Source organism: Micromonospora sp. NPDC005174 (genome assembly GCF_040608495.1).
In the GTDB taxonomy this organism is placed as follows: Bacteria; Actinomycetota; Actinomycetes; order Mycobacteriales; family Micromonosporaceae; genus Micromonospora.
This window is the reverse complement of record NZ_JBEXIJ010000001.1, coordinates 171,126-227,179: the sequence shown is the minus strand read 5'-3', so window position 1 is coordinate 227,179 and position 56,054 is coordinate 171,126. Positions and strand designations below refer to the sequence as shown.

General features: G+C 69.9%; 51 protein-coding genes, 4 tRNA genes and 1 pseudogene (2 of these 56 cut by a window edge). 29 read left to right on the top strand and 27 right to left on the bottom strand.

All coding sequences use genetic code 11. From position 1 onward, the window contains the following. Both ABZU91_RS01060 and ABZU91_RS01055 read left to right on the top strand, forming a co-directional pair. Positions 1–103, top strand: partial view of an ABC transporter ATP-binding protein gene (locus ABZU91_RS01060; protein ID WP_355232903.1) — the end only. Its footprint begins 908 nt before the window's first position; 103 of the gene's 1,011 nt are visible here — the last part of the coding sequence; its start codon lies beyond the left edge, outside the window; its stop codon occupies positions 101–103. Then, complete coding sequence (locus ABZU91_RS01055) at positions 100–1,113, top strand: ABC transporter permease subunit (RefSeq protein WP_355232902.1); 1,014 nt, start codon at positions 100–102, stop codon at positions 1,111–1,113. The genes ABZU91_RS01060 and ABZU91_RS01055 overlap by 4 nt, the downstream gene beginning before the upstream one ends. Before the next feature lie 114 nt (positions 1,114–1,227). On the opposite strand, the gene ABZU91_RS01050 is transcribed toward ABZU91_RS01055, so the two are convergent. Further along, positions 1,228–2,403: an ROK family transcriptional regulator gene (locus ABZU91_RS01050; RefSeq protein WP_355232901.1), complete on the bottom strand. Its 1,176-nt coding sequence runs from the start codon at positions 2,401–2,403 to the stop codon at positions 1,228–1,230. A 165-nt stretch (positions 2,404–2,568) separates the two neighbouring features. Between ABZU91_RS01050 and ABZU91_RS01045 the strand changes: the two genes are divergently transcribed. The 4 genes from ABZU91_RS01045 to ABZU91_RS01030 all read left to right on the top strand — a co-directional run bounded on the left by ABZU91_RS01045 (position 2,569) and on the right by ABZU91_RS01030 (position 5,902). Further along, positions 2,569–4,023 (top strand): glycoside hydrolase family 3 N-terminal domain-containing protein, encoded by a 1,455-nt coding sequence (locus ABZU91_RS01045; RefSeq protein WP_355232900.1) that lies wholly within the window; start codon positions 2,569–2,571, stop codon positions 4,021–4,023. A 109-nt stretch (positions 4,024–4,132) separates the two neighbouring features. After that, the gene (locus ABZU91_RS01040) at positions 4,133–4,750 is read left to right on the top strand and encodes a hypothetical protein (protein WP_355233085.1); all 618 of its coding nucleotides are present in this window, start codon (positions 4,133–4,135) and stop codon (positions 4,748–4,750) included. Next, positions 4,747–5,241 carry a DCC1-like thiol-disulfide oxidoreductase family protein gene (locus ABZU91_RS01035; protein WP_355232899.1) on the top strand — a complete coding sequence of 165 codons (495 nt, stop codon included), beginning with the start codon at positions 4,747–4,749 and terminating at the stop codon, positions 5,239–5,241. Before ABZU91_RS01040 ends, ABZU91_RS01035 begins: the two co-directional genes overlap by 4 nt. After that, positions 5,204–5,902: a TetR family transcriptional regulator gene (locus tag ABZU91_RS01030; protein ID WP_355232898.1), complete on the top strand. Its 699-nt coding sequence runs from the start codon at positions 5,204–5,206 to the stop codon at positions 5,900–5,902. Before ABZU91_RS01035 ends, ABZU91_RS01030 begins: the two co-directional genes overlap by 38 nt. Before the next feature lie 234 nt (positions 5,903–6,136). On the opposite strand, the gene ABZU91_RS01025 is transcribed toward ABZU91_RS01030, so the two are convergent. Further along, entirely contained in the window at positions 6,137–6,799 is a 663-nt protein-coding gene (locus ABZU91_RS01025) for a GNAT family N-acetyltransferase (RefSeq protein ID WP_355233084.1), read from the bottom strand. Positions 6,800–6,972: 173 nt separating this feature from the next. On the opposite strand from ABZU91_RS01025, the gene ABZU91_RS01020 reads away from it, so the two are divergent. Together ABZU91_RS01020 and ABZU91_RS01015 are read left to right on the top strand one after the other, a co-directional pair. Next, positions 6,973–7,161: a DNA repair protein gene (locus ABZU91_RS01020; RefSeq protein WP_355232897.1), complete on the top strand. Its 189-nt coding sequence runs from the start codon at positions 6,973–6,975 to the stop codon at positions 7,159–7,161. Between the two features lie 121 nt (positions 7,162–7,282). After that, the gene (locus ABZU91_RS01015) at positions 7,283–7,801 is read left to right on the top strand and encodes a hypothetical protein (RefSeq protein ID WP_355232896.1); all 519 of its coding nucleotides are present in this window, start codon (positions 7,283–7,285) and stop codon (positions 7,799–7,801) included. 9 nt (positions 7,802–7,810) lie between these two features. On the opposite strand, the gene ABZU91_RS01010 is transcribed toward ABZU91_RS01015, so the two are convergent. Then, entirely contained in the window at positions 7,811–8,326 is a 516-nt protein-coding gene (locus ABZU91_RS01010) for a hypothetical protein (protein ID WP_355232895.1), read from the bottom strand. Between the two features lie 90 nt (positions 8,327–8,416). Further along, a complete protein-coding gene (locus tag ABZU91_RS01005; protein ID WP_355232894.1) occupies positions 8,417–9,169 on the bottom strand; it encodes a Clp protease N-terminal domain-containing protein in 753 nt (250 codons plus the stop codon). 134 nt (positions 9,170–9,303) lie between these two features. Between ABZU91_RS01005 and ABZU91_RS01000 the strand changes: the two genes are divergently transcribed. Further along, positions 9,304–10,119: a DUF72 domain-containing protein gene (locus tag ABZU91_RS01000; RefSeq protein WP_355233083.1), complete on the top strand. Its 816-nt coding sequence runs from the start codon at positions 9,304–9,306 to the stop codon at positions 10,117–10,119. 57 nt (positions 10,120–10,176) lie between these two features. Here the strand turns inward: ABZU91_RS01000 and ABZU91_RS00995 are convergent, their stop codons facing one another. Next, positions 10,177–10,827, bottom strand: coding sequence for a glycoside hydrolase family 15 protein (locus ABZU91_RS00995; RefSeq protein WP_355233082.1), 651 nt, complete (start codon positions 10,825–10,827; stop codon positions 10,177–10,179). Positions 10,828–11,024: 197 nt separating this feature from the next. Between ABZU91_RS00995 and ABZU91_RS00990 the strand changes: the two genes are divergently transcribed. Beyond that, entirely contained in the window at positions 11,025–11,450 is a 426-nt protein-coding gene (locus ABZU91_RS00990) for a VOC family protein (protein WP_355232893.1), read from the top strand. Here the strand turns inward: ABZU91_RS00990 and ABZU91_RS00985 are convergent. Further along, a complete protein-coding gene (locus ABZU91_RS00985; RefSeq protein ID WP_355232892.1) occupies positions 11,433–12,674 on the bottom strand; it encodes an FUSC family protein in 1,242 nt (413 codons plus the stop codon). The two genes, ABZU91_RS00990 and ABZU91_RS00985, sit on opposite strands and share 18 nt — an antisense overlap. Positions 12,675–12,794: 120 nt before the next feature. Here ABZU91_RS00985 and ABZU91_RS00980 point away from each other — a divergent pair, with 120 nt between their 5' ends. Further along, positions 12,795–13,244 carry a hypothetical protein gene (locus ABZU91_RS00980; RefSeq protein WP_355232891.1) on the top strand — a complete coding sequence of 150 codons (450 nt, stop codon included), beginning with the start codon at positions 12,795–12,797 and terminating at the stop codon, positions 13,242–13,244. Between the two features lie 26 nt (positions 13,245–13,270). Here the strand turns inward: ABZU91_RS00980 and ABZU91_RS00975 are convergent, their stop codons facing one another. Then, positions 13,271–13,615, bottom strand: coding sequence for a hypothetical protein (locus ABZU91_RS00975; RefSeq protein WP_355232890.1), 345 nt, complete (start codon positions 13,613–13,615; stop codon positions 13,271–13,273). A gap of 193 nt (positions 13,616–13,808) precedes the next feature. Here ABZU91_RS00975 and ABZU91_RS00970 point away from each other — a divergent pair, with 193 nt between their 5' ends. Next, entirely contained in the window at positions 13,809–14,975 is a 1,167-nt protein-coding gene (locus ABZU91_RS00970; RefSeq protein ID WP_355232889.1) for a helix-turn-helix transcriptional regulator, read from the top strand. Between the two features lie 10 nt (positions 14,976–14,985). After that, positions 14,986–15,696, top strand: a complete 711-nt coding sequence (locus ABZU91_RS00965) for a 5-formyltetrahydrofolate cyclo-ligase (protein ID WP_355232888.1) — start codon at positions 14,986–14,988, stop codon at positions 15,694–15,696. Between the two features lie 65 nt (positions 15,697–15,761). Here the strand turns inward: ABZU91_RS00965 and ABZU91_RS00960 are convergent, their stop codons facing one another. After that, entirely contained in the window at positions 15,762–17,126 is a 1,365-nt protein-coding gene (locus ABZU91_RS00960) for a DUF4041 domain-containing protein (RefSeq protein ID WP_355232887.1), read from the bottom strand. Positions 17,127–17,570: 444 nt separating this feature from the next. Between ABZU91_RS00960 and ABZU91_RS00955 the strand changes: the two genes are divergently transcribed. Beyond that, a complete protein-coding gene (locus ABZU91_RS00955; RefSeq protein WP_355232886.1) occupies positions 17,571–18,617 on the top strand; it encodes a DUF4236 domain-containing protein in 1,047 nt (348 codons plus the stop codon). Positions 18,618–18,631: 14 nt separating this feature from the next. On the opposite strand, the gene ABZU91_RS00950 is transcribed toward ABZU91_RS00955, so the two are convergent. Continuing rightward, positions 18,632–19,201, bottom strand: coding sequence for a kinase (locus ABZU91_RS00950; RefSeq protein ID WP_355233081.1), 570 nt, complete (start codon positions 19,199–19,201; stop codon positions 18,632–18,634). Between the two features lie 108 nt (positions 19,202–19,309). Next, a complete protein-coding gene (locus ABZU91_RS00945; protein WP_355232885.1) occupies positions 19,310–20,965 on the bottom strand; it encodes a glycoside hydrolase family 44 protein in 1,656 nt (551 codons plus the stop codon). A gap of 311 nt (positions 20,966–21,276) precedes the next feature. Between ABZU91_RS00945 and ABZU91_RS00940 the strand changes: the two genes are divergently transcribed. After that, positions 21,277–23,481 carry a DEAD/DEAH box helicase gene (locus ABZU91_RS00940; protein WP_355232884.1) on the top strand — a complete coding sequence of 735 codons (2,205 nt, stop codon included), beginning with the start codon at positions 21,277–21,279 and terminating at the stop codon, positions 23,479–23,481. A gap of 92 nt (positions 23,482–23,573) precedes the next feature. On the opposite strand, the gene ABZU91_RS00935 is transcribed toward ABZU91_RS00940, so the two are convergent. After that, positions 23,574–23,649, bottom strand: a tRNA-Lys gene (locus ABZU91_RS00935). Between the two features lie 67 nt (positions 23,650–23,716). Next, positions 23,717–24,013: a DUF6582 domain-containing protein gene (locus ABZU91_RS00930; RefSeq protein WP_355232883.1), complete on the bottom strand. Its 297-nt coding sequence runs from the start codon at positions 24,011–24,013 to the stop codon at positions 23,717–23,719. Positions 24,014–24,250: 237 nt separating this feature from the next. On the opposite strand from ABZU91_RS00930, the gene ABZU91_RS00925 reads away from it, so the two are divergent. Beyond that, a complete protein-coding gene (locus tag ABZU91_RS00925) occupies positions 24,251–25,360 on the top strand; it encodes a DUF1996 domain-containing protein (protein WP_355232882.1) in 1,110 nt (369 codons plus the stop codon). A 45-nt stretch (positions 25,361–25,405) separates the two neighbouring features. Here the strand turns inward: ABZU91_RS00925 and ABZU91_RS00920 are convergent, their stop codons facing one another. Together ABZU91_RS00920 and ABZU91_RS00915 are read right to left on the bottom strand one after the other, a co-directional pair. Continuing rightward, the gene (locus tag ABZU91_RS00920) at positions 25,406–28,096 is read right to left on the bottom strand and encodes an RICIN domain-containing protein (protein WP_355232881.1); all 2,691 of its coding nucleotides are present in this window, start codon (positions 28,094–28,096) and stop codon (positions 25,406–25,408) included. Positions 28,097–28,499: 403 nt separating this feature from the next. Next, positions 28,500–31,484: a glycoside hydrolase family 3 C-terminal domain-containing protein gene (locus ABZU91_RS00915; protein WP_355232880.1), complete on the bottom strand. Its 2,985-nt coding sequence runs from the start codon at positions 31,482–31,484 to the stop codon at positions 28,500–28,502. A 300-nt stretch (positions 31,485–31,784) separates the two neighbouring features. Between ABZU91_RS00915 and ABZU91_RS00910 the strand changes: the two genes are divergently transcribed. Further along, a complete protein-coding gene (locus ABZU91_RS00910; RefSeq protein WP_355233080.1) occupies positions 31,785–33,443 on the top strand; it encodes a Na+/H+ antiporter in 1,659 nt (552 codons plus the stop codon). An 11-nt stretch (positions 33,444–33,454) separates the two neighbouring features. Here ABZU91_RS00910 and ABZU91_RS00905 read toward each other — a convergent pair whose 3' ends face one another. Further along, the gene (locus ABZU91_RS00905; protein WP_355232879.1) at positions 33,455–36,523 is read right to left on the bottom strand and encodes a VWD domain-containing protein; all 3,069 of its coding nucleotides are present in this window, start codon (positions 36,521–36,523) and stop codon (positions 33,455–33,457) included. Between the two features lie 167 nt (positions 36,524–36,690). Here ABZU91_RS00905 and ABZU91_RS00900 point away from each other — a divergent pair, with 167 nt between their 5' ends. Beyond that, positions 36,691–37,896 (top strand): DUF418 domain-containing protein, encoded by a 1,206-nt coding sequence (locus tag ABZU91_RS00900; protein WP_355232878.1) that lies wholly within the window; start codon positions 36,691–36,693, stop codon positions 37,894–37,896. 53 nt (positions 37,897–37,949) lie between these two features. On the opposite strand, the gene ABZU91_RS00895 is transcribed toward ABZU91_RS00900, so the two are convergent. The 3 genes from ABZU91_RS00895 to ABZU91_RS00885 form a co-directional block, all read right to left on the bottom strand. Continuing rightward, on the bottom strand, positions 37,950–38,609 hold the full coding sequence (locus ABZU91_RS00895; RefSeq protein ID WP_355232877.1) for a PIN domain-containing protein: 660 nt from the start codon (positions 38,607–38,609) through the stop codon (positions 37,950–37,952). A gap of 4 nt (positions 38,610–38,613) precedes the next feature. After that, positions 38,614–39,144 (bottom strand): helix-turn-helix domain-containing protein, encoded by a 531-nt coding sequence (locus ABZU91_RS00890; protein ID WP_355232876.1) that lies wholly within the window; start codon positions 39,142–39,144, stop codon positions 38,614–38,616. Between the two features lie 168 nt (positions 39,145–39,312). After that, positions 39,313–39,388 (bottom strand) — tRNA-Lys (locus ABZU91_RS00885). Between the two features lie 187 nt (positions 39,389–39,575). Here ABZU91_RS00885 and ABZU91_RS00880 point away from each other — a divergent pair. Both ABZU91_RS00880 and ABZU91_RS00875 read left to right on the top strand, forming a co-directional pair. Then, positions 39,576–40,847, top strand: coding sequence for an Ig-like domain-containing protein (locus ABZU91_RS00880; protein ID WP_355232875.1), 1,272 nt, complete (start codon positions 39,576–39,578; stop codon positions 40,845–40,847). A gap of 253 nt (positions 40,848–41,100) precedes the next feature. Beyond that, positions 41,101–42,378 (top strand): Ig-like domain-containing protein, encoded by a 1,278-nt coding sequence (locus ABZU91_RS00875; protein WP_355232874.1) that lies wholly within the window; start codon positions 41,101–41,103, stop codon positions 42,376–42,378. A gap of 145 nt (positions 42,379–42,523) precedes the next feature. Here ABZU91_RS00875 and ABZU91_RS00870 read toward each other — a convergent pair. Both ABZU91_RS00870 and orn read right to left on the bottom strand, forming a co-directional pair. Continuing rightward, positions 42,524–42,599, bottom strand: a tRNA-His gene (locus ABZU91_RS00870). Positions 42,600–42,711: 112 nt separating this feature from the next. After that, a complete protein-coding gene (gene orn / locus ABZU91_RS00865) occupies positions 42,712–43,302 on the bottom strand; it encodes an oligoribonuclease (protein WP_355232873.1) in 591 nt (196 codons plus the stop codon). Between the two features lie 72 nt (positions 43,303–43,374). On the opposite strand from orn, the gene ABZU91_RS00860 reads away from it, so the two are divergent. Beyond that, on the top strand, positions 43,375–44,652 hold the full coding sequence (locus ABZU91_RS00860; RefSeq protein ID WP_355232872.1) for a glycosyltransferase family 87 protein: 1,278 nt from the start codon (positions 43,375–43,377) through the stop codon (positions 44,650–44,652). Between the two features lie 312 nt (positions 44,653–44,964). On the opposite strand, the pseudogene ABZU91_RS00855 reads toward ABZU91_RS00860, so the two are convergent. The 3 genes and pseudogenes from ABZU91_RS00855 to ABZU91_RS00845 all read right to left on the bottom strand — a co-directional run. After that, positions 44,965–45,240 (bottom strand): annotated as a pseudogene (locus tag ABZU91_RS00855) (hypothetical protein); the annotation flags it as partial. A 679-nt stretch (positions 45,241–45,919) separates the two neighbouring features. Continuing rightward, complete coding sequence (locus ABZU91_RS00850; RefSeq protein ID WP_355232871.1) at positions 45,920–46,651, bottom strand: YcnI family protein; 732 nt, start codon at positions 46,649–46,651, stop codon at positions 45,920–45,922. A gap of 17 nt (positions 46,652–46,668) precedes the next feature. After that, on the bottom strand, positions 46,669–48,333 hold the full coding sequence (locus tag ABZU91_RS00845; protein ID WP_355232870.1) for a copper resistance protein CopC: 1,665 nt from the start codon (positions 48,331–48,333) through the stop codon (positions 46,669–46,671). A 202-nt stretch (positions 48,334–48,535) separates the two neighbouring features. Between ABZU91_RS00845 and ABZU91_RS00840 the strand changes: the two genes are divergently transcribed. The 4 genes from ABZU91_RS00840 to ABZU91_RS00825 are packed head-to-tail and all read left to right on the top strand — an operon-like array spanning position 48,536 to position 51,474. Continuing rightward, positions 48,536–49,126 carry a sigma-70 family RNA polymerase sigma factor gene (locus ABZU91_RS00840; RefSeq protein ID WP_355232869.1) on the top strand — a complete coding sequence of 197 codons (591 nt, stop codon included), beginning with the start codon at positions 48,536–48,538 and terminating at the stop codon, positions 49,124–49,126. Positions 49,127–49,158: 32 nt separating this feature from the next. Continuing rightward, on the top strand, positions 49,159–49,683 hold the full coding sequence (locus ABZU91_RS00835) for a MauE/DoxX family redox-associated membrane protein (protein ID WP_355232868.1): 525 nt from the start codon (positions 49,159–49,161) through the stop codon (positions 49,681–49,683). After that, entirely contained in the window at positions 49,676–50,392 is a 717-nt protein-coding gene (locus ABZU91_RS00830; protein ID WP_355232867.1) for a thioredoxin domain-containing protein, read from the top strand. The genes ABZU91_RS00835 and ABZU91_RS00830 overlap by 8 nt, the downstream gene beginning before the upstream one ends. Continuing rightward, positions 50,389–51,474, top strand: coding sequence for a hypothetical protein (locus ABZU91_RS00825; protein WP_355232866.1), 1,086 nt, complete (start codon positions 50,389–50,391; stop codon positions 51,472–51,474). Before ABZU91_RS00830 ends, ABZU91_RS00825 begins: the two co-directional genes overlap by 4 nt. A 141-nt stretch (positions 51,475–51,615) precedes the next feature. Here the strand turns inward: ABZU91_RS00825 and ABZU91_RS00820 are convergent, their stop codons facing one another. The 4 genes from ABZU91_RS00820 to ABZU91_RS00805 are packed head-to-tail and all read right to left on the bottom strand — an operon-like array spanning position 51,616 to position 54,288. Continuing rightward, positions 51,616–52,374 (bottom strand): ABC transporter ATP-binding protein, encoded by a 759-nt coding sequence (locus ABZU91_RS00820; RefSeq protein WP_355232865.1) that lies wholly within the window; start codon positions 52,372–52,374, stop codon positions 51,616–51,618. Continuing rightward, positions 52,371–53,141 (bottom strand): cobalt ECF transporter T component CbiQ, encoded by a 771-nt coding sequence (gene cbiQ, locus ABZU91_RS00815; RefSeq protein WP_355232864.1) that lies wholly within the window; start codon positions 53,139–53,141, stop codon positions 52,371–52,373. The genes ABZU91_RS00820 and cbiQ overlap by 4 nt, the downstream gene beginning before the upstream one ends. Before the next feature lie 14 nt (positions 53,142–53,155). Beyond that, on the bottom strand, positions 53,156–53,575 hold the full coding sequence (locus ABZU91_RS00810; RefSeq protein ID WP_355232863.1) for a PDGLE domain-containing protein: 420 nt from the start codon (positions 53,573–53,575) through the stop codon (positions 53,156–53,158). Further along, complete coding sequence (locus ABZU91_RS00805) at positions 53,572–54,288, bottom strand: energy-coupling factor ABC transporter permease (RefSeq protein ID WP_355232862.1); 717 nt, start codon at positions 54,286–54,288, stop codon at positions 53,572–53,574. Before ABZU91_RS00805 ends, ABZU91_RS00810 begins: the two co-directional genes overlap by 4 nt. 173 nt (positions 54,289–54,461) lie before the next feature. Between ABZU91_RS00805 and bcp the strand changes: the two genes are divergently transcribed. The 4 genes from bcp to ABZU91_RS00785 form a co-directional block, all read left to right on the top strand. After that, complete coding sequence (gene bcp / locus ABZU91_RS00800; protein ID WP_355232861.1) at positions 54,462–54,938, top strand: thioredoxin-dependent thiol peroxidase; 477 nt, start codon at positions 54,462–54,464, stop codon at positions 54,936–54,938. A 31-nt stretch (positions 54,939–54,969) separates the two neighbouring features. Next, positions 54,970–55,566 carry an HNH endonuclease signature motif containing protein gene (locus ABZU91_RS00795; RefSeq protein ID WP_355232860.1) on the top strand — a complete coding sequence of 199 codons (597 nt, stop codon included), beginning with the start codon at positions 54,970–54,972 and terminating at the stop codon, positions 55,564–55,566. Next, positions 55,557–55,630 (top strand) — tRNA-Leu (locus ABZU91_RS00790). Before ABZU91_RS00795 ends, ABZU91_RS00790 begins: the two co-directional genes overlap by 10 nt. Positions 55,631–55,699: 69 nt before the next feature. Then, positions 55,700–56,054 carry the 5' portion of a GNAT family N-acetyltransferase gene (locus ABZU91_RS00785; RefSeq protein WP_355232859.1) on the top strand. The gene runs 173 nt beyond the window's last position, so 355 of the gene's 528 nt are visible here — the first part of the coding sequence; it begins with the start codon at positions 55,700–55,702; its stop codon lies beyond the right edge, outside the window.

The window sequence follows — 56,054 nt, the reverse complement described above, 5'->3', positions numbered from 1 at the left end:
CGAACACCCCTCGGTGCCCCGCCAGGTCGACGAGGCGGCGGGGCCCAGGGGTGCCGACGGCACCCCGGTGATCGATCTCGACGTACGGGGAGTGGACGCGTGAACCTGGTCCGGGCCGAGTTGGAGCGGCTCTCCGCACGCCGCTTCGTGCAGCTCATGATCGTCCTGTTGGTGCTGGCGTTCGGCATCACGGCCGCGACCACGCTGGCCGGGTCGCATCGGCCGAGCGCCGACGAAGTCTCCTCGGCGCGGCAGCAGGCCATCGAGGCGCGGCAGAACATGGAGGTCAGCTACCAGCAGTGCCTGGCCCAGCGGGACGGGATCTCGACCCCCGACACTCAGGAATACCTGCCCGCCGACTGTTCGGACATGGACCCGGCCCTGCAGGACCGGTTGCCGATCGCGTCCGACTACCTGTCGGGGGTGTTCAACTTCGCCGAGCAGGCCAAGCCGCTGCTGTTCTTCCTCATCGCGTTCCTGGTGCTGTTCGGTTTCCTGGTCGGCGCCTCGTACATCGGGGCAGACCTGAACTCCGGTGGGGTGGTGAACCTGCTGCTGTGGCGGCCACGCCGGTTGACGGTGCTGGGCACGAAGCTGGGCACCCTGCTGGCTGCCATGTTGGCGCTGGCGGTGGTGGCCTCGGTGGCCTACCTGGCCACCTTCTGGGTGATCGGGCAGACCGCCGGGCTTGCCGGGCAGCTCGGCGGTGACTTCTGGAGTTCGCTGGGCGCCATCCACGGCCGTGGTCTGGTGCTGGTGCTGCTGGCCACCGCGTCGGGTTTCGCCATCGCGACGCTGGGCCGGCACACGTCGGCGGCGCTCGGAGTGGTCGCCGCGTACGCGGTGGTGTGGGAGCTCGGCGCGCGGCTGGTGCTGGCGATCGTCGACGCCCGGCGGCCGGAACAGCTGATGCTCTCGACGTACATCGGGGCGTGGCTCGACGGCGAGGTGCGGATCTGGGATGCCCAACTCTGCCGGCGCAACGTCAGTGGGGTGTCCTGCGACGGCTTCTACACCCTGACCTGGAGACCGTCGCTGGCGGTGCTGCTCGTGATCGCCGGTGGGTTGACCGTGCTGGCCTTCGCCGCCTTCCGCCGTCGCGACCTGAACTGAGGGGGCGGGCAGCCCGCCTCGCGTCGCCCACATCGACCCGACCGCCCGGCGGCAAGAGCTTGCAGCCGGGCGGTTAGCGGTGAAATATTCCTTCACATGATCGCCCCAGCGGGCTCAGCCGACGGTGGAGCCGAACACCTCGTCGCGGACGGCGTTCAGCGCCGTCCGCAGCGCGCCGCGCAGGATCGGCTCCTCGGTGAGGCCGGTGGGCAACACCCGGGGCCGGACCAGGGTGATCGCCGCGACCTCCCGCTGCACCCGGTCGGCGAGCGCCGCGCCGCCGGCCTGGCCGACCTCGCCGGCCAGCACGACCAGCGGTGGGTCGAGCACCACGCAGGTGCTGGCCACACCGAGCGCGAGCCGGCGGGCCAACTCGTCGAGCATCGGGCCACCGTCCGCGCCGGCCGCGACCGCCGCACGCACCGCTCCGGCGGCGTCCGGTGCGGAGAAGCCGTGTTCGCGGGCGACCGCGCGTACCGAGTCGCCGCCGATGACCTGCTGGAAGGCGGGCTTGGCGCGCCGCGAGACGTCGCGCGGGATGGGCGCGCCGGGCACCGGCAGGTAGCCGATCTCTCCGGCCGCGCCACTACTGCCGTGGTGCAGTCGTCCACCCAGCATGATCGCCAGGCCGACGCCGGCGCCCACCCAGACCAGGACGAAGTCGGCCACGCCCTGTGCGGCGCCGGACTGCGCCTCGGCCACCGCCGCCAGGTTGACGTCGTTCTCGAAGACCACCGGCGTGTGCAGGTCGTCCCGCAGCGCGGCGAGCAGACCGCTGTGCCAGCGCGGCAGGTTGAAGGCGAAGGTGATGTCGCCGGTCTGCGGGTCGACCAGGCCCGGCGTGCCGAGCACGATTCGTCGGACGCTGCTGAGCTGCGCCTGCGCGCTGCTGGCGGCCTGCACCACCGCGTTGTGCACCACGCCCACGGGATCGTCGGTGTCGCGCGTCGACTGCTCCACCCGGCCGATGACGGCGCCGGTGATGTCGGCGCAGGCGGCCACCACCCGGTCCGGCCCGACGTCCACCCCGACGACGTGGGCGCTGCTCGGGCGCACGGCATAGAGCTGGGCGTTCGGCCCCCGACCGCCGGCCTGCTCGCCGACCCGACTGACCAGGCCGCGCTCCTCGAGACGCTCGACGAGTTGCGAAGCGGTGACCTTGGACAGGCCGGTCAGTTCGCCGAGGCGCGCCCGGGTGAGTGGTCCACGCTCGAGGAGCAGTTCCAGCGCCGCACGATCGTTGAGCGCCCGCAACAGGCGGGGTGTGCCGGGCAGCCTGGTCGCACTCATGCCACGTCCTCTAGTTTTAGTAAACTTTGCTAACTGTAAACCGACCTGCGAACGGGTAGCCGTAGCGTAACGGCCGCCCGGAGGCAGAGCGCTCGGCCGACCCGGCAGGGTGCCGACCACCGCGGGTACACGTTCGTATCCACGGGGAGCGAAGGGGGAGATCTCGTGGGGCTCGATCCAGGACTGCGCCGGCTCGCGCTGGGCACGTTGCTCGCCGCGTACCCGGGAGCGGTCCCGCCGGAGTGGGCGGTCGACCTGGTGGCCGACGGGCTTGCCGGGCACACCCTGTTCGGCACGAACGTGCACGACCCCGCACAGGTGGCGGCGAGCACCGCGGCACTGCGCGCCGGCCGGTCGGACGTGCTGCTCGCCATCGACGAGGAGGGTGGCGACGTGACCCGGCTGGCCCACGCCACCGGCAGCCCGTACCCCGGCAACGCCGCCCTCGGCGCGGTCGGCGACGTGGCGCTCACCCGCCGGGTCTACCGGTCGATCGGGGCGGAACTGGCCGCGCTCGGCATCACCGTCAACCTGGCCCCCACCGTCGACGTGAACACCGCCGACGACAACCCGGTGATCGGCACCCGCTCGTTCGGCGCCGATCCGCTCCTGGTGGCCGCGCACTCGGCCGCCGCCGTCAGCGGCCTCCAGGCCGCCGGTGTCGCCGCCTGCGCCAAGCATTTCCCCGGCCACGGCGCGACAGTCACCGACTCCCACCACGAGCTGCCCACGGTGGACGTTCCGCTGGAGCTGCTCCGCCAACGCGACCTGCCGCCGTTCGCCGCGGTCGTCGCCGCCGGCGCCCAGGCCGTGATGACCGCGCACATCCGGGTGCCGGCGCTGACCGGCGACGGTCCGGCCACCTTCAGCCGGGCCGTCCTGGTCGACCTGCTGCGCGACGAGTACGGCTTCACCGGCACGGTGATCACCGACGCCCTGGAGATGAAGGGCGCGGCGGTGGCCGCCGGAGGCGTCGGGCCGGCTGCCGTGCGGGCGCTGTCGGCCGGCGCCGACCTGCTCTGCATCGGCGCGCAGGTGGACGCCGCGCTGGTCGAGCGCGTGGCCGCCGAGATCGCCGAGGCGACCAGCGACGGCCGGCTGCCGATCGCCAGGGTCGAGGAGGCGGCCGGCCGCGCCGCCGCGCTCGCCGCCTGGACCCGGGCCGCGGGCGGGTCGCCGGCAGACCCCGAGCCCGATCTGGGGTACGCGGTGGCACGCCGGGCGGTACGCGTAGAGGGGCTGCTCACCGGCCTGGAACAGCCGCTGGTGGTGCAGGTGCACACCGAGTCCACGATGGCCGAGGGGCGGGTGCCGTGGGGACTCGGCCCACACCTCGACGGCGCACGCGAGATCCGCGTGGTCGCCAGCGAGACCGATCAGGCGGCCGTACGCGAACTGGCCGGGGATCGGCCGATCGTGCTGGTCGGTCGCCATCTGCACCGGCTGCCCGGCGGTCCGGAGCTGATCGACGCCCTGGCCGCCGTGCACCCGGTGACCGTCGTGGAGATGGGCTGGCCGGCGGCGTGGCGACCCACCGGCGTACGCGCGTTCGTCACCACGTACGGCGCGAGCCACGCCAACGGTCGGGCGGCTGCGGAGGCGCTCGGCCTGGCGGGCTGAGTCGGAGCGACCACAATCGTGGGTGCCCCTCTCTTGAACGCGTTCAATTACTCATCTACGCTGATGCCGTCAGCGGTTGAACATGTTCAAAGGAGGCTTCCACGTGGACATGAAGGTCTGGATGTACCTGGTCTACCTCGCGGTCAGCATCGGCCTGACGATCTGGGTGGCGCGGGCGCTGTCCCGCAACGGGCTGGTCTTCCTCGAAGAGGTCTTCGCCGACGAACGGCTGGCCGCAGCGGTCAACAGCCTGCTCGTGGTCGGTTTCTACCTGCTCAACCTCGGCTACGTGACGGTCGCCATGAAGCACCGCGACTCGGTCTCGTCGACGAGCCAGGCGATGGAGGAGCTGTCGCTCAAGATCGGCCTGGTGCTGCTGGTCCTCGGCGCGCTGCACTTCTTCAACGTCTTCGCGCTGGGCCGCTACCGCCGCAACCGGCTCCGTCAGCTCGCCACGCACCCGCCCATCGCGCCGATCGGTCGACTCCCCGTGCCACCCGCGCCGTACGGCGCCCACCCGGCCGGCCCCTACCCGACCGGCCCCTACCCGGCCGGCCCCTACCCGGCCGGCCCCTACCCGGTCGGACCGCAGCCCGGCACCCCAGCACCACACGGCACCGCACAGGCCAGCACCGCACCACACGGCACCGCACAGCCCGGCACCGCACAGCCCGGCACCGCACCGCCCGGTGCCGACGGGCCGGGCACCGGGTCTCCGGCCCGATGACCGCCTCGCCTGTCAGCGGGTCCTCCCAGACTCCGGATCCCACCGCGTTCGGGGGTGGTGGGATCCGGGCCTTCACCGTCCTCTTCGACGCGAACTGCCCGCTCTGCCGCGCCGCGCGCCGGTGGCTCGCGTCCCGCGCCCAACTCGTACCCCTGGAGTTCGTGCCGGCCGGCTCGACCGAGGCCCGGCGGCGCTTCCCCGGCCTGGACCACGACGCGACGCTGCGTGACCTGACCGTCGTGGCCGACACCGGCGAGGTGTATGCGGGCGACGGCGCGTGGTTCGCCTGCCTCTGGGCGCTGGCCGACCACCGGTCGGCGGCCGAGCGGCTGTCCCAGCCACACCTGTTGCCGCTGGCCCGGCAGGTGGTGGCGGCCGCCTCGGCGATCCGGGAGCGGGTTCGCGATCCGTGGGCCGAGCCGATCGACGAGCCGGCGGGATACCGTGACCTCGATGACCGAGCAACCTGCGCCGACGACCACTGCGGGTGAGCCTGCGACCGCCCGGGGCGAGCAGACCCGGCAGCTCATCCGGGACACCGCGATGCGGTTGTTCCGCGAGCGTGGCTACGCCCAGACCACGATGCGGGCGATCGCGCAGGAAGCCGGCGTGGCGGTGGGCAACGCGTACTACTACTTCGGTTCGAAGGACCACCTGATCCAGGAGTTCTACGCACAGTCCCAGGCCGAGCTCCGGGCCAGAGCCCAACCGGTGCTCGACCGGGAGGAGGCGTTCGCCGCCCGGCTGGCGGGGGTGCTGCACGCCGCCGTCGACGTGCTCACCCCGTCGCACGAGTTCGCGGCGACCTTCTTCAAGACGGCGGCGGAACCGACCTCACCGCTCAGTCCGTTCTCCGCGGAGTCGTCCGGTCCACGGCTGGCGGCGATCGACCTGTTCGCCGAGGTGCTGACCGGCTCGACCGCCAAGGTCGACGCGGAGTTGCGTACTCAACTCCCCGAACTGCTCTGGCTGGGGTACATGGGGGTCATCCTCTACTGGGTGCACGACCGCTCGCCCGGTCAGGTGAAGACCCGGCAGCTGATCGACGGCGTGGTGCCGTTGATCGACCGGCTTGTGGCGCTGTCGCGACTGCGGGTGCTCCGCCCGGTGACGCGACAGGTCGTCGACCTCATCCACACGCTGCGTCACTGACCGGATCATCCGCGTCGCCCGGCGTCGTAGCAGGTCAAGTCCACTATTCGACACTCCGACTCGACAGCTCGCATCTTGCAGCTTGCAGTTTCGATACGTAGCGTGATCGATATCGGATCGGCGCGTCGGTGGCGCGGCCGATCTCGGAGAGAGCCGGGGCCTGGGGGCAGGTTGCGGACCGTGGATCCGGCCCGGGATCCACGGTCCGCGCACTGAACCCAGCCGTGGGGCCGTTCAGCGCGGATACACCCCGTACGCCCGCCAACCCCGGTCCGGGAAGCCCGCCGCATCCGCGACCCGGGCCGAGGCGTGGTTGTCCCTCTCGTGCAGGTACGTCGGCACCGCGCCCTCGTCCAGGACCCGCCGTGCCGCCTGCGCCACCAGCCGACGCGCGAGGCCCCGACCCCGGGCCGCCGGCACGGTACCCACTGCCAGCTCGTGTCCGTACGCGTCGTGACGTTTGATCGCGGCGCCGGCCAGGTAGGCGCCGTCGGCGTCGCGGACCACGAGCACCGGCCTGTCGAACAGCCGCAGCCAGGGCGGTAGACCGGGTGCGGTCGAGAGGGTCCACTCCCCCACGTCGGGCAGCGCAGCGGGGGAGAGAGTCCAGCGGAACGGGCCGTCGTGCAGGCAGAAGGCGGGGTGTCCGACGGTCTCCGGCAGTGCCGCGAGCATCCGCTGCGGCGCGCGCTCGATCAACGCCCGGATCGCGGCGACGCGGTCCGGCGCGACGGAGAGCACCGCGCTCTGACCGGTGTCCACGGCGAGGGCCGGACGCAGTCGGCCGTCCCATGCCGGCACGGCCCGCCGGTGCGAGGCGACCACGTGCAGCCCCGGCCCGGCCGGCCACTGGCCGAGCCAGGAGGCGAGGTGCAGCTGCAACCGCCGGTCGAGCATGCCCACCTCCCCGTCACCACCCCCGATGTCGTGATCACCGTACGCCTGGACGCCCGACCGGGCGGGCCATCGCGTCAGGGCGAAGTGCCGCCCGAGATCTGGGAATCGGCTCGTCATATCGACCGTCATAGGTATTTCCATACCTGGACACCTTTGTCTGCCACGGTATGGGCATGCCGATTCAGCCGAACGACCGCCTCCACCAGCACCCGACGCGCCTCTGGCGGGCGGCGGAGGCCGCCGCGGACGTCCCGGCCCAGGCGCGGTATCGGATGATCCGCACGGCGGGTGGATTGTCCTGGGCGGCATTGAACGAGCTGCCGGTCGGCAGCTTCAGCCGGCACGGTCTCAACACGCGCTGAGCCCTTCGTCCGGTGGTCGGGGACGACACACCGCAGGAGGACCAGCGACGGTATTCGCACACCTGTCGGGTAATTTCTTCCAGGTCCGGCACCCCGGCCTACGACAGGAGAAGCTCCGCGCATGGGCAAGAAGACGATCCACGTCTCCGACTTCACCGGAACCGTTCTGCAGCAGGACGGCGAGGTGGTTCGTGTCGTCGTCCTGGAGCACCCGGACCTGGTCGCCGGGCCCGTGCAGCTCGACGCCACCCCGGGCGAGGTGGAGAACATCGACGACGCCGCGCTCGACGTGGCGGTGGTCGAGATCCACGACCGGCACGGTGGTGGCGAACCACGACGGGTGGTCCTCACCGCAAGCGAGTTCGATGCGATGGCCACCGACGTCCCGATGGCCCAGTTGCTGAAGACGGCCGAGCGGGTCCGCCCGCCCAAGGCCCGCAAGAGCGTCGAAAAGATCGACTACGGCACGCTGGAACACGCCGGCAAGCCGCACCGGGGCAGGGTCACCGAGGAGGAGGCCCGACTGGTCCGCGAGCAGCTCGACGAGGTCAACAAGCGGCTCGCCGACGCGGGCGTACGCCAGATCGACCCGGCCGATCCGGAGCACGCCCTGCGCTACGGCTTCCCCGACGTCTCCTGAACGGGCACGTCAACAGGTCTTCTTCGCCCGCTTGCGGAAGGCGGTCTCGGTGACCGCCTTCCGCTTGCCGGCCGATTCTGGGACCAGGACGTCTCCGGGCCCGAGCGCGGTCAGCTCGTCCAGCGTGAAGTGGACGGGGATGGCGTCGCGCTGCGTGCCGTAGGCAGCGGCCGAGTATTCGACGGCGGGATCGAAGGCGACAAGCGTCTGTTCGTCGACCGTCCAACCCGGCGGCAGTTCGAAGACGGTCACACTCGTCACCTCGGCGTCGCCCTCGCGGTCGACGGTCCAGCTCGCGGCCGGCGTGGGCTCGATGGTGAAGACGCTGATCCGCTCCATCTCGAACACGGCGCACTCGGCGAACAGCAGCACCGGCCGACCATCGACGGCCCGGACCGCCAGCACCGGCTTGTCCGCGGGGCTACAGGCCGACATCCCGGCCAGGGCGGCGACCATCACGAGGATGCCCACCACCCCCCGATTTCCAGCGCCCCGGCGGGACATCCGTTCGTCGGCACGTCGCATTCCACTGCCCCCGTCCCGCCGACATCGATACACCGGCATGTCGCCGTTCGGCAACCCGAGGCTAGGCGAGGGGGCGGCGACGTGCGGCCCCTACCGGGCCTCGTCGTCGGTCGCGGACGCCTTGACGACGGCCGCGAGGGCGGCGGACAGGTCGCCTTCGACGGCTTCCTTGGTCAGGCCCAGATCGCTGAGCACGCCGGTCCCGTCCTCCTGCTCCAGCAGGGCGAGCAGGAGGTGCTCGGTGCCGATGTAGTTGTGGCCGAGGCGCAGCGCCTCCCGGAAGGTCAACTCCAACGCCTTCTTGCCGGCGGCGTTGTAGGGGATCAGGTCGGGGACGTCGTCGGACCTCGGCGGGAGGGCGGCACCGACGGCCTCGCGCACGGCCTCGGGGGTGGCGCCCCGACCGGTCAGCACCCTTGCGGCCAGCCCGTCGGGCTCGGCGAGCAGGCCCAGCACCAGGTGCGCGGGTCCGATCTCGGGGTTTCCGGCGGCCCGGGCCTCCTCCTGCGAGGCCATCACCACGTTGCGGGCGCGCGGGGTGAACCTCCCGAAGCCGGCGTTCGGGTCGAGCGCCGCCGCATCGGTGGAGCCCTTCGCCACGAAGCGCTTTTGGGCGGCCTGCTTGCTGACCCCCATGCTGCGGCCGATGTCGGTCCAGGAGGCGCCCGAGCGCCGGGCCTGGTCGACGAAGTGACCGATCAGGTGGTCGGCGACCTCACCGAGGTGGTCGGCGGCGATCACCGCGTCGGTGAGCTGGTCGAGCGCGTCGGTGTGGGCCTTCTTGATGGCCTGGATCAGGTCGTCGAGCTTGACGGAGTTGCTCATCTGGAATGGTTCGGTCATGCCGTCAACCTTAGGTTGACGGCTGCCGTCTCGTCAACCCATGGTTGACGGTTTCGGTCGAACGGGTGCCGGTTATGGTGGGCGCGGCCGCACACCGGAGGAGGGCCGCCATGCGTCTGCACGTGGGGTGCGCGATGTGGAGTCACCGGTCGTGGCCGGGCCACTCGCTGCCCTCCGGAGAGCGCCTACGGCACTACGCCAGTTGGTGCGATGCCGTGGAGGGCAACACCACGTTCTACGCGACCCCGGCCCGGGACACCGTGGCGTCCTGGGCGGCGCAGACGGATGCCGACTTCCGGTTCGTCCTCAAGCTGCCCAAGGTGATCACGCACGAACGCCGGCTCACCGACACCGGCGAGCCGCTGCGCGCCTTCCTGGACGCGATCGAACCCCTCGGCCCGCGCGTGCACGCCCTCTGGGTCCAGCTGCCGGGGTCGTTCGCGCCCGCCGACGTACCCATGCTCGGTCGGTTCCTCGCGCAGCTCCCGGCTTCCCACCGGTATGCCGTGGAGGTCCGCCATCCCGCGTTCTTCACCGAGCCACGCGCGATCCGGCTGCTGGAGGAGACCCTCACCGCAGCGTCGGCCGAGTGGATTCCCTTCGACACCACCGCGTTCTTCAGCCGCCCGCCGACAAGTGACGCCGAGCGCGACGCCTGGACCAAGAAGCCCCGGGTGCCGCTGCGGGCCGCCGCGCTGACCGACCGTCCGATCGTGCGTTACCTGGGTCGCGACGACGACACCCGGACCGTCGAGGGGTGGCAGCGCTGGGTCGAGGTCGCCGCCGGCTGGCTGCGCGAGGGCCGCTCCCCCACCATGTTCGTCCACACGCCGGACAACGCCGACGCCCCGCAGCTCGCCCGCCGCTTCCACGACGAGGTACGCGCCCGAGTGCCAGGCCTCGCCGCGCTGCCCGACCCGACACCTGTCGAACCCCTGACCCTGTTCTGATCGCCGGCCATCACGGCTCGCGGTCGAGGAGCGCGTTGAGGTGGTGGGCCGTGCTGATCAGGGAGAGGTGACTGAACGCCTGCGGGAAGTTGCCGATCTGCTCACGGTGGGCGCGATCTCCTCCGAGTAGAGGCCCAGCGGCGTGCTGTACGTCAGCATCTTCTCGAACGTCAGTTCGGCGTCGTCGATCCGTCCGGCCTGGGCCAGCGCCTGGACGTACCAGAAGGTACACATGCTGAAGGTGCCCTCGGAGCCGGCGAGCCCGTCGGGCGACGCCTTCGGGTCGTATCGGTAGACCAGGCTGTCCGAGACCAGCTCGTTGTCCATCGCCCGCAACGTCGACAGCCACATCGGGTCGTTCGGCGCGATGAAGCCGACGCCGGGCATCGCGAGGAGCGAGGCGTCGGTGATGTCGGTGCGGTAGTGCTGCACGAGGACCTGCCGGCCCGGATGGAACCCACGGGCCATGACCTGCTCGTAGATGGCGCTGCGTTCGGCCGCCCAGCGGGTGGTGTCCGCCGGACGCCCCCGGGCCCGTGCGAGGCGGATGGCCCGGTCGAGCGCCAGCCAGCACATCATCCGCCCGTAGGTGAAATCCGGCCGGCCGGACCGGGTCTCCCAGATGCCGTCCTCGGGCTGGTCCCAGTGGTCGCAGAGCCAGTCCATCAGGCTCGCCGTCTTACGCCACCCGTCGTACGACGCCATCAACCCGCTCCGGTCGGCGAGGTGCAACGAGTTGAGCGCCTCGCCGTAAAGTCGTCCCCACGCTGAACCCCCTCGTCAGGCTGACGGCGACGACTACCCGGGAACCCGCGCGCTACACGAACGCCGTCCCGACGTCCGGGCGAGGTGTCGGTGGCCGCCGATAGCGTGGGCGCCTGACGACATCGACGGAAGGACATTGGATGAGCCTGCGCGGATTCGCCACCCTGAACATCTGGGCCGACGACGTGGCGGCGGCCACCGACTGGTACGCCCGATTCCTGGGCCAGGAGGCGTACTTCTCGCGGCCCGGCCCCGACGGGCGTCCCGCCTACACCGAGTTCCGCCTCGGCGACTACCAGGCGGAGCTGGGCATCATCGACCGCCGGTACGCGCCCCCAGGCGCGGCGAGCGGGCCCGGGGGCGCGGTCATGCACTGGCACGTCGACGACCTCGACGCCACCGTGGATCGGCTCCTGGCGCTGGGCGCCACGGAGTACCAGCCGATCACGCCCCACGGAGACGAGGGTTTCGTGACGGCGGCGGTGGTGGACCCCTTCGGCAACGTGCTGGGCGTCATGACCAACCCGCACTACCTCGACATCCTCGCCTCACTCCGGGCGGTCTGAGCTCGGCGTCCCCGTTCCCGCCGCTCGATCCTGGTGGTCCTGGTCCACCGCCTGCCGCACCAGCGCAGCCGCCCTCTGGGTCTCGATCCCGCTGGCGATCAGCAGATCGTGGGCGGCCGCCCGGAACTCCCCCACCGCGACCAACCCGGAATAGCCGAGACGATGGATGTGCGGGCGGGTGGAGTCCCGGACGGCTCCCTGCGCGCGTCCGACCAGCTCGATGCCCGCCAGGATCTGGTCGCGCGCCTCCCTGGGCTCCGCACCGGTCTGGATCGCCCGACGCAGGGTCGGCAGCGCGTCGGCCAGCAGGTCGATGGCCTGCGGAAACTCCTCGGGAATCGGTTCGTCGTCCTTCAGGGCTGTCGTCAGTCGCCGGCACAGAGAGCGGCAACCGTGCAGGCTCCGCTCCAGATGCCTGATGGCCGTGGTGTGCAAGTCCAGGGAATCGCGCTCGCGCCACCGCAGGGGTGCCAGCCGCGTCACCTCCTGCGCGGCCCCGAGCCCGTCGTTCAGAGCGCCCAGGCGGGGATCGAGCTCCCGCAGTCCGCGCAGGCTCCGCTCGGCGTCACCGAGATCGCGCGTCCGCAGCGCCGCGGCCAACTCATGGATGAGGTCGGCCGCCGGCCCGACCACCGGCTCGGCCAGCCGCAGCAACGTCCGCTGCGGATGGATGGGCACCAGGAGCAGACCGACCCCCAGCCCAACCAGCCCACCGACCGCCGCGTCGACGAAGCGGGGGATGGACAGGTCGCGTAGCGGCGGTTCCAGGGTGGCGATCAGCACCGCGGTGCCACCGGCCTGGGTGAGGAGCGATCCGCCGCCCTTGAGCAGGATGGCGACCCCGATCGCCAGCACGACGACCACACCCGTCTGCCAGGGCCCGATGCCGAAGAACGGCATCAGCGTGTCACCGACCGCCAGCCCCAGGGTCACACCGACCAGCAGCTCGATGGTGCGCCGCAGGCGCGACCCCATCGAGGCCGCCACGATGCCGACCGCGGTCGTCGGCGCCAGGACCGGGGAAGAATTGTCCAGGAATTGGTACGCCACGAACCAGGCGATCGCCGCGGCGATGCCGGCCTGCACCGCGAGCAGACCGAACAGGCGCAGCCGCCAGGCACGCGAGCGCAGCCCCTCGCGTGCCCGCGCCCGTACTCGGTCGATCCGGGACTCCCGATGGCGCACCGGCTCGCCGTCGGCCTCCGACCCCTGGTGGGCAGACATTCGCGCCGCATACCCGGCGCGAGGGGACCTATCCGGCGCGGTATTGCCTGCACGGAATCCACAGTTGTCGACGTCTGCTGTACTCGAGAGCGAGCATTCCCGGCGAAGGAGGCCACTGCCATGTCCACCTCCGAGTTCAGCCCCGACTCTCTGCGTACGCTGATCCGCGCCGGCGCCTGGATCGGCGGTCCCGACACCAGGAAGGCCGCAGTACACCTGTTGACCTCCACCAAGCTGCCGGACCAACCCGGCTTCGCCGACCTGGTCGACGTCGTGCAGATCCCCGAGTACGACGACGGCCACGACATCCAGGTAGCGGTCATCCGCGACTGGCCGGCGCTCCTCGCGCTACCGGCGGTCGAGCACCTGTCCGACGACGACCGACGGCTGCTCGCCCTGGCCGGCAGCCTCGCCACCGGGCAACCCGTCGACCTGGCCACCAACGCCGCCGTAGAGGGCCACGAGCACGCCGCCAAGGTCGCCGAGGCGATGGTGATCGCCGCCGGCTACCACATGAAGTACGAGGTCAACGCGACCGAGCGACTGACCACGAGGTTCGCCAAGGCCTGACGACCTTCGTGGGAAGGTTCGCCTTGTCATGTCTCCTCGGTCTGTCGTAGGTCGACGTCAGACGGGTGCCGGGAACGTGTGCGTCGAGTGGGCCAGCCGAGGAACCGGTCGAAGATGTCACTGGCACACCCGGTGGTGGCGGGGTTGAGCTTGTGCAGGTCATCGATGGCGTCGTGCAACAGCCTGGCCAGATAGAGGTACAGACTGACCGGGTTCCCGTCGTACTCGGCGACAAGAGCAAGCTTCGCCCGGCCGCACGGCCACGGTTGCCCACACGCACGACAGAGCCAGATCGGGCGCAACGGGACGTGCTCTCTCTGCCCGGCGTCGGGGCGTTGGGGCTGCGTGGGGCAGGGCGGCTCATCGCTCATCACGCCTGCTCTCTCCATGCCGTGTTACCTCGCGACGTCTGCTCTCAGGTGTTCCAACCATGTGTCCACACAAGCCCCGGTAGTCGCTGGATTCCAGCGCGTCGATGGCGCAGATCTGGCGCATCCCCATTGCGTCACAGAGGGTGAGCTGGATGAATGGTTTAGTGAGGGTCGCGGTGAAGGGAGGCTGCGCGTGACGGACAGACGTCGACGCCGGCTGGCCCAGCGCCGCAAGGCGACCGGGCTCAGCCAGGAACGCCTCGCCGAGGCACTCGGCGTCGACCGCTCCACCGTCGTTCGATGGGAACGGGCGGAGACCGACCCACAGCCCTGGCACCGGCCGCGCCTGGCCGCAGCGCTCGATCTGTCGATCGAGGAGTTGGCCGATCTCCTGGCCGATGTCGGCCAGGCACCGTCGCCGCCCGACGAGCGTCTCGGCTACGTTCTGCGCAACCCCGGCCGTGTTGATCTGATCGCGGTGGCCTACCTGCGGGACTGTGTGCAGCGCCTCGACGAGCGCTACGACCAGGTGTCTTCGACGCTCCTGCTCGCCGAGGCCGGCCAACTACACGGGCAGGCGACCTTCCTTCGCCAACACGCGGGCAACGGGCCGGTTCAGCGCGAACTGGCGGCAGCGGTTACCGAATCTGCGACGTTGATGGGTCAACTCGTCTGGGACGCTTCGCAGCGACGTGATCACGTTGCGAGTGCCGCCTACTTCGACCAGGCGATCAGCGCGGCGCAGCAGACACGAGACGCGGTCGCCGAGGCCAATGCGTTACTTCGCAAGAGCTATCTTGCTCTCTACGGCACCAAGCAGCCCAGCGTCGGTATTGCCCTCACCACCCGCGCCGCCGCCGTCGGCCACAGCGCCAGTCGCGTCGTCGCCGGCCTTGCCCAACTGCACCGCGCCGAGGCGCACGCGATGCTGAGCCAAGCCAACGAGTGCTTAGACGCCCTCGGTGCCGCTGAAGCTCACTTCGCCGCCGTCGACTCCCGAGATCCCGCCACAAACATCTTTTGTCCCAGCCACTACGCGAGGCTTGCGGGCTCATGCTGGCTGTCCCTGAACAAGCCGAACCAAGCAATGCTCGCGCTGGAGGACGCCCGACAACTGGTCGCCGCACGACGCAAGTCCACCGCCGTCATCCTCGGCAACCTCGCCCTCGCCAGCATCCTCCGACGCGACGTCGACGCCGCAACGTCCTACCTGCACCAGGCCATCGACGTGATCGAAAAGACGCGCGCCGGCGGTGGACTCAACCTCGCCTTCGCCGCCGGCCGAGGACTACGTCCCTGGCGCCACGAACCAATGGTCCAAGACGTGAATGACCGACTCCTCACCCTCATGAGTTCGTAGGAGCACCGACATGACAGACATCGACCGCGCCAAACAGGCCGTTCGACAACAGGTGTGGGATCTCCTCGAACGTGACGGCGCGGCCCCACCCGGAGTGCACGGGCACATCCCCGACTTCGTCGGCAAGGAGGAGGCCGCAGCCCGACTCGCGGATTGCGATGTCTGGAAGCAGGCCCAAGTCATCAAGTGCAACCCGGATCGCGCCCAATTTCCCGTCCGGATACGAGCCCTACAGGACGGCAAGCTGCTCTACATGGCGGTCCCGAAGCTCGCTACTCCCAAGCCGTTCTACCTGCTCGATCCGGCCCTCCTTACAGCTCCGATCGAGACCGCGGTCACGAGTACCGGTGCGCCGCAGGTCGCTCCTACCGTCGGACCGGACGACATGCTGCCGGTGGATCTTATCGTCTGCGGCAGTGTCGCCGTCAGCAGCCGAGGCGGCGTTCGGCTCGGCAAGGGCGCGGGCTACTCCGACCTGGAGATCGCCCTCCTTATCGACGCCGGACTCGTTACCACCGATACCGCCATAGCCACCACGATCCACCAGATCCAGCTGCTGGAATTCGAGCTACCCCACACAGACCACGACTTCAGCATCGACCTCGCCATTACGCCGACCCAAGTGGTGGCATGCGAGGCCGGGCGAGCGAGGCCGTCGGGCATTATCAAATCGAGCCTTCGTCAAGGTCAGATCGACAGCATCCCCATACTGCGTGCCTGAGGACGTCAAAAAGCTCATCTCGACAGATACGACCCGGCGTCAAGGTGGTGGCATGCCTCCAGATGTCACCTGGCCGTGGCTGGTTGCTCCTGAGCCTGGGTGAGGCTCTGCCGGTACTCCAGGGCCTCAGGGATCTCCTCGTATTGAAGCAGGCTACCGGTCAACTTCAGCAGGTGTTCCTTGGCCTCTTCCGGCGTGGCGTAGAAGAACTCCCGTCGGTGGTTGACCAGATTGACGCGTCGGCCTGCCAGTCTCGCGTGCATCTGTGCTTCGATGCCGACAGCGTCTTCGGAGAAGAACAGGGCGTGGACGTCGAAATTGAACGGCACCGAGGCGTCACTGAGTTCGCGTACCCGGTCCAGCGGATCCAAGCGACGGGTCATGCCGACTTTGACCATCTTTTCGCCGAACGCGCCGAGGTTGGAGATCACGTATACGTAGCCAGCTCTAACGTTGGCGGCCCGACGGTCGACGTCCTGGATCGCAGTGTCGATCTGGACCAACCGGTCCTGCATCTGGGCTGCCCCATCGGCGTCACCCTTGGCCTGCAAGGCGGCCATGGCGTTGGCGTAATGCTGGCGTTCCTTGTCGAGCCGGGCGCGCTCGCGTTCGATCTCCTGCTGAGCACGCCGCTCTTCGCGGAGCCGAGCCTTCTCCTCGCGTTCCCGCTCTTTCTCCTCCGCGAGTTTCTCCTGGTAGTCGGCGGTGAGTTCCAGTTCCTCCACCCGCAGCCGGTGGTACCCCTCAGCGATCCGGATGTCCATCGTCTTGCCGAGTTTGGCGATAGTCGCCGCTACCTTCCCCAACCGTTCGATGGCCGAGGCGAGCTTGTACGGCTTTAATCCCCGTACCAGGTTGTCCGCCTCTGCGTTGTAGGCACGGAGCATGAGCTTCGAGAAGTCTCGGATCATCGCCCGACCTTCGGCAGCCGAGCCGTTGACCGTCCATCCGGTAGCGGCCTTGACCGCCCCGCCGTCCTTCCTGGTCATCGCCTTGATCCGATCTTGAAGGCGGCTGAGCTGGCTCTGGTACGCCACAGCACCCGACAGGGGATGCCGGTACTGATAGACGCCTGCCTCCTGCAGCAACGCGGTCTCCTCGGTGACCACGATTTGCTGACGGAGACCACGCAAACGCCGATCGAGTTCGGCCATCTGCGCTTCGCCCTTTGCGGCCTGGTCGGCGACCTCCCGGCCGATCCGAGCCCGGTGCTGCTCAAGCTCGATCGCGGACAGCACGCCAAGCCGTGTCATCTCCGTGCGCAGGGACGCCAACTCCACCCTGACCTGGTCTAATTCGCTGCGCAGATGCTCATTCTCCGCCGCCAGTTCACGCGCCTTGCCCCGGGCACCGAACAGCGGAATGTCCGAACTCTCGGTGCGCTGGTGCGAGACAACCACGGGAACCGCAACAGCCTGCCGAGCGGCCACGACAGGCACAGCCGCAGCCGGGTCCGGCAGATCTGGAATCCATAACTGCCACCCGGGCGGAGGCGGGCCCCACGAGGGTTCCGGCGCCCAGCCCGATGGCGGGACCCATCCGACAGGTGGAGTCGGCCAGTTCGGCGGTGCGTTGAAGCGGTATCCCATCACTACCTCCAGGCTTCACCACGGCCCGCCGAAGGTAGCGTCGCTGCCCTCATAGGAAAATCGACGAGTCGGGTCGGCAGTTGAACCATCCAGGTGCCCATCGTTAGCCGAGTGGGGATTTCAGTCCGGTTACTGACAGAAAGGGGCGCGTTGGCTGCATTGGAAGACGAAATCATCGCAGAGATTCGCTCGTTCGGCGCACTGCAACGTCCGATAGTCCGATCATCTCGTTAGGTGCCAGGACCTACCGTTGCCCGCAATGATCGCGACGACGTGAGGTCACTGATGGGCTTCTACCTACGGACCACTCTCAAAGCGGGTCCCTTTCGGTTCAACCTGTCCCCGTCGGGCGTCGGCGTCTCTGCCGGCGTCCCCGGTTTCCGGGTCGGAGCTGAACCTCGCGGCAACTACATCCGCGTCGCGGGTTACGGCACGAGCTACTTCGGCGGCAGGGCAACCACTGGGCCCTCACCCCAATTGCAACCGACGTTACCGGCCACGAACCGACCTGACGAGATTGCGATGCGGGAGTTGTCCAGCACGCCAGTGCAGCATCTGATCGCAGCACACCCTTCTGAATTGATCCACCAGATCAGGAAAGCGGCGCAACGGCGACCACTGTGGCCATGGATCGCAGTCGCAGTGGGAATCTTGACACTGCTCTCCGCGCCGTATGGCCTCGTACTGCTCGTTCCCGGCCTGCCCGCCGTGTGGTGGCTTCGACAGCGTGATGTCGCGCGTCGCTCAGTCGTTGTCTTCTACCAGGTAGACGACGCGCCGGCGGCGAAGTACGCGTATCTCACCGGCAGCAACGGCTTCGAAAGCCGAATTCAGAGGGTTTGGCATGTCGAGGCCGAGGGCACCCTGAGCACTCCGTACCAGCAGAAAATTAATGCCGGAGCCGGAGCGTTGATCCGACGCAGCACAGGTGCATTGGACATGGCCGGTCCGCCCGTGCTCGTGACGAACATCGCTGTTCCGAGCTTGCACGGTAAGGAGCGCTCCGTCTACTTCCTACCGGACCGGCTGATCGTCCGTCATGGCAGACAGTATGCCGATATTCCCTACACCGCAGTGAATGCCCGTGCGCAGCCACAGCGTTTCATCGAGACGGAGGCCCCACCCACCGACGCCCAATGCGTCGGGACGACCTGGCAGTACACCAACAAGTCAGGCGGCCCCGATCGCCGCTTCAAGCACAATAGGCAACTACCGGTCATGCTTTACGGAAGGCTCACGCTCACCAGCCCAGAGGGGCTGCTGATGGTTTGGGACTTCTCTCGGCCGGATGTCGCGGCATCACTGGCCGAAGCGCTTGACCGAATGCGGTAGCCGGCAGAACTGCTCTACGGAGTGGAAACATTCTGAGGACGGTCGTCGTCGCGACCGGTCTGGGGTAGCCCGGACGCAGCGGCGATGGCCTCAACGGCCTCGTCCAGTCCGGTCGTCTCGGGCAGAACGAGTTCGTCAGGCCAGCCCAGGACGTCGTGAGCGGCGTACCAGCCGCTCATCTGCTCGGCGGTGAACTCATTGACCTGCGGGCGGGTGAGGTGCCGGCGCAGGGTTTCGGCCAGCGACACGTCGAGATAGCAGAACAGTGACCGGCCGCGGTGGCCGTCCCGCAGTGCGGTCAGCATGCTTCGGTAGCGACTGGTGTGCATGATGCCTTCCACGACCACGTGGTAGCCGTGGTCGAGCGCGAACCGAACGGTTTGCCCGATCAACGCCGGCGCTGCCCCGCCGGGCTCGTCCCGCTCCCGCAGCAGGATGCGGCGCAGGTAGTCCTGCTCGACGAGGGCACAGCCCCGGCCGTGCCGGCGTCGTAGCTCGCGACCGATGCTGCTCTTGCCCGAGCCGGAGTTGCCCCGGATACAGACGAGGATCGTGTCCGGGGTACCGATGGGCTCAGCGACCACGAAGCCTGCCAGCATGGCCGGTGGACGAGACCTCACCACATCCTCTTCGCTGCCAGCAGAAGGGCGCGAGTGCCGGCCCCGGAGGGCCTCATGGCAGGAACAGGTGGCTCAGTGTCGGCGCTGCGGCAGGACGAGCAGCGTCACGGAGTTCGCCGGGTACGTCGCGCTGATGCCACCCCGGGTCACCCGCAGATCCGCACCTCGGACGATCGAGGTGAGATCGGCCGGGCCGTAGGTGAACCGCTGCGCCTTGTCCCCGGCCTGGAATCCGGCGAGCGCGAGCCGCGAGGTCAGATCGCCGCCCGTCTTGTTGACCACCATCACCGTGAGCGCCTTGTCGGACGAGCGCTGCGCGGCGTAGACCGCCAGCTGGCCCTGGTCGCTGCTGACCGCTGACACGCTCACGTCGCCGAACCTGCTCTTGGCGCCGTCGTAGTTCCGGTACATCCGGAACGCGTACGCGCCGGGGTCGGTCGGCGCGGGTTCGCCCCAGATGGTCGCGAGGTCCAGACCCTCGCGCCCGAAGATGCCCAGGACATCGGCCTGCGCGAGCGCGCCGTTGATGTCGTCCAGGGCGCCCCAGTTGTATTCGGTGATGGCGACCTTGGTGCCGGGGTAGTACTGCGCGACCCACGCCTTCATCTGGCGGATGAACTGCAACGGCGGCGCGTTCACCCCACCGGGGCCGATCCACGACTCGTCGACGTACGTCGGATCCCACAGCGACCGGGTGGACCGCAGCCGCAGCGCGTTGGATTCCGCGTCCTTACCGCCGCTGATCTGCGGGTAGTAGTGCTGATCGAAGTAGTCGAGGAATCGCTTTCCGCCGTGGGCGTCGCCGAAGTCCTTCATGTTCTTCAGATACCACTGGGAGAGGTTGAGTCCGCCGTGCGCCGCCGCGTCGGCACCCGGCGCACATCCGTCCACGCCGGACGCCACCCATTCGCAGTAGCCCCAGCCGGACGGGCCGAGCACTGCCGCACGGGGGTCGGCAGCCTTGATCGCCGCAGCGGTCGCCGTGCCCTTGCCGCCCAGCTCGTCGTAGCTCACCGGCTCGGGATGCACGTCACGGTGGGTGGAGTTCCACAGCACCGGCTCGTTGTCGAGTTCGTAGATCGACACGCCGCCGCGGGACGCCGGACCGAACTGGTTCACGAGATGGGACACCATCTCGCCCGCGAACGACGCGTCGGCCGGGATCGAGGTGTCCGTGGGTACGGCACCGGTCAGGTTCGCGTCGGCGTGCCGGCCGTTTCCACAGTTGGGGTCCCACTGGTCGAACGAGTCCTGCTCGGGAAAGCGGGTGGCCGGGAAGCCGCAGGCGAACGGGTGCTGCGAGGGCGAATCCTTCGCCACCCATCCGATCAACGGCACGGCGACCACCTGCTTGGTCCCGCGGTCCCGGTTCCGCTGGACGAACGCCTCGACCGTGTTGTCGGGTCCGGCCACGATGTTCTCGAAGTACCAGTCACCACCCGTGTTGTAGGTGTGGTTCTTGAAGTTGTAACGGCTGGTCGCGTTACCACCCCACCGAGCCACCGGCGTGCCGAGTTCGGTGACGAGCGCGGGGTCGCCCCCGTTCATGCCGTAGATGTCGGGGCTGATCGCGTGCCGAGCGGCAGACACGTCCACGGTGAGGGCGAGCCCGGCGGCAGCCTCCGCCGGGCCGGCGACGGCCTGGGTGGTCAGCAGCCCCACCACGAGCGATCCGGCCACACCGATCACCGTGGCAGAGCGCGGCTTGCGCCGTCGTTGCACACCCATCAGAGACTCCCACCGCCGATCGACCCGGGACGGACCGAACCCGCAGATATATTACTGCCTGTCAATGTCTAGTCAATCGAGTTGGATCGATACAAGTGAGATGGGGCGGAACACCCCGCCGTCGCAGTCGTCGTGCCTGACAAGCTGGCCGGGCAACCTCGGGACCGAGATGATGCTTGTCTATCAGCGTTCTGACACCGTGCCGTCGTTGTCTTCACCTGCTGGCGTGACGGAGGGTGGATGCTGCGGGAAGGAGCAGAGGCTTGGGTCAACGGGAGGCGGCGCGACCAGAGCCCCGAGACGTAACAGAGGTGACCTTCAGTCGACAATCCGCACTCGAGGTGTGGCGTCGTGGGCACCTGCTGCAGGAGCAGCTCACCGCGTTCGGATCGGCTCGAACAGCCGCGGAGCTTGAGGCGGCAGAACTGTACCGCCAAGGACAGCATGACGCCGTGGTCGAGGGGTTACGGAGCACACCGATCCAGGAACTCCGATCCGTGCGGCCGGGTCTGCGAATCGCGCCGAGCCTGGAGCGCCGAGGTTATCGAACAGTCCTGGACGTGCTGCACGCATCGCACGGTGATCTCGTACGCCTTCCAGGAGTAGGAAGCCACAGCGCTGCGGCCATAGCCGACGCGGCGCAGGCGATTCGACGCCTTTTCCAGCAGAGTGCCTCGGTGCGCTTGGATGCCAACCGCAAGAACCCGGCCTTGGAGCCGCTGTTGCGGGCTCTGTGGGTGCTTCGCATCGTCACCGAGTTGCACGCCGATGGGAGCGCCCGCCTGGGCGCCCTCGCCGACGACCTGGACGATGCCCTGCGCAGGGCGAGGCGCGCCACACACAGAGGCGGGCTGCTGTTCGCTCGGGCCGCCACCAAGGCGGCTGCCTGGACAGCGGTAGCGGAGGTGGAGCGACTGGTGAGTAGTCGCCAGGCAGACGCAGCGGCCACGCTCCTGGCCCGGCAGGACCAACTGAACACCCACGCTTCAACTGCCGGCCGGGATGCGCTGTGGGCCGACTTCACACGCCACGCCGCGGTCTACAACACGCTGCTTGAGCGGGTCAGCGGTAGCACGACAGACGGTGCCGCCGCTCATGGACACCTGCCGCAGGCTCTGCAGAACCAGGCCGCGCAGATCGGGCTGGACCTCGGGAGGTTACGCGTCACGTTGCGCGGCTATCAGGCTTTCGGAGTCCGGTACGCGCTCCTGCAACGGCGTTGCATCCTCGGTGACGAGATGGGGTTGGGCAAGACGATCGAAGCCATCGCGGTCTGCGCCCACCTCACTGCCGCCGGAGGGCGTCACTTCCTCGTCGTCTGCCCGGCCAGCGTCATCGTGAACTGGCTCAACGAGATCGCATCCCACAGCACGCTGCCCGCCCACCGGCTACACGGGCCGCAGCGCGACGAAGCGATCCGCCGATGGCACGCCGACGGCGGCGTGGCCGTCACCACCTTCGAGACATTGAGCCGGCTGTCGTTACCTCAAGACCTCCGCCCCGGCGTCGTCATCGTGGACGAGGCGCAACTGATCAAGAATCCCGCGGCCCAGCGGTCCCAGGCCGTCGCCGCGTATCTCGCCCAGGCGCCCCGAGCCCTCTTCCTGACCGGCACACCGATGCTGAACCGGGTCGACGAGTTCCGAAACTTGATCCGTTACCTGAACCCCGCGGTGGCAGGCACGATCACCGTCACGGACGGACTGGCCGGTGCTGCCAGCTTCCGCCGCAAGGTCGCCAACGTGTACCTGCGCCGCAACCAGAAAGACGTCCTCGACGAACTTCCGGACCTGATCGAGGTCGCAGACTGGGTCGAGATGGGTCAGGCGGAGACGCGCACCTACCAGCGGGCGGTCGAGGCCCGGCGGTTCGCCGACATGCGTCGTGCCGCCGTGGTCACGGACGGATCACGTATGCCGGCGAAGGTGGAGCGCCTGCGCGAGGTCGTCCAGGAGGCCGCGGACAACGGATGGAAGGTCGTGGTCTTCTCCTACTTCCTGGAGGTTCTGAACCGCGTACGCGTGAGCCTGCAGGAAGGCACTCCGACGTTCCTGCTCTCCGGGACCGTTCCCGTCGCCGCTCGGCAGCAGGTCGTGGACGACTTCAGCGGTACGGACGGGCACGCGGTCCTGGTCAGCCAGATCGGCGTTGGCGGGGTGGGCATGAATCTCCCAGCGGCATCGGTGGTCGTGCTCACCGAGCCGCAACTCACCCCGGCACACGAGGAGCAGGCCATCCGGCGGTGCTACCGGATGGGACAGACCCGCGGTGTACGGGTTCACCGCCTGCTGGCCAGAAACACCGTGGATCAGCGGTTGGTGGAGATGCTCGAACGCAAGAGTGCCCTGATCCGCGCATATACCCATGACAGCATCGCGAAAATGGCTGACCCGTCGGCGACTGACGGCAGCTACGTCGACCACGACCTCCTCGCCGACGAGGCGATCCCGCTCGACCGGCGGATCATCATGGTCGAGCGTCAGCGGCTCGGCCTCGACGAACGGCGGGTGTCCTGACTGCGCGGGCCGAGCGACCACCCACCCGCGACATGACACGACACGAAAAGGCCCCGACCCGGGGTGAACCACCAGGTCAGGGCCTTGATCGTTGGTGCGCCGCCAGGGACTCGAACCCCGAACCCGCGGATTAAGAGTCCGCTGCTCTGCCAGTTGAGCTAGCGGCGCTCGCTGACAACGACGAGCACGCTAACACGCCCGCGAACCATCCTCGGAACCCATCCCCGGGCTGTGCTCAGTGCGCGGGGTTCGGCGTGTGCGGCAGTTTGCCGAGTTGCTTCCAGTTCGTCTCGGCGACCTCGACGCCGTAGTGCTCGGCGGCGGCGAGGATGTTCTGGAAGGCCAGGTCACGGTCCTTGTCGGTGACACCCTGCACCTGGTCGAAGCGGGCGATCGCGTTACGGACGTGGCCCGCGTCGGTCATCGGCTCCTTGCGCTTGCCGGGGAATGCGAAGACGCTCTCCGGCAGCTCGCGCTTGTCCTTGTCCGTCAGGCCGCCGTGCTTCTCGTGGGGTTTCCAGGTCGACTCCATCGCCCACCATTACCCATTTTTCGTCCAGACGTACGCCCGGACCGGCTTGATTAAGAGTGTTCAAAGACCCTGTCCGGCATGCGCGGCGAATGCCTACCATACGGCGGCCCGTGACCGTTCGGGTCAGCCCTGTCGTCTGTTCGTTGGGAGTGACCCGTGTCGTACGAAGGCCCGCCGCCGTCGCGTCATCGTCCCCCGGGGTGGGCCACCCACAAGAGACTGAGCGTCGCCGCGGGCGTGGCAGTCGTGCTCGTCGTCGCGGCCGGGGCGGTGTACTTCAGCAACGGCGGGGCGCAGCCCGAGCCGTCGAACGCGGCCAACGCCCTCGGATACCCGTCGCCGTCGGCTGGGCAGGCGGAGTCGCCCGCAACGGGGGTCCCGGCCTCTGCGACACCGTCGGTCTCCGCGACCCCGTCGACCGGCGCGACGCCGTCGACCACTGCCGCACCGAAGGCCCCCGTCACCGGCTGGGTTCCCGTCGACCGTGCGGCCTGGAAGGCGCAGTCCGACGCGTACGAGGCGCTGAGAATCGACCCCGCCCCGGCCGGTGTCGGCGACCTCCCGGAGTTCCGGGCGGACTGCCAGTACAGCCACCGGCTGCCGGATGACCCGATCGTCGCCCCCGGTCTCCCGGGCGCCTCACACATGCACTCCTTCGTCGGCAACAAGGCGGTCGACGCGAACACCGTCGCCGGAGACCTGACGAAGTTCACTGCCACGTCCTGCAAGCCGATCCAGGATCACTCCGCGTACTGGGTGCCCACGCTCTTCGACAACGCGACCGGGAAGCCGGTCGAGACCACAGGCTTCCGGGTCTACTACCGCTCGCTCGCGAAGAACTCGACAGGCCAGATGCCGATGCCCAACGGCCTGCGCATGGTCTCCGGCGACGCCAAGAAGAGGACACCGACACCGCGCGGCGCGACCGGCCAGTTCTACTGCGCCTTCTACGGCCCCGGCGACCTCGACGGCGTCGCCCGCAGCACCAACGGCAACTGGCCGATCTGCGGCGGGACCGCCACGCTGCACTTCATGCTGCAGTTCCCCGACTGCTGGGACGGCAAGCACCTGGACAGCCCCAACCACAAGGACCATGTGGCGTACGGCAGCGGCAATACCTGCCCGCCCGGCCACCCGGTTCGGATTCCGGCGATCACCTTCGACATCCAGTACCCGGCCAAGGGCACCCCGGCGGGCTATTACCTCGCCTCCGACAAGGAGGGCAAGAGCGCCTCGTCGATGCACGGCGACGCGTTCGTGATGTGGGATGTCAACACCATGAACAAGCGCACCAAGAACTGTGTCCTGGGACGCAGGACCTGCGACAACTACGGCTACCAGAAGTAGCCGGGGCCAGGCCCGTGTCGGCCTGGCCCCGGACTCCGGTGGTGATCAGCTACGCAGCGTCCACTGCTGGTTGGCGCCGCCGTTGCACGACCAGAGGATGAGCTTCGTGCCGTTGGCGCTGCCCGCGCCGTTGGCGTCGAGGCAGAGCCCGGACTGGCCGTTGGTGATGGTGCCGTTGGCGTTGATGTTCCACTGCTGGTTCGCGGCGCCGTGGCAGTCCCAGATGATGACCTGGGTGCCGTTGGCGGTGCCCGCTCCCGAGGCGTCCAGGCACTTGTTGCCGTACACCATCAGTTGCTTGCCGGAGGTGGAGGTCCACCGCTGGTTGGTGCCGCTGCCGCAGTCCCAGAGCTGCACCTGGGTGCCGTTGGTCGTCGAGGAGTTGGGGACCTCGACACAGCGGCCGGACTGGCCGCCCACGAGCTGCCCGCCCTGCTGACTGCCACCGCCGCTCTGCTGCCGGACGATGGAGGTCGACTCGGCGGACCGGTTGCCCTGTGCGTCGACGACGTAGAGCCGGTACTCGCCCTGCGTGGCCGGCACGGCGATGGACGTGGCGTTACCGGCCGCCCTGGTCATCGTCGCTCCGGCCGTGAAGGTGGTCGTGCCGTACGGTGCCAGCCAGACCGACTTGGTGGCGTCGCCGGTGCTCCGGATCGGGATCGTCGCCGTGCCACTGGTGACGTACGTGCTGGCCGGCAGCACGTAGTTCGGCGCGGAGAACCTGCTGGCCGGGATGATGTCCCGGTACGCGTCCTCCAGGCCGGAGTTCGCCGCGATGCCGTACGCCGCCGCCGGCCAGACGTAGTCGGAGGAGACGAGGATGTCGGCGACCGTGCTGTTCGGCAGGTTCTTGTTCGAGACCTTGTTGATCGGTCCGTAGATCTGCGTGATGCTGAGGTCGTGCTTCCGACCGAAATCGTCGGAATTGATCATCCAGGTGACGTTCTTGTCGATGCTCAGGACGTTGTCGCGGAACGTGATGAACGCCGAGCCCTCGTCCGGGTGGAGTCCGTACTTGTGGCCCGAGGGCACACCCTGGAGGTAGTTGTTGGTGATCGTGGTCCCAGGCTGGCTGCCCAGCGTGTAGATGGGCGCCGTGTCACTGAGGCGCTGGACCGTGTCGATGATGTGGTTGTAGCTGATGGTGTTGTTCCGCGCCGTCGTGGTCGGCCGATTGGGCACGATCGACCCCGATGACCCGTCGAAGTTCCACCAGCCCCAGCCCATCGTGATGCCGGACCAGGGAGCCTTCTCGATCCGGTTGCGCTGGATCGTGAGGGTGTCGACGAAGTACGCCGAGATGGGGCTGTGCCCGTTGAACAGGACCGCGCTGTCGTAGATGTAGTTGTTCTTGATGTCGATGTTCTTCGGCAGCCCCTCGACCTGCGGGAGGTACTTCTCCCGGTTGCTCGACGTGCCGTCTCCGATGTAGACGTGCTGTGGATGGCCGACGTCGATGGCCGACCCGGCGATGTCGTTGGTGTAGTTGCCGATCAACTGCGTGTTCTGCACGTCGTTGACCATGCTGATGCCGTCGGCGCCGGTGTGCTGGACCCGGTTGCGTTGCAGGAGGATTCCGTCGGCGTTCTGCACCTGGACGATGCCGGGAGTGACGTCCACGTTGCGGTAGTAGTAGACGTGGAAGTTGCCCTTCGCGTACGCCTGCGCGCCGAGGTTGCCCTGCTGCGCCTGCTTGAAGGACGAGCCGGCGACGTTGAACAGGTTCCAGTCGGAGTGCTGCACGGTCAGGCCGGAGAAGGTGATGTTGCGCGCGTGGCTGCTCGTCGAGGTGCCGGCGACGCGCAGCACGGTGGTGACGTTGTTCGGCGCGTAGACCGACGCGGTCGACATGTCCTCGGAGCTGGCCTTGTAGTAGTAGACGGTCTTGCTGCTCTTGTCGAAGAAGAACTCGCCCGGCGCGTCCAGGAACTCGTACGCGTTCATGAGCTTGTGGGAGCCGCCGACCTGGGCGTTGCCGTTGAACGCGCCCTGCGCGATGGCCGCACCCGGCTGCTGGAACAGGGCGACGCGGTTCGTGCCGTCGGTGGTCACCTGACGGACTCCCACGATGGCGGTGGTCCAGGTCGTGCCCGTCTCGATCTCGATGTCGTCCTGGTTGCGGGGGATGGCGGGGAAGTCGTTCTGGCTGTACTTCGCGCCGTCGCACTGGGAGCCCGACTCCCACGCCCAGGACGCCTGGCCGGCGGTGACGTTGTACGTCCCGTAGCACCCCGCCGAACTGATGGTCTTGGTCGCCATCTGCGCGCGCTTGTCGTTGACGTAGAGCGTGCGCAGTTTGGTGCTGCGATCCAGCGGCGCCTTCCAGATGTTGCCGCTGTGCTGGGTCCACCCGGTCACCGGGACGCCGCCGTCAAGGACCGGGGTCTCGCCGGCGTAGGCGGCGTAGCTGATCCGGTACCCGTTGGTGCCGGAGTCGCTGGCGCCGAACTCGACGGTGCTGGTGACCGGATATCTGCCGCCGCGCAGGTACACGTTGATGTCGCCGGTCATGTTCACGTTCACAGTGCGGACGACGTCCCGGGCGCGTTGCACCGTCTTGAACGGCGACGCGAGGGTTCCCGGGTTGCTGTCGTTGCCGTCCGGGGCGACGTAGTAGGTCTCCTGGACCGCGGCCGAGGCCGGCGATTGACTGATCACCACGGCCGGCAGCGTGGCGGCGACGAGCGCCGCCGCGAGCAGTGCCGTGCGGGTGGTGGATACGGCTGATGTCACGTGCTGTCCTTTCTCACTTGTCGTCGACGTGGTGCCTGGTACGTGCATCGAGCGACAAGCAGGGAACAGCGACGCCACCAAGGATCGGCGGGGGGCGTGTGCCGCCCGACCGCACTCTTTTGCCAATCGCTACGAAGTCTCTCGCGGAGCGTATGTCAGACGTGTGACGAATGCAATACGAGATTGGGTCTCATCTATGTCTAAATGCCTATGAAGAAGGCAAAAGACGCGACTGTTACCAGGTGCGGGTGGGCATCATCCGATGAATCGGGCCGGGGCGCACGAGGCACCCCGGCCCGACCCGATCGGTGGCTGCTTCAGCAGCGCCCCGCTCGGCGTGTCGTACCGCCCAGCCGCCAACGGTCACCGAGCGCCCGAGCGCCCCGCAGCCGCCGAGCACGCATCACCGCAGCGAGAAGTCCGCCAGCCGCAGCGGAGTGTCGAACACCAGGTAGACGTCGTGGGTGCCGGCGGCCCGGGCCACCTCGGCGCTGACGCTGACGTACCGGTAGTCGTCGCCGGTGCTGGGCACGGTGGCCGTACCCAGCAGTCGTCCGGTGGGCGAGCCCAGTCGAACCTGGATCGTGCCGGTACCCGCCGTGGCCTTGGCGACCCTGGCCGTGAAGGTATGGCTGCCCGGACGCACTGCGGACTTCGCGAAGGAGATCCACTGGCCGGAGGCGGTGGCACCCACGGCCGTACCGCGTACCTTCGTCTCGTCGACGAGCCGGACCCCCGCGTACCCGTCGAAGTTCTCGGCCCTGGTCGTCCGGGACAGGTCCCGGGCCGGGATCGCCTCACCGCGCACCGCGACCGCCGTCCGGGCCCGGAGGTCCGCGGCGCTCGCGCCGACCATCAGGTCGTACGTGGACGACTCGACCACCCACCGACTGCGGGTGACGTCCCAGTTCGCGAGGTCGGCGGCCCGTACCCGCAGCGTGACGGTGCGGGTCTGCCCGGGGGCGAGGTCCACCCGCTGGAACGACTTGAGCGCCCGGATCGGGGTCTTCACCCGCGACGTGCGCTGGTGGGCGTAGAGCTGGACGACCTCGGAACCCGCCCGGCTCCCGCTGTTGGTCACCTCGACGCGGGCCGTGATCGTGCCGTCCGCCGCGACCGACCGGGCGTCCGTGCGGAGCTGGCCGTACCGGAACCCGGTGTACGACAGCCCGTGGCCGAACGGGTAGAGCGGCTTCGCGGTGCTGTAGAGGTAGGTCTGACCGGACGAGATGATGTCGTACTCCAGCAGGTCCGGCGGCAGTTGCCGGTCCGATTGGTACCAGGTCTGGGTGAGCTTGCCGGACGGATTGCGGTCACCGAACAGGACGTCGGCAATGGCATGACCCGTCTCCGCGCCCGCATGGGTGGTCCAGACGATCGCCGGCACGTGCTCCTGCTCCCACCCGATCGTGACCGGATAGCTGGTCTGCACCACCAGCACCGTACGTGGGTTGGCCTTCGTCACGGCCTTGACCAGCGCTTCCTGGCCGGCACTCAGCGCCATCGAGGTGCGGTCGTGCGCCTCGCGCCCGTTGATGAACGGGTTGCTGCCGACGACCAGGACCGCGGTGTCGGCAGCCTTGGCCGCCGCGACGGCACGGTCGACACCGCTGCTGATCACCTCGCGGGAGAAGTGGGTCGCGTCCGCCGCGGTGGACGCGCCGAGCTTGAGGGCGCCGTCGTCGCCGACAGTGACGTACGTGTTGACGCCGAACCAGCTCTCGGTCGTCTCGTAGCCGGCGTAACGCAACGCGACAGTCCCGTCGGCCTGCGGCTCCAGCGTGAACTGCTGCTGCACGTACCAGCCGTTCGGCTGCACGTCGCGGGTGACGAACGGCCCCCAGTTGTAGCCGAGGTAGCGACCGTTGGCCGCGTTGCGCAACGTCACCACGCCCTGCCCCCAGTCGACGCTGTCGAACTGGGCCGCGAGCGAGGCGTCGGTGCCGGTGGTGGCGACCGGGTCCGCGTCGGTGGTGCCGGTGGCGGTCACGTACCGGCCGGTGGACGGGTCCTTCAGCGCGATCCGGTCGGCCCCGTCGAGCCCGTCGACGCTGGCCGAGCTGCCCAACCGCTCACGGATGCCGTCGAGTGCGGTCACCTCGTAGGGCATGTCGGCGCCGTACCAGTCGGTGTAGAGGGTGTCGGCAAGCGGGCCGAGCACGGCCACCTTGCGGGTCCGGGACGGGTTCAGCGGAAGGGCCTGCCGGGAGTTCTTCAGCAGCACCATCGCCTCGCCGGCGGCCTGACGTGCCAGCCGCTGGTGTTCCGGGCTGTTGATGACGTCCGGGGTGATCGCCCCGTACCGGCCGCCGCCCGGGTCGAACTCGCCGAGGCGGAAGCGGATGTTCAGGGTCTCGGAGATCCGGGCGTCGATGTCCGCCTCGGTGAGCAGGCCGGCGGCGAGGGCCTGCTTGATGGCGGTGACGGTCGGCTGGGCGTTGGTGTCGTCGGTGATGAAGCTGTTGAGGCCGGCCTTGACGATGGCCGCGTTCCCCTCCGCCTGGGTGGGGTAGTAACCCTGCGAGGCGACGAGGTTGTTCGGCGCCCAGGCGTCGGTGACGTTCATCAACGGCTGGTCGGTCCAGCCTCGTACCACCGTCGCCAGGTCCGGGTCCACGGTGGCGGGACGGCCGTTGACCAGGTTGTACGACGCCATCACGCCGGTCGCCGCGTCGGCCGCGATGGCCGGCTTGAAGGCCGCCCGGTCGTACTCGTTGAGCACCCGTGGGGGGACGTTCGACGAGGTGACGTCGCGCCGGACCTCGTTGTTGTACGCCAGGTAGTGCTTGAGGGTCGGTGCGCTCTTCAGGTGGTCCGGGTCTCCGCCGGTCATCCCCGAGCCGTACGCGGTGGAGATCCTGGCGGTGAGCAGCGGGTCCTCGGAGTAGCCCTCCTCGTTGCGACCCCAGCGCGGGTCGCGCAGCAGGTTGACCACCGGCGCCCAGAGGTTGAGACCCCAGACCCGGGGGTTCTGCGCGTGGTAGCCACGCGCCTCGTCACCCACGGCCGAGCCGACCCGCTGGATCAGGTCGGGGTTCCAGGTGCTCGCCATGCCCACCGGCTGCGGGAAGGACGTGCCGCGGGCCTTGACCACCGCCCCGTTGTTGTCGATGTCGGTCGACCAGGCGACGCCGTGCAGCGCCTCGGTGCCGGTCTTGAACAGGCCGATGCCCAGTCGGGGAACGGCCGGCTGGTACTGGTGCAGCCACGAGATCTTCTCGTCCAGGGTGAGTCGGCCGAGCAGATCGTCGACCCGGGCCTGGACGGGGAGGTGGGGATCCCGGAACGGGTAGGCGGGGTCGGCGTGTGCCGTGCCGGGGACGGTCGGTAGGGCGAGCAGGGCGAGCGCGAGCGCGGTGATTCCGCGCCGAAGGCGCCACTTCCGCATGCGGTTCTCCTCATGTCGTACGACAGGCGCGATTCAGCGCCAAGACCGGCGTGGCCAGGCTCGACACCCGGCTGACGGGCCTGAGACGACGAATCGTCGAAGCGCTTCGACGACCCGGCCGCGTTACCACGGCCATGAATGTGGTGATCGCGCAACTATAGAAGCGCGCCAATGGATGGGCAAGGTCGGGCGGTCGGGCGCCGGAGCCCGCGACGAGCCCGTACGTTCCTCTGGCGGGTAGGGTCGACCCGATACCCGCGCGCCGATCCAGGGGGACGACACCAGGTGAGCGCCCATTCGATGGTGTTGTTCGTGCTCGCCGCCGTGGCGGTCGTGGTCGCCGTCCGGTGGGTGGCGTCCCGCACCGGCCTGCCGGCGGCCGCGCTGCTGCCGCTCATCGGCATCGTGTACGCGCTGCTCCCCGGTCCCAACGTCGGCCTCGACCCCGAGCTGGTGCTCATGGTCGTGCTGCCGCCGCTGCTCTACAGTGCCGCGTTGGACTCCTCGCTGCTGGACATCCGCCGGAACCTGCGCATCGTGGTCAGCCTCTCGGTGGTGCTGGTGCTCCTCACCGGGCTGCTCGTCGGCCTCGGGTTCCACCTGTTCGTCGCGGGTGCGACCTTGGCCGCCGGAATCGCGGTCGGCGCCGCCATCGCCCCGCCCGACCCGGTGGCCGCCCTCGCGGTGGGCCGCCGGGTCAACCTGCCGCCGAAGATGGTCACGATCATCCAGGGCGAGGGACTGCTCAACGACGCCACCGCCCTGACGATGCTCAGCGTGGCGGTGGCCGCCGCCGTCGGTGGGACGTTCTCGTTTCCCGCCGCCGTCGCGCAGTTCGTGGTGGCGGCGGTCGGTGGGGTGGCCGTCGGGGTGGCTGTCGCCTGGGCGAAACGGCTGGCCCGACCTCTCACCGCGGACCCGCTGATGTCCAACGCGATCTCGCTGGCGACACCGTTCGTCGCCTACCTGCTGGGCGAGGCGCTGCACGTCTCCGGGGTGCTCGCCGTGGTGATCGCCGGGCTGATCGTCGGCCACCAGACGCCCCAGGTCGGGTCCGGGGCGGCCCGACTCCAGACCAACGCCGTGTGGCGACTTGTCGACTTCCTCCTCGAAGGCTTCGTCTTCCTGCTGATCGGACAGCAGCTTCCCGAGGTGGTGAAGGGTCTACGCCAGTACGACACCTCGACGATCGTCATCGCCGTCGCGGTGTCCGTGGGCGTGGTGCTGCTCCTACGCCCGGCCTGGCTGGTGATGACCCAGTCGCTCCCCCGGTCCCTGCACACCCGCCTCGGTGGTGTCTCCGAGCAGGACGACACCGATGAGCCGAGCAGCGCCCGACAGGTGGCGCGGGCCGACCGCAACGCCCGCCGGCTCAGCTCCCGCGAGGTGGTGGCGCTGAGCTGGTCCGGCACGCGCGGCGTGATCAGCCTGGCCGCGATCTTCACCCTCCCGCTGACCACCGACGACGGGTCGCCCTTTCCCGACCGGGACCTGCTGCTGTTCTGCACCTTCGTGGTCGTCCTCGTGACGCTCGTCGGGCAGGGTCTGACGTTCGCACCGCTCGTGCGGATGCTCGGCCTGCGTGCCAACGAAACCGACCAGGCTCGGGTACGCAACGAGGCGCGCTCCGCCGCGGTCGAGGCGGCTCTGGCCCGCCTCGACGAGGTCGCCGCCGCCGAGCCGGACAGCGCGGTGGCCGTCAACACCACGCGTACGCAGTTGTTGGCCCGACTGGCGCGCTATCGCGGCCGACTCGACCTGCTCGAGCAGAGCGGGTCCGGCGAGCTGCCCACCTCACCGCAGTACGAGACGGCGCTGCGGGTCCGCCGTACGGCCCTCGACGCGCAGCGCGAGGAGCTGGTGCGCTGGCGTGATTCGGGGCGGCTGCCGGACGAGGAGCTGCGGATCCTGGAGCGGGAACTCGACCACCAGGAACTGCTGCTCCCCAAACGGCAGTAGCCGTCTCCACCTCACCGCAGCGTCAACGTGACCTGCCCGGTCGCGACCCCGGACGGATCCACCACCACCGTGTACGCGCCAGCGGCCGGCAGCGTCGTCGGCCCGATCTCACCAACCCCGTTGACCACGCATCCGCTGCTGATCAGGCTGCCGTCGGGGGCGCGTAACTCCAGCACACCGCACTGGTCGGGCAGTTCGGTGGCGGTCGCGGTCAGACTCACCGACGCGCCGGCGCCAGCGGTGAACCGGTAGCTGGTGACCGCGCCCGGTCGCTCGACGGTGGCGACGACCGGCGGACCGCCGACGGTGATCGTCGCCGCCCGGTCGCGGCTGCTGACCAGCCGCAGTGTGGTCGCGCCGGTGGTGCGTCCGGTCGGATCCACCACCACCGTGTACGTCCCGTCGGCGGGCAGCAGTGTGCCGTCGATCTCGCCGACGCCGTTGATCACGCAGCCGCTGCTCAGCAGCCGGTCCTGGGTGTCGCGCAGTTCCAGCGGGGAGCACTGGTTGGGCAGTGTGCTCGTGGGCACCTCGACGAAGACGCGCTCACCCTGCCGCCCGGTGAACCGGTACCGGGCCCACGCGCCGGGTTGCTCCAGGGTCGCGGTGACCTCCGGGCCGTCCGCCTGCAGCGTGCCGTTAACGTCCCGGGCCACGTACACCCGGACGGCGGCTCGTCCGGTGTCGCCGGGTGCGGCGGTGACCCGCAGGGCGTACGTGCCGGTGGCGGTGAGGTCGACGCGGTCGATGTACCCGACGCCGTCGATGGCGCAGCCCGCTCCGATCAGACCGTCGGTCGGATCGGTGAGCACGTACGGCGAGCAGCGGTTGACCATTCCGGGCGCAATGACGTCGACGAAGACGGCGTCCCCGGCCCGGCCGGGGAACGTCAGTGGTGCCCCGCCGGGGGTCAGGCTGGCGCTCGCCACGGCCACGGCGGTGATCGACGGGGCGGCGGGCGGGGCGACCCGCTCGGTGCTGGCGCCGGCCACCGCGAACTCGGGACGACCGCTGACCGCGACGTCGAAGACGCACTCGGCGAGCTGGGCGGGAGCGGTGACGCCCGCCCAGCCGCAGATCTGCTCGGCCGTGGCGCGGCGGGCCGGGTCGAGGTCGCCGACGGTGATCTCCCGCTCGGGGAAGGCACGGTCGGTGAACGTGCCGGTGTCCTGCCCGTCGTCGTAGTGCAGCAGCGAGCGGTCCGCGGTGATCCGCCAACTGTCCGCGTACGTCGGGTAGAGCTGTGTGAACGGCACGGGCTGGGTGAGGGCCGCCCCGGTGGCGGGCGCGACGTCGTCGGCCGGGTCGCCGTCGAAGTCGCCGAGCAGGCCGCGTACCTTCCCGGCCCGGCCGTCGGCGAGCCGGACCAGCACCCGGTAGCCGTACCTGCCGATCTGGTCCACCGCCGCCGCCGAGCCGTCCGGCCACGTCACGTCGTACCCGTCGGATTCTCCGGTGTCGGACGGGCGGCGGGTGAGGTTGCCGCCGGTCAGGTCGGTCCGTCTGGGCGGCACGGCGACCGGTGCGCCGTCCACGTGCACCCGGGTGACGCCGTCGGTGAGGGTGAGCGCGACGCGGTGGGCGCCGACCCGGAACGCCACGGCCGAGTTGACCGAGGCGGAGCGGGAGCCCGCCATCGGCGCCTGCCGGACCTGGATCTCCAGCGGGTCGCCACCGGTGGCCGCGACCAGGGTGAACTCGCCGACGGCCTGGAAGTCGTACGCGACCCGGTCGAAGGTGACCAGGTGCGGGTCGCCGTTGCTGCCGCCGCAGTCGGCGCCGTCCTCGCACATTTTCGCCGGCCCCTTCGGCGGGGGCGTCTTCTTCGGCGGCTTCTTGCACTCGTCGAGGCTCTTGGGCAGCGTCTTGCCCTTGTACTCCTTGCGCGGCGGCAGGCCCTTCGCCACCCGGTACCGGTTCTCGGCCAACGTCGCCCGCACCTCGGCGGTGGGAATGCCGGTGCTCCCGCACTCGCCGGGTGGGACGGCGTTCCGGGAGATGTCGTCCGCGTGGTTCAACTCGTGGTAGAGCGCGGCGCAGGGGTCCCGGGCCACCCCGTCGTCGTACGGGTCTGTGGAGGTCGGGTTCCAGGTGACTGTGGACGAACCCTTGCCGTCGGGGCTGTCCGGTGTCTCGAACGCGCCGGAGCCGCCCGGGGTGGGGATGATCCGCACCTTCGGGCTCTTCTTGTCCTTCAGCCGGGGCAACAGGCCGGACGGGTCCCCGCCCGCCGTGGCGAACCCGCTCAGACAGCCGTCGACAGCCGCCTGGAAGTCGACACCCTTGATCGGCACGCCGGAGGTCGGGTCGACCGAGTAGTCGGCCCGGGCCGGACGGGCACCGCCGCCGACCAGCGCGCCGACGGCCACCAGCAGGACGGCAACGGTCGCGGCCGTCGGCCGGCGGCGGCGTACCCGCAGCAGGGCCACCAGCGCGGCCAGGAGCAGCACCAGCAGCAGTCCACCAGCGATCAGCCAGACCCAGCGGCGACCGGACCCACCGCCGTCACCGACCGTGAACGTGGTGGTCCCCAGGGCCGTCGCGCCCCGACAGCTGTCGACCGCGCCGGCGACCGGCAGGGTCACGTAGCCGGCCGTGACCTCGTACCGGCCGGGAGCGCCCACCGGCCAGAGCGAGTCGAGTCCACCGCCGTCCCCGGTGGCGGCCACCGAGCGCAGCACGACGTCGCCGGGCGCGTCACCGAGCCGTACTCCGGTCAGCGTCACGGCAGCGGTCGCGCCGGGCTCGACAGTGGTCAGACCAGCGGTGGCCGCTGCGGCGATCCCGTCGTCGTGGAAGCTGCGGGCGAGCGTCGGCGTGAGGTCGCGCCCGTCCCGGCGTACCCCGGCAATCTGGACGGTGCCGACGGCGGTGGTCGGCAGCGCGCACGCCGACCCGGTGAAGTTCGTGACGGTGAGGTCCAGGCGGACCTGGTCACCGGCGCGGTAGTCCGCCTGCCCGGCGCGCAGGACCAGGCCGAGGCCGCCGTCGCCGGGCGCTGCGGCGGCACTCGCCGCCCCGGCCACCAGGGCCGTCAGCAGTACGGCGAGTCCGATCGCCGGTCGCAGCATCCGTCTCATGGTGGGGACTGTAGGGGCGCGGGTACGGGATTCCCGTGCTCTGTCGGGGACCGGTCGCTGCGGGGTAGGGCCTGCCCCACCTGCGACAGTCCCGCTCACCGGCTGTCACCTGGACGGCTCACTTCATAGCCTGCGAATACGGTTCTCTGTTGCTTACGGGGGTAGTCGTGACGTTCTCCAGCAAGGACCCGCCGGTGGTGCTCGAAGGGTCGCCCGGGACGTTCTCCCGGATCGCCAACGTCGACGCCCTGCGCGCCGTGGCGCTGCTCCTCATCCTGCTCGTCAACGTCGCCTTCTTCGCCTCCGGATATCCCTTCCACCTGGTCCCCGATCCCGCCCACGACTCGTGGAGCGACCACGCGGTCGGATGGTTGGTCGAACTGCTCCTCGCGATGAAGGCGTACCTGCTCTTCGCCTTCCTGTTCGGCTACAGCTTCACCCTCCAGCTCGACTCCGCCGCGCGGCGCGGTGTCGCGATCGCACCCCGGTTCCGGCGACGGATGGTCGGGCTCTTCGTGCTCGGCATCCTGCACGCCGTGCTGCTGTTCCAGGGCGACATCCTGACCACGTACGCGCTGCTCGGCCTGGTCCTGCTCGCCATGCGCAGAGTCCGCGTCGGGACCGCGCTGCGCGTCGCCGTCCTGCTGACCGGTGTGATCGGCTTCCTTCTCGCGCTCGCCGCCACGAGCGGGACCCAACTGGTCACCGACCCGGCGGCGGCGCTCGCGGCGGGCCAGCGATCCACCGAGGCACTACAGGGCGGCATCGGCTCGGTGATCGCCGAGCACGTACGCCAACTGCCGGCGATGGTCGGCACGCTCCTCGTCCAGGGACCACTCGCCCTCTCGGCGTTCCTCTTCGGATACGCGGCGGGGCGTCGCCGCCTCCTCACCGACGTCGTCGGGAACCGGCAGCTCCTGCGCCGGGTACAGCGGGTGGGCTACCCGATCGGGCTGGCCGGCGCGGTGGTCTTCGCCTCGGGAGGGGGCAGCGCCAACCTGACCGGACTGACGGTCGGTCTGCTCACCGCGCCGCTGCTCGCGGCCGCGTACGCCGCCAGCCTCCTCGAGTTCTTCGAGACCGACCGGGGGCGACGGGTCGTCGCCGTACTCGCGCCGGCCGGACGGATGTCCCTGTCGAACTACCTGGGACAGTCGCTGCTGTGCGTGCTGGTCTTCACCGGCGTCGGGCTGGGCCTCGCCGGCACCGTCGCACCCGCGGTCGTCCTGCTCATCGCGGTCGCGATCTACGCCGTGCAGGTGGCCGCCAGCGCGGCGTGGATGACCCGGTTCCGCTACGGACCGGCGGAGTGGCTGTTGCGGGCCTGGACCGAGCAGCGGTGGCCACGGCTGCGATCTGCAGACCACACCTGACGGAGGTCACTGCCGGCGGCAGCGGACGGTGCTCGCACCTTCGCAGGACGTCGTCACTCTGCCGTCGATCCGTACGCATCGGGGTGCCTAATCGGCTCATTGACACGGGTTACGACAGGCAGCACCTGCAACTCAACCGCCGCCTGTCGCATCATCTCGACCGCGGACGTCATGTCGTAACGACGGTGGAGGATTTCGAAGATGTCCTCCACCGTCTGGACTGCGCCCAGCCTGCCAGAACGCCCGGCTATGGCAGCCACGGCAGCACAAGCTCTGACCGGATCAAGGGAGACGGTATTGGCTGCGAACTCCTTGGGCGGAAGCACTTGCAACCCGCGGGGCAAATTGCCCGGAGGCAGGTCTCGGACGTTCAGCGTGACGATTGCGCCCGCGTTAGCGACAACCGCAGCAGCAACCAGGTGCTCATCGTCGGGGTCAGGAAGGCCGTACGTGCCTTCCAGTCCCTCCCACCCGCCAACCTCTGCGTCGTCAAAATGCTGGCGAACCTGCTCGATAAGGTGCCGCGCGCGCTTGGCGGCCTGGTCAGCCTCATAGCCGCGCTCGATCAGCTTTGCCCGCTGCTCGTATTCCAGCTCCTCGAGCACGACCGAACTCCAGGCGGGACGATACGGACCCTCGATAGCAAGGGACAGAAGAAAGTCGCGCTGCAGATCGGGCCAGAGAACACAGGTATCGAGGAGGGCTGTGAACACGCGCCTATTCTGTCAGGCCCCTGCGGCGTCGTCCGACTACGCGCCGCGCCTCGCGCAGTCGCTGCGTTACCACGTCGAGGTCTTCCTCGTCATCAATGTCCATTGAGGTTGCTTCGAGCGCCGCATACTGCTCGGCCCTGCGCTGCGCCCGGTAGGCAAGCACGTCGGGCAGAAGAACGCGGCGATGAGTTCCCAATCGCTCAAACGGAATCTTGCCCTCGTCGAGCAACTTCACGACGGTAGGTCGGCTGACTCCAAGCAGGTCGGCGGCTTGCTGGGTCGTCAGCTTCAGCGTCCGCGGCGCCACGGTCACCGCAAAGCCCTGCTGCAACGCCTCAACAACCTGGCGAAGCATCCCGTAGACCTCGGCGGGAAGCTCGACGCGGTCGCCAGGGGTAGCACCAGCCAGGAAGTACCGTGGCGCCACTGGCCCCCGGCCCGCCATCTCATGGGCCTGCATGAAGTCATGGACCTGGGCAACCTGTCCATCGGCCTCTGGCAGGTACGTCTCTTCCTTCAGCGCAGCTGCAGTCACGGCCCCTCCTTCTCGAAAGAATCGTAACCGCCTTCGTTTCGTGCGTCCACGAAATGCTACGACTGGCTCGAGAGGAGGTGGGAGCGACGCGCCCGTGGGCCGACTACGCTGGCGTACACGAAAAAGGCCCCGGACTGGTGTCAATCACCAGATCGGGGCCTTGCTCGTTGGTGCGCCGCCAGGGACTCGAACCCCGAACCCGCGGATTAAGAGTCCGCTGCTCTGCCAGTTGAGCTAGCGGCGCTCGTCGGCAACGGGGAGAAGATTAGCACCCCGCCAACCCGGGCTCCAATCCGGTTACCCGGCTCCCCCCTTCGGTCGAGCTTAACGGGCATACAGCCACAAAGAGGCTGTCTGGCACGAGACGGGGGCGTGGGTCTCGGCACTGATGGGGCACGATGTCCGCCAGGTACGCGAGAACAGAGGTGGGGATGGCACGGTTCACGCGAGCCGGGGCGGTGGTGGGCGCTCTGACCCTGGCGGCGTCGCTGGCACTGACCGGGTGCGGCGACGAGCAGAAGAAGCCGGAATTCGTCGGCGGGACGTCGGCGGATGCGAGTGCCGCACCCGACTCGGCCGCGCCGTCGACGAGCGGCGAGCCGAGCGCGCCCAGCGGACCTTCGCTGACGCTGAACCCGGCCGACGGCACGAAGAACAAACCCGTGAGTACGGAGATCAGCGCCAAGCTCCCGAGCGGCGGAAAGGTGTCCGCGGTCACCCTGAGCGCGGCCAGTGGCGGCACCGTGGAGGGCAAGCTCCGCGCCGACGGCTCGGCCTGGGTGCCGTCCGCTCCCCTGAAGTGGGGGACGAAGTACACGGCCACGGTGACGGCGAGCGGGCCGGACGGCACGAGCAGTCAGGGCACCAGCACCTTCACCACGATGGCCAAGCCGAAGTCGATGATCGGGTCTGGCCTGTACCTCTTCGACGACAAGAGCTACGGCGTCGCCATGCCGGTGGTCACCGAGTTCCACCCGGGCATTCCCAAGAAGGACCGGGCGGCGGTGCAGAAGCGGATGTTCGTCAAGACCGACCCGCCGCAGCCGGGCGCCTGGCACTGGGTCGACAACGGCACGCAGGCGTACTACCGGGCACCGGAGTACTGGAAGCCGGGCACCACCCTCACCGTACGGATCGCGCTGGCCGGGGTGCCGTTGAGCAACGGAAAGTACGGCGACATGGACCGCAAGGCCTCCGCCAAGATCGGCCGGTCGTTGGTGATGAAGGTCGACAACGCCACCAAGAAGATGTCGGTCTACGAGAACGGCGCGCTGACGCGCACGATCCCGGTGAGCCTGGGCAAGAGGAGCACCCCGTCGTCGAGCGGCACGCTGGTCGTGATGGAGAAGAAGGAGGCCACGGTCTTCGACACCCGCGACGATCCGGACCCGGCCAACCGCTACGTCACCGACATCCAGTTCGCCCAGCGGCTCACCTGGGGCGGCGAGTACATCCACGCCGCGCCCTGGTCGGAGCACGTACAGGGACGGCAGAATGTCTCGCACGGCTGCGTGAACGTGTCGATGACGAACGCCAAGTGGCTGTTCGAGAAGACCCGGATCGGCGACCCGATCACGATCAAGGGCACCGAGCGCAGGATCGCCGCCGGTAACGGCTGGACGGCGTGGAGCCTGAGCTGGTCGGAGTTCATCAAGGGCAGCGCGCTGCCGGTACCCAAGGGTGGCTCCGGCCCGGCGCTCTGAGCGACAGGCGTCATCGCGCCGGCCCTGCCGATGGCACGGGCCGGCGCGTACCCTTGCTCTGCCCGCGACGTAACGACGGCGATGGGCGACCCCTCAGCTCCGGCAGGAAGACGAGCCCGGATCACGAAACGCCGGATAGTAGCAAAAATCCGGCATCGTGATCGGCGTGTTTCTGTTCACCCTCGGCAACCAGGACCGGTTCTGACACGTCTTTAGGAGACGATGGGTCAGCGACCACGACTGTGAGGACATCATGCGAGCTAGCCAGCACCAGCTGATCCGGCCCCGTGGGCGACGCCGCGTGCTCGCGGCCGGGCTCCTCGCCGTGGCGTTGGCCTTCACCTCGGCCTGCACCGACAGCGACGGCGGCAAGCCGTCCTCGTGGCAGGGCGGCGCCGAGAGCCCAGCGCCCAAGGCATCGGCGACCATCGCCGAACCGGCGACGGACGCCAAGGACGTGCCCGCGTCCACCGGCATCACCTTCAGCACGAAGGACGCCCAGGAGACCGCCTTCGAGCTCAAGGACGCGGCCGGCAAGGCGGTCGAGGGCAAGCTCGCGGCGGACGGCAAGACGTGGCAGCCGAGCGGGGCCCTGGAGTACGGCACCAGCTACACCGCCACGGTCACGGCCACCGGCGACGACGGTCGGCCGGCCACCGCGACCAGCACCTTCACCACGATGGCCAAGCCCGACAAGCAGATCCGGGTGAGCAGTTTCCTCGGCGACAACCAGCAGGTCGGTGTCGGGATGCCGCTGATCGTCAAGTTCGACCGAGCGATCCCGGAGGACTACCGCGACGACGTGCAGCGCCGGATGACGGTGACCTCGACGCCGGCCCAGGAGGGCATCTGGCACTGGGTGAGCCCCACGGAGATCCGGTACCGGCCGAAGCAGTTCTGGAAGGCCAACAGCAAGGTCTCCTACCGGGTGCAGGCCGGCGGCCTGCCAATGGGCGACGGCTACTACGGCCGCGCGGACCTCTCGGTGGACATCAAGATCGGACCGTCGCTGATCATGACGGTGGACAACAAGACCAAGCGGATGACGGTGACCCGCAACGGCAAGGTCATCAAGACCATTCCGGTCAGCCTGGGCAAGAAGAGCACCCCCTCGTCCAGCGGGACGATGGTCGTCATCGAGAAGCTGCGCAAGACCGTCTTCGACACGTTCGAGGAGCTGGGGCCGGAGGACGGCTACCGCACCAAGATTGACTTCGCGCAGCGCCTCACCTGGGGCGGCGAGTTCATCCACGCGGCTCCCTGGTCGGAGGGCCAGCAGGGCAGCGTCAACGTCTCGCACGGCTGCGTGAACGTGTCGATGGCCAACGGCGACTGGCTGTTCAAGAACACCCAGGTCGGCGACCCCATCACGGTCAAGGGCACCGAGACCAAGCTCAAGAACGGCAACGGCTGGACCGACTGGAACATGAGCTGGGACGAGTACGTCAAGGGCAGCGCCCTCCCGTACGACCCGGACGCTCCGGCGACTCCGAACGACGCCGCCACCCCGACGCCCACCCCGACCGCCTGATCCACACGCACCATCGACCCGGGTTCCAGAAATCCGGGGTGTCCCGTCAGCGGGGACACCCCGGATTTCGGTAAACGGAGTGGATCATTCGCCGAAGGGGTCGGCACAACGACTCAGGCCCCCTCCGGAGAGGGGGCCTGAGATGTGGGGTGACTGATGGGAATTGAACCCACGACAACCGGGACCACAACCCGGTGCTCTGCCAACTGAGCTACAGCCACCACGCCTCCGACGCCCGGTTGATCGCCCCGGGCGGCGTGCGGACCAATAATAGCCCCACCCCCGCGCACGACGTCCAGCGGGTTCCCCGCCGGCCGGCCGAACAGCGCCGGCTCAGAGCTCGGCGGCGATGCCCTTGGCGGTCTCGACGTCCGGGCCGGGCAGCGGTACGAAGATGGTGCGCCGGTAGTACTCCAGCTCGCGGATGCTCTCGCGGATGTCGGCGAGCGCCCGGTGCGCCAGGCCCTTCTGCGGTTGACCGAAGTACACGCGGGGGTACCAGCGGCGGCAGAGTTCCTTGATCGACGACACGTCGATCATGCGGTAGTGCAGGTGCACGTCGAGGCGGGGCATGTCCCGGGCGATGAAGCCGCGGTCGGTGGCGATCGAGTTGCCACACAGCGGCGCGGTACGCGGGTCCTTGACGAAGGTGCTGACGTACTCCAGCACCAGGTCCTCGGCCTCGGTCAGGGTGACCACCGAACGGCGGACCTCCTCGGTGAGGCCGGACTTGGCGTGCATCGTCTGGACGATCTCCGGCATCGCCTCCAACGCCGCCTCGTCGGCGTGGATCACCACGTCGACGCCATCACCCAGCACGTTGAGGTCGGGGTCGGTGACCAGTGCCGCAACCTCGATCAGCTTGTCGCTGCCGAGGTCCAACCCGGTCATCTCACAGTCGATCCAGACGAGGAGGTCAGCCACCGGGACAGCCTACGCGCAGCCCACGCCCCGCGGCTGCGCGCTCCGGGCCACCCGGCCCGCTAGGGTTTCGGGGTGCCAGCAGAACCCGTAGCACCGCCCGCCGTCACGGACGACGATCCCGGCGGCCGCACGGTCCGTCGCCTGGTCGCGGTGGTGGCCCTGATCGCCGTGCTGCCAGCGCTCTACCTGCCTGGCCTGAACCACAAGTTCCTCGACCTCAAGATCTACATGTCCGCGGTGGACTGGTGGCGCGTCGGCCACCCGCTCTACGACTACGCCCAACCGGACCGGGTGCAGGGTGAGCTCTACTTCACCTACCCGCCGTTCAGCGCGCTGCTGCTGTGGCCGTTCGGGCTGCTCCGGCTCGGCGCCACCGTGGCGATCTTCACGGTGCTCACGGTGGCGGCCGTGGTGCTGACCACCCGGTGGCTGGTGACGCCGGTGATCGCCCGGCACGGCCTGCCGCGCACGTTCACCCTGACCGCCGCCGTGCTGCTGGTGCTGGCGGTGGAGAGCACGCGCGAGACCATCACCTTCGGGCAGATCAACATGCTGCTGGTCGTGCTGATCCTGGCCGACCTGCTGTTCGCCGTGCCGCAGGCGCGACGCTGGGCCGGGGTCGGCGTGGGGCTGGCGACGGCGCTCAAGCTCTTCCCGGGCATCTTCATCGTGTACCTGCTGGCCACCCGCCGGTGGCGGGCCGCCGTGGTGGCGAGCGCGACGGCGGCGGTGGCGACCCTGCTGGCGGCGGCGGTCGCGCCCGGGGACTCGTGGCGGTTCTGGACCCAGGAGCTGTGGGACACCGAGCGCGTGGGGCGCACCGACTACGTCGGCAACCAGTCACTGTTCGGGCTGCTGAGCCGGTTCACCGCGCCCGAGAAGCCGGACCGGCTGCTGTGGTTGGTGGTCGTGGCGGTGGTGGCCGCCTACGGCCTGTGGCGGGCCGTCCGCGCCGCGCGTGCCGGTGACGGGCTGACCGGCCTGACCCTGACCGGCCTGGTCGGCGGACTGGTCAGTCCGATCACGTGGACACACCACATCTACTGGTTCGTGCCGGCCGTGGTGCTGCTCGCCGACGCGGCGCTGAGCGCGAAGCGTCCGGACGAGGCACGTCGACGGTGGTGGTCGGCCGGCCTCGCGGTGGGTGCCACCGCTGTGATCGTCTACGGCGTGGTGACGTTCCAGAGGTGGGGTACGGACCCGGTCCGCACCCAGAATCCGGGCGACTTCGTCGTGCAGAACGCATACGTCCTGCTCAGCCTGCTGCTGTTGGTGGCGCTGCCGGTCCGCGTGGCCCGCCCGGCCCGGATCGAGGAAAAGTCGCACCAAATGGATACAACTCCCCAGTAACGACCATCGGCTATAACCTGGACCCAGGTACCTCAGGCGTCGCTCGGTCAGCACCGCTCCCCCGGTGAGAGTGGCCCTCCGCGTCGGCAGCGCGGGGGGCCACTCGCCGCGTCAGTCCTCCGGCACCGGCCGCGCCGTGGGCTCTGCGTCGTTCGGCGGCCACGCCAGGCTCAACGCCACCTCCGGCGGCCGCGGCAGTTGGCCCGCCTCCGGCGGCCGGGGCAGCCCGTCGGGAGCGTCCAGGTCGGCGAGGGTGAGAGGCCGGGCCGGTTCCGCGCCGATCGCCGATCGGGACCACTCGGCCGCGCCGGAGCCGACCGGGGCGAGCTGCCGTACGGCCGGCATCGACCTGGCGCGATGAGGGTCCCGGACGCCCAGGCCGCTGAGCGACGTGACCCCGAGCCGGCCGGCGAGCACCGGCACCTGGTCCGGTTCGACCACGAAGACCACCTCGCGCGGACGGGGTGGGCGCAGCAGGAGCAGCACCGCGCACGCCACCAGCAGCACTCCTGCCGCGAGCAGACCCCAGGCGACCGGGACGACCCAACCCGCGCGCAGCTCGGCGCGCAGGTCCAGGCTCAGGTCGGCACGACCGTCGGGGCGCATCACCACCAGGCTCATCGGCTCGCCGGTGAGGTCGTCGGCGCTCCACTCGAGAGTGCCGACGCCCTCGCGTACCCAGAAGGGGAGACCCAGCGGCGGGCGGACCGCGTCGGCGGTCGGGGCCGCGACCGGGACCGCCGGGTCCGTGCGGACCGGCAGCGGACCCCGGGCCAGTGCCACCCGGCGGACCGAGGCGTACGGCACGGGCTCCAGCCAGCGGCGCACCTCGGCGGTCGGTGCCAGCCCCACGAAGGCCGGACCGTCGGACGTCCGGGCGTCGAGCCGCAGACGGGTCTGCGCGCCGCGCGCGAAGGGCGCCTCCCGTCGCAGCAGCCGGTCGAGATCGGTGACCACGACCGCGTGGCCCGATGTGCGGACGGTCTCGAACCGGGCGGCGAAGGCCCCACCGGGGTCGGCGTGCCGGGCGACCAGCCACAGCCCGCCGCCGGCGAACAGCGCCGGAATTCCGATGACCAACAACAGCATTCCGGCGATCGCCCGCACGAAGCGCATTCGCACCGTCCCCCTCCGTAGCCAGATACCCGGCCGACCTTACCGACGTACGCCGGCTGATCAGGGGATATCCACGGCACGACCGGTGCCGGTCCCGGAAAGCACGCTGGCCCGCCGGATTGTCCGGCGGGCCAGCGGGTGCGCGATGAGATCAGGACTTGGCGACCGGCTCCCGGCGGGTGCGGGCGAACGCCAACCCGCCCAGGACCAGACCGGCCAGGCCGGTGACGAGCCCAGCGACGCCGAGGCCGATCGCGGCGCCGTCGCCCTCCTCGTCGTCATCGTCCTTGTCGGCGACGGCCGCAGCGGCCGGGGCGGACGACGACGCCGGCGCGGCGGCGGTGAGCGTGAGCACCGGAGCGGGCTTCTCCGGCTCCTCGCCGCCCGGCTGCGGCTCGTCGATCCAGCGCGAGACGTTGCCGTCGGAGTACGTCTGGAGGGTCTTGAACACCATCGACTCGACCTTCGGCAGCGGCCCCATCGAGACGCCGAACTCCTGGAACTGCCCCGGCTTGACCGCCGCGTCACCGGTGGCCGTCCAGGTGATCTTCGAGACCGCCTCGGTGAGCTGGCTGCCGTGCACATCGATCGGCGGGTTCACCTTGCGCTTCTCGGTGGCCACCGTCCAGCCGGGCACCGGGATTGTCGACACCGAGCCGACCGGGGCGTTCTCCGGCAGCACCACCTCCAGCTTGGTGGTCGAGGCGGTGTCGCTCTCGTTGGGCACCCGGAACGCCACCCGGGCGTAGCCGCCCTGGGTCGCCTCCTTCGGGTTCACCGTGACGTGGGCGGAGGCCGGCCCGGCGAAGCCGAGCACGGCGGTGGCGACGGCGGTGAGCGCCAGGGCGGCAGCGGCGGATGCGGTGCGCCGGAGTCGGGTCATGGGTGTCGTGGGCCTCTCTAACGGATGGGCACGGTGGCGGTCACCGTGGCCTGGTCGATGTCGGTGATACGAGCGGTGATCTTCAACTGCCACTCGCCGGCGGCCGGCAGACTGATGTCGCCGTAGGCGTGGTTGTCGGTCAACGGCAGCAGCGGCACGTCGATCGGCTCGATCCCGGCCGACGGCAGCGCGGCGGTCGCCCGCCACTCCACCACCGGCAGCGGCTGGTTGTCCTTGCCGTAGGCGTACAGGTGCACCGAGTTGTTGCCCCGCTCGGCCGGGCTCAGCTCGACCTGCATGGACAAGAGCGGGCTGGACAGGGTGGTGGTGAAGAGCCCGGCCTGGATGCCGGACGACTCGGCCGCCGCCGTACGCGCGGGCGTGGTCTGCACCAGGGTCGCGGAGACGGCCAGCACCACGGCGGTGACGGCCAGTTCCACCAGGACCGCCCGGCGCACCGGCACCGGCCGCTGCGCGGCCACGCGCCGACGGACCAACTGCCGGGAGTACGCGGCCACGGCGATCACGATCGCGAACAGTCCGATCTTCGCGAGCAGCAGTCGCCCGTACGTGGTGCTGAACAGGGCGTCCGGGGTGGCCACCTCGATCAACGCCTGCACGGTGCCGGCCAGCAGCAGGGCCGAGACGGCGAGAGCCGCCCAGCGCGACCAGATCGGCAGGATCGCGCTCAGCTCCCGCTCGTCGGCCTGGCGCAGCAGGAAGACCGCGAGCATGAGCAGGCCACCCAGCCAGACCGCCATGCTGCCCAGGTGGACCGCGTCGACCACCACGGACACCGCCGGCGCCGGGGAGGCCGCCGGGTGCCCGGCCAGCGGCCAGGTCAGCAGGGCCGCCACACCGAGCACCGCCAGGATGATCGCGTCGGTGCGGCCGGCCGGGCGGGCCAGCAGCGGCCGCAGCAGGAACGCCGCAGCGGCCAGCAGGCCGAGCCGGACCAGGTGAGCCGCGCCGAAGGTGCTGCCCACGACGCTGCCGAACCCCGCACCGGTCACCTCGAAGAGGCCACCACCGGCGGTGTAGGGCACCTGCAACCACAGGTCGGCGAGGGTGGCCAGTGCCACCAGGCCGAGACCGGCCCAGGCCAGCCGGGCCGGCCCGCGCCGGGAGAGCCGCTGCGGCCACAGCGCGGCGAGCACCAGGGCGGGCCCGACCAGCAGCACCAGACCGGCGTACCCGAGGAACCGGGCCACCTTCACGGCCGTACCCACCACCGGGTTGGCCCGACTGTCGTTGCCGGAGTCAACCGGCGGTGTCGAGGGCGCGCCCACCGAATAGGTGAACGCGCCGGAGACCGGGTGACTGTCGGCGGAGATCACTCGGAAGCTCACCAGGTAGGTGCCGCGGCCGGCGGCCGGGTCGACCGGAATGGTCACCACGGCACCGTCGAACGACGGCTCACCCCGGTCGGCGCGGGAACCGTCGGGGGCGATCACCCGGACCTTGTCGGGGACCTTGCGCACCGACTCGGAGAAGGTGAGGACCACCTCGGACGGACCGGCCGGCACCACCGAGGATGCGGCCGGGCTGCTGCTCGACAGCACCGCGTGGGCGCTGGCCGGGGTGGCTGGCGCGATCAACAGGGCGACGACGGTGACCAGGAGGCCGGCGGCGGCAGCCAACCGGGCGGCCCAGCGGCGGGGGGCGACAGTCATGCCTGCCATGGTCGCCGACCCCACTGGATGTCGGCGAACCGAGTCGGGCGAACGGCTCAATTCCGCTCAGCCGCCATCGCCGCGCGGAAGGGGTCGCGTGTCATGAGCAGGTAGTCGCTTGCCGACGGGGAAAAGTTCCCGACGTGTCGCAGACCATCCAAGGGCCAAAGGACCCTGACGGCACACGCCGCGACGCGTAACCTGGTTTGTCGTGATCCCCGTCCCGCGTGACACCGGCCCCACCGGCCCGGCCGATCCGACCGGTGACGTCGCCCGGGACCCGGCGACCGAGTCGGCCCTGACCGCGCGCGACGGTGACGCCGCCGCCCAGGCCATGTTCGTCCGGCTGACCCAGGCCGAGGTCTGGCGCTTCGCCGCCGCCCTGGTGGGCCCGGACAGCGCCGACGACCTCGCCCAGGAGACGTACCTGCGGGCGTTCAAGGCCCTCCCCGCGTTCGAGGGCCGGTCCAGCGCCCGGACGTGGCTGCTCGGGATCGCCCGGCGGGCCTGCGCCGACCACCTCCGGACGGTGATCCGACGTCGTCGCCTCGACGAGCGGCTGGCCGCGAACGCGTACACCGACCGTCCGCACCCCGACCACGCCGGGCAGCTCGGCGCCACCGACCTCGTGCAGCGGCTGAGCCCCGAGCGGCGTGCGGCGTTCGTGCTCACCCAACTGCTCGGCCTCTCGTACGCCGAGGCCGCCGCCGTCGAGGGGGTGCCCGTGGGCACCATCCGGTCCCGGGTCGCCCGGGCCCGAGACGAGCTGGTCGAGGCGGTCGGCGACGCCCGCGCCGGCTGAGCCCGGAACTTCCGGCGGAGACGGAACGACAAATGAGCGTGACTGCACCCCCCACGCGGGTCGCCCGCTGGGCGGCCGTCCGGCCCTGGCTCGGCACGGCGGCCCGCCTCGGTCTCGCCGCCGTCTGGCTCGTCGCCGGCGCGTCGAAGGTCGGTGACCTGGCCGCCTCGGGTCGGGCCGTGAACGCGTACCAGGTGCTGCCGTACGACGCCGCCACCGTGCTCGGCGCCGCGCTGCCCTTCGTCGAACTGGCCCTGGGTGTGCTGCTGCTGCTCGGGCTGGCCACCCGGCTCACCGCGGCCATCTCCGCCGCGCTGCTGCTGGTCTTCATCGCGGGAATCTCCTCGGCCTGGGCGCGTGGCCTGGCCATCGACTGCGGCTGCTTCGGCAGCGGCGGCCAGCTCGCCGAGGGGCAGGCCCCGAGTTACCTCCCGGAGATCCTGCGGGACCTGGGATTCTTGGTACTGGCCGGATTTCTGGTGATCTGGCCCCGTACGCCCGTATCGGTGGACGGATGGCTGTCCGCCGAACCCGCCGTGGAGGACGAGGATGAGTAGTCGCAGGAGCCAGCGGGACGCAGCGAGGGTCGTCCGCGAGCAACTGGCCCGCGAACGACGCCGTCGTCGCACCGTCTGGGTGTCCGCCGCCGCCGTCGCCGTCCTGGTCATCGCCGGCCTCATCGGCTGGGGCGTCTGGTCCAGCCAGCGCTCGGACAGCTTCACCACCCCGCCCGGCGCCAACGCGCCCGGCACCGGCATCGTGACCGGCGGCGGACCGGTCACCGTCGACGTCTACGAGGACTTCCTCTGCCCGGTCTGCAACCAGTTCGAGCAGAGCAGCGGCGCGACGCTGGAGCAGTTGGCATCCGAGAACAAGGCGAAGGTGGTTTACCACCCGGTCGCGTACCTCAACCGCTTCTCCACCACCGAGTACTCCACCCGCTCGTCGGCCGCGTCCGGCTGCGCGGCGGTCGGCGGCAAGTTCCGTGAGTACGCCAAGGCGCTCTTCGCCAAGCAGCCACCCGAGGGCAGCGCCGGGCTCAGCGACGACGAACTCGTCGACATCGGCGTCGGAGTGGGGCTGGACCGGGGCTCGTTCGGCGGCTGCGTGAAGGAGGGCACCTACAAGACGTGGACCGAGCACGTCACCGAGGAGGCCAGCCACAGCGACGTCACCGGTACGCCCACCATCCTGGTCAACGGGCAGCCGCTGGCCGACCGCACCCCGCAGGGCCTCACGGCGGCCGTGGCGGCGGCCGGCAAGTGATCCGTACCGCCCTGGCGCGCGCCGGACTGATCGCCGCCGCCACCTGCGCGGCGACCCTGCTCACCGCGGCGCCCGCCGCCGCACACGGCGCGGACGCCCCGAACGGCACCGACTACCGCACCCGCGTCGCCGGCGTGACGCCGGCCCGGCCCGACCTGACGGTACGGGTGATCGAGGCGGGCGCCCGCCTCGAACTGACCAACCACACCGGCCGGCCGGTCGAGGTGATCGGCTACTCCGGAGAGCCGTACCTGCGGGTCGGTCCCGACGGCGTCTTCGAGAACAGCCACTCGCCCGCCACGTACCTGAACCGCACCCTCGTCGGCGACACCGCCCTCCCGGCCGACGCCGACCCGGCCGCCCCACCGTCCTGGCGGCGCATCGCCGACGGGACCACGGCACGCTGGCACGACCAACGGGCGCTGTGGCAGGAGTCGACGCCACCGGCGGAGGTACGCGCCGCGCCGGAACGCGAGCACCGGGTCCGGGACTGGACGGTACCGCTGCGCGACGGCACCGACCCACTGGCGATCGGCGGCACCCTGGACTGGGTGCCGCCGCCCGACGCGTACACCTGGTGGGCCGTGAGCATCGTCGGACTGCTCGCGGTGGGCGCGCTCGGCCTGTTCGCCGCCGCCTCCACGGCCGGCGCCCGGGCGCTCACCGCGGTGGGCGTGCTGCTGCTCGTCGGCGGCGCGGTCGCCGTGCTCCACCCGGTGGGACGGGAGTTGGACGCCGGCGCCCAGGGCGTCGGCGGGGTGGCTGTCGGCCTGCTGGGCGGCCAGGTCTGGGCGCTGCTCACCGGCCTCGGGGCGCTCGCCGCCGGCTGGTACACGCTGGCCCGCCGTCCGGCCGCGGACTTCGTGATCGCGCTGGCCGGAGCCTGCCTGGCCCTCTTCGCGGGCGTGGCGAACGCCGCCGTGTTCACCCGGTCCGTCGCCCCGGTGCCGTGGTCGCCCGGGATCGCCCGGGTCATGGTGGCGGTGGTCCTGATCACCGGCGTCGGCGCGACAGCCGCAGGCGTCCTACGGCTGCACGCCGCCGCCCGGGCCGCAACCCGAACCCCCGCCCCCACGCCCTGACCCCGTGACCCACCCCGCCCCCGCCCCTCTCCCCGCGATCTTGCGTTTTGTGTCGACGAAGTGCGGCCTTCGCGGCATATGCGGCGACAAAAAGTGCAAGATCGCGGGGAGAGGGGCGGGGGCAGGGGTGCGGGGGCGGGGTCAGGGGTGCGGGGTGAAGCCGTACGGGAGCTCCAGGCGGTGCTTCGCCAGCAGGGGGGCGTCACCGAGCAGCGTGCGGGTTGGGGCGTCCGCTGCGATCCGACCGCCGTCCAGGATCACCGAGCGTTCGCACAGCTCCGCCGCGTACGGCAGGTCGTGAGTGACCATCAGCAGGGTCACCGGCAGGTCGCGCAGGATCTCGGCCAGCTCGCGCCGGGCAGCCGGGTCCAGGTTCGACGACGGCTCGTCCAGCACCAGGATCTCGGGGTGCATGGCCAGCACGGTCGCCACCGCCACCCGTCGACGCTGCCCGAACGAGAGGTGCTGCGGGGCCCGCTCCCGGTGCTCGCTCATCCCCACGGCAGCGAGCGCCTCGTCGACCCGGGCCGCCAACTCCGCCCCGCGCAGGCCCAGGTTGGCCGGCCCGAACGCGACGTCCTCCGCCACCGTGGGCAGGAAGAGCTGGTCGTCGGGGTCCTGGAAGACGATCCCCACCCGGCGGCGAACCTCGGCCAGCGTCGCACGGTCCGGCGTGATCGTCAGCCCGCCGACGCTGACGTTGCCCTCGGCCGGGGTGAGAATGCCGTTGAGGTGCAGCACCAGGGTCGTCTTGCCGGCGCCGTTGGGGCCGAGCAGCGCCACCCGGTCGCCGCGCGGCACCGCCAGGTCCACGCCGTGCAGGGCCACGTGCCCATCCGGGTACGCGTACCGAAGACCACGAACGTCCAGCGAGAGGGCGGTCTGCACGACACCGATCATGTCAGCACGACGGCGGTCGCGGCGATGGAGGCCGCCACCACCGGCACGGTCGCCGCGATCAGCCACTGACCGGCTGTCGCCGCGCCGTCGCCCTGCCACACGGCGGGCATCCGCCCGGTGTAGCCCCGCGACAGCATCGCCAGGTAGACCCGCTCCCCGCGTTCGAAGGCGCGCAGGAACAGCGCACCGACGCCGGCGGCGAAACCGCGCAACTGCCAGAGGAAGCGCGGGTCGTCGCCCCGGGAGATGCGCGCCACCCGCATCCGTCGCGCCTCGCCGACCAGCACGTCCAGATAGCGCAGCATGAACGTGGCGATCTGGGTGAGGATCTGCGGACAGTGCAGCCGGTCCAACCCGACGATCAGGTCCCGGGTGGTGGTGGTCGCGGCCAGCAGCAGCGAGGCGAGAACCCCGAGCGTGCCCTTGGCCAGGATGTTCCACGCGCCGTGCAGACCGTCCTCGGACAGCCGCAGACCCAGCACCTCGACCCGCTCACCCGCACCCAGGAAGGGCAGCGCGACGGCGAACAGCACGAACGGCAGCTCGATCAGAGCGCGGCTGAGCAGCCAGCGCGGCCCCACCCGGGCCAGCGCCGCCACCACCGCCACCAGCAGGGCGTACGCCCCGAAGGCCCAGAACGCCTCGCGCGGTGTGGCCACCACGGCGACCGTGAAGACCACCATCGCCACGATCTTGACCTCGGGCGGGAGCCGGTGCACCGGCGAGGACGACTCGCGGTACAGCACCTGCCCGTGACCGGCACCCATGTCGTACCCCCTGCTCAGTCGCTCGTGCCGGTGCGGCCGCGACCGGCGGTGACCGCGTCGCCCTCGGCGGACGTGCCGTCGTCACCCGTGGCCGGCGTGGTCCCCCGGCGGCGCAGCAGCCAGAAGCCACCGAGGCCGATCGCGAAGGTCACCAGCACTCCGAGCACGCCGGAGAGGCCGGTGGACAGGAAGCTGTTCTCCACGCCCCGCACGCCGTAGTCGGCGAGCGGGCTGTCCCCCAACTCGTGGTCCTTCGCCTGCTGGGCCGGGCAACTGCCACCGACGATGGTGTCGTCGGCGTCGACGGTGCAGCCCTTGAGCAGGGAGGAGTCCAGCCCGTCCGGGTGCGACGAGGCGTAGTTGCTCACGACGCCGGCGAGCAGCAGGGCGACCAGCAGGCCGCCGGCCAGGAAGGCCCAGGAACGGTTCTTCATCGGACACCTCCGGAGACCGGGACAGCGGGGGTGGTGGGGGTACGGCGGGAACGCAGCGCGTACACCAGGTCGGGGCGGACCTTCGCGACGGTGAGCACGGTCGTCGCGGTGATCAGACCCTCGCCGATGCCGATGAGCACGTGGACGCCGGCCATCGTGCCGGCCAGCCCGGCGAGGTTGTTGCCGAGGTCGGTGGTGCCGCCCAGCCAGTACTCCACGACGAAGCCCTGGGACGCGACCACCACGCTGAGCGTCGCGGCGACGAACGCGGTCACCGCCAGGCCCGCCCGGGTGCGGGGCAGCACCCGCAGCAGCAGCGCGATCAGCAGGTACGCGGCGGCGGTGCCGAGCAGCGCCATGTTGGTGATGTTGAGGCCGAGCATCGCCACGCCACCGTCACCGAAGACCAGCGCCTGCACGACGAGGACCACGGCCACGCAGAGCGCGCCGACCCACGGGCCGACCAGCATGGCGGCGAGCGCGCCGCCGAGCAGGTGGCCGCTCACGCCCGCCGTGAAGATCGGGAAGTTGAGCATCTGGACCGCGAAGATGAACGCGGCGACCAGGCCGGCCATCGGGGCGAGCCGGTCGTCCAGGTCCCGCCGGCCGCGCAGGACGCAGTAGGTGAGCGCGACGAGAGCGAGCGCAGCGAAGATCGCCGCAACGGGACCGTTGATGATCCCGTTCGAGATGTGCATCGCCAGTGTTTCCACGCGACCTCCCACGCGTCAGCGAACCCGTCCGGGCCCGGCGGGGGTCAGCCTATTTCCTGCGACTTGTTGTTGCCAGACTCTGGCAACAACGGATGGCCTTGATCACCTTTGCCGGACGCGGCGGGTGCGCCGCCGACCCCGGCACCTACCGGCGCGACGGTAGGGTCGGGGCCATGACCGCGCCCGATCGTCTCTCCCCCGGTGACCCCGCGCCCGAGTGGACCCTGCCCACCGACACCGGCGACCAGATCTCCCTCGCCGACCTGCGGGGCCGCAAAGTGGTCCTGTACGCCTACCCGGCCGCGATGACCCCCGGCTGCACCAAGCAGGCGTGCGACTTCCGCGACTCGCTCGCCTCGCTCCAGGCGGCCGGCTACGAGGTCATCGGCATCTCCCCCGACAAGCCGGAGAAGCTGGCGAAGTTCCGCGACCGCGACGCCATCACCTTCCCGCTGGTGTCGGACGTGGACAAGACGGTGCTCACCGCCTACGGCGCGTACGGCGAGAAGCAGTCGTACGGCAGGACCGTGACCGGCGTGATCCGCTCGACGTTCGTCATCGACGCCGACGGCAAGATCGAACGGGCGCTCTACAACGTCAAGGCCACCGGGCACGTCGCCAAACTCCGCCGCGACCTCGGGTTCGACTGAGACTGTCGGACACCAGCACTACCGTGCGTGAATGGTTCGGTACAAATACACACCGGAGTTGCTCGCCGAGGCCGCCGCCGTAGCCCACAACATCACCGAGGTGATGCGGCTGCTCGGGGTACGCGTCAGCGGCGGCTCGCACGCGCACATCAGCCGACAGCTCAAGAAGTTCGGCATCGACACGTCGCACTTCACTGGGCAGGCGCACAACCGGGGCAGACGGTGGCGCCGGTTGTCCCCCAATGAACTGATGGTCGTGCTGCCTGAGGGCTCTCGTCGAATTCCTGGATTTCGGCTCAAGCGCGCCCTGGCGACAATCGGTCTCCCGGAAAGCTGCGAGGCTTGTGGGACAGGATCAACGTGGCAGGGTCGACCGCTGACGTTGCACGTCGATCACATCAACGGTGACTTCCTCGACAACCGGCCCTGCAACCTGCGGCTGCTGTGCCCGAACTGCCACAGCCAGACCTCCACGTACGCTGGGCAACGACGGGCTGCACCCATTGCGCCCGAGGTGGTCTACGATCCTGAGGCGGTCACTCCAACGGGTTTCCGGATAGGCCGGCGACTACCTCGTCGACCGGAATGGCCGTGGACGCTGGTGGAGTTCAGTTTCAAGGGGCCGTAGCCCAACGGCAGGAGGCATGCGGTTTAGGTCCGCACCAGTGCGGGTTCGAATCCCGTCGGCCCCACAACAGATCGGCTGTCGAACGCGTCACGGTCGCAGGCCACGAGCCCGACCGAGCCGTCAGGATGGGCGCGTGACTCTGCGTTTCGTCCTGGATCCCGAGCTGACCCCGCGGCTGCGCGCCGAGATCGTCGCCCTCTGGGTGGACGCCAGCAACGCCGGCGGCGCGGTCGGCTTCGTCCCTCCGGTGACCGCTGCCGATGTCCGTACGATCGCCGACCCGACGTTCGCGGGCATCGCCGACGGGCCGGACCGCCTCCTGATCGGGTACGACGGCGATCGGCTCGCCGCCGTGCTGGTCTTCGCCGACAACCGGTTCCCCCTCAAGGCGCACTGGTGTGTGTTGAAGCGGGTGATGGTCCACCCCGACGTCCAGGGCGCGGGCTACGGGTCGGCGCTGATGCGCGAGGCCGCCCGACTGGGCCGCA

Excerpts from the sequence above, each read along its gene's own strand:
- ABZU91_RS01010 (WP_355232895.1), bottom strand. The coding sequence starts at position 8,326 with ATGCGACGTGCCGACGAACGGATGTCCCGCCGGGGCGCTGGAAATCGG.
- ABZU91_RS00980 (WP_355232891.1), top strand. The coding sequence starts at position 12,795 with ATGTCCACCTCCGAGTTCAGCCCCGACTCTCTGCGTACGCTGATCCGC.
- ABZU91_RS00820 (WP_355232865.1), bottom strand. The coding sequence starts at position 52,374 with ATGATCGGTGTCGTGCAGACCGCCCTCTCGCTGGACGTTCGTGGTCTT.
- ABZU91_RS00845 (WP_355232870.1), bottom strand. The coding sequence starts at position 48,333 with ATGGCAGGCATGACTGTCGCCCCCCGCCGCTGGGCCGCCCGGTTGGCT.
- ABZU91_RS01005 (WP_355232894.1), bottom strand. The coding sequence starts at position 9,169 with ATGACCGAACCATTCCAGATGAGCAACTCCGTCAAGCTCGACGACCTG.
- ABZU91_RS00930 (WP_355232883.1), bottom strand. The coding sequence starts at position 24,013 with ATGGAGTCGACCTGGAAACCCCACGAGAAGCACGGCGGCCTGACGGAC.
- ABZU91_RS00875 (WP_355232874.1), top strand. The coding sequence starts at position 41,101 with ATGCGAGCTAGCCAGCACCAGCTGATCCGGCCCCGTGGGCGACGCCGC.
- ABZU91_RS01025 (WP_355233084.1), bottom strand. The coding sequence starts at position 6,799 with ATGCTCGACCGGCGGTTGCAGCTGCACCTCGCCTCCTGGCTCGGCCAG.
- ABZU91_RS00850 (WP_355232871.1), bottom strand. The coding sequence starts at position 46,651 with ATGACCCGACTCCGGCGCACCGCATCCGCCGCTGCCGCCCTGGCGCTC.
- ABZU91_RS00810 (WP_355232863.1), bottom strand. The coding sequence starts at position 53,575 with ATGAAGAACCGTTCCTGGGCCTTCCTGGCCGGCGGCCTGCTGGTCGCC.
- ABZU91_RS01035 (WP_355232899.1), top strand. The coding sequence starts at position 4,747 with ATGACCGCCTCGCCTGTCAGCGGGTCCTCCCAGACTCCGGATCCCACC.
- bcp (WP_355232861.1), top strand. The coding sequence starts at position 54,462 with ATGACCGCGCCCGATCGTCTCTCCCCCGGTGACCCCGCGCCCGAGTGG.
- ABZU91_RS01050 (WP_355232901.1), bottom strand. The coding sequence starts at position 2,403 with ATGAGTGCGACCAGGCTGCCCGGCACACCCCGCCTGTTGCGGGCGCTC.
- ABZU91_RS01030 (WP_355232898.1), top strand. The coding sequence starts at position 5,204 with ATGACCGAGCAACCTGCGCCGACGACCACTGCGGGTGAGCCTGCGACC.
- cbiQ (WP_355232864.1), bottom strand. The coding sequence starts at position 53,141 with ATGGGTGCCGGTCACGGGCAGGTGCTGTACCGCGAGTCGTCCTCGCCG.
- ABZU91_RS00830 (WP_355232867.1), top strand. The coding sequence starts at position 49,676 with ATGAGTAGTCGCAGGAGCCAGCGGGACGCAGCGAGGGTCGTCCGCGAG.
- ABZU91_RS01015 (WP_355232896.1), top strand. The coding sequence starts at position 7,283 with ATGGGCAAGAAGACGATCCACGTCTCCGACTTCACCGGAACCGTTCTG.
- ABZU91_RS00835 (WP_355232868.1), top strand. The coding sequence starts at position 49,159 with ATGAGCGTGACTGCACCCCCCACGCGGGTCGCCCGCTGGGCGGCCGTC.
- ABZU91_RS00795 (WP_355232860.1), top strand. The coding sequence starts at position 54,970 with ATGGTTCGGTACAAATACACACCGGAGTTGCTCGCCGAGGCCGCCGCC.
- ABZU91_RS01020 (WP_355232897.1), top strand. The coding sequence starts at position 6,973 with ATGCCGATTCAGCCGAACGACCGCCTCCACCAGCACCCGACGCGCCTC.
- ABZU91_RS00880 (WP_355232875.1), top strand. The coding sequence starts at position 39,576 with ATGGCACGGTTCACGCGAGCCGGGGCGGTGGTGGGCGCTCTGACCCTG.
- ABZU91_RS00910 (WP_355233080.1), top strand. The coding sequence starts at position 31,785 with ATGGTGTTGTTCGTGCTCGCCGCCGTGGCGGTCGTGGTCGCCGTCCGG.
- ABZU91_RS00965 (WP_355232888.1), top strand. The coding sequence starts at position 14,986 with ATGACAGACATCGACCGCGCCAAACAGGCCGTTCGACAACAGGTGTGG.
- ABZU91_RS00915 (WP_355232880.1), bottom strand. The coding sequence starts at position 31,484 with ATGCGGAAGTGGCGCCTTCGGCGCGGAATCACCGCGCTCGCGCTCGCC.
- ABZU91_RS00990 (WP_355232893.1), top strand. The coding sequence starts at position 11,025 with ATGAGCCTGCGCGGATTCGCCACCCTGAACATCTGGGCCGACGACGTG.
- ABZU91_RS01000 (WP_355233083.1), top strand. The coding sequence starts at position 9,304 with ATGTGGAGTCACCGGTCGTGGCCGGGCCACTCGCTGCCCTCCGGAGAG.
- ABZU91_RS01040 (WP_355233085.1), top strand. The coding sequence starts at position 4,133 with ATGAAGGTCTGGATGTACCTGGTCTACCTCGCGGTCAGCATCGGCCTG.
- ABZU91_RS00985 (WP_355232892.1), bottom strand. The coding sequence starts at position 12,674 with ATGTCTGCCCACCAGGGGTCGGAGGCCGACGGCGAGCCGGTGCGCCAT.
- ABZU91_RS00905 (WP_355232879.1), bottom strand. The coding sequence starts at position 36,523 with ATGAGACGGATGCTGCGACCGGCGATCGGACTCGCCGTACTGCTGACG.
- ABZU91_RS00945 (WP_355232885.1), bottom strand. The coding sequence starts at position 20,965 with ATGGGTGTGCAACGACGGCGCAAGCCGCGCTCTGCCACGGTGATCGGT.
- ABZU91_RS00955 (WP_355232886.1), top strand. The coding sequence starts at position 17,571 with ATGGGCTTCTACCTACGGACCACTCTCAAAGCGGGTCCCTTTCGGTTC.
- ABZU91_RS00975 (WP_355232890.1), bottom strand. The coding sequence starts at position 13,615 with ATGAGCGATGAGCCGCCCTGCCCCACGCAGCCCCAACGCCCCGACGCC.